Origin of the sequence: Saccharopolyspora indica, from assembly GCF_027853965.1 — a bacterium.
Taxonomy (GTDB): Bacteria; Actinomycetota; Actinomycetes; order Mycobacteriales; family Pseudonocardiaceae; genus Saccharopolyspora; species Saccharopolyspora indica.
Genome location: NZ_JAQGLB010000020.1, coordinates 57,672 through 115,342, shown reverse-complemented (window position 1 = coordinate 115,342; position 57,671 = coordinate 57,672). Strand labels below are relative to the sequence as shown.

The following is a 57,671-nucleotide window of genomic DNA, read 5'->3' as shown; positions in this document are numbered from 1 at the left end:
TCTGGATCGCCTCGCGGGCCTGGTTGACGCGCTTGCCCGCCTCGGACCGCGCCTTCGGCGGCAGGGCGCCGATCTCCCGGCGGGCGGTCAGCAGCGGCGAGCGGTCACCGAGGTGCGCGGGCTTGGCGGCGGCCAGTGCGTCGAGATCGGCGGCCGCCGCGAAGGCCTCGCCGGCCTCGACCACCGCGCGGTCCAGCGTCTCCGGCGACAGCGCGGCGACCTCTTTCGGGTCGTACTGGTCGTTGGCTCCAGACATCGTGTGTGCGTGACTCCCGTTGATCCGACAGGCATCAGCGCCCGAGCCTCCCGGGCTGACGAACCTGCTCGTCGGCATGCGGACTCCGACCGCAAGCTAGCCCCTGAAGTCTATGCGACGGCCCCAACCCGTTTTCGCGGAGATCCGCTGCGGCGTGTTCCACCAGCACAGCCCTGACCAGCTGGTTGGCAGTTCTGCCTGAAACCGCCGACCTCCGCGCCTGGTGCGCAGAGGTCAGTTCTGCCTGAAACCGCCGCTATCCGGCGCGGTGCTGGGCGCGCGCCGAGGCGTAGAGGCAGACCGCCGCGGCGGTGGCCAGGTTGAGGCTCTCCGCGCGGCCGTACAGCGGGACCCGCAGCGTCGTGTCCAGCTGCGATTTCACCTCATCGGGCAGTCCGTGGGCCTCGCTGCCGAACACCCACGCGGTGGGCCCGTCCAGCTCACCGGCGCGATCCGCGGTGTCGAGGTCGCCGGTGGCGTAGCCGTCCGCGCCGACCAGGCGCAGCCCGGCCTCGCGGCAGGCGGCGAGCACCGCGCTCACGTCCCGGTCGCGGGCGACCGGGAGGTGGAAGAGGCTGCCGGTGGAGGCGCGCACGGCCTTGCCGTTGTAGGCGTCGACGGTGTCCCCGGCGAAGAGCACCGCACCGGCGCCGGCCGCGTCGGCGACCCGCACCACGGTTCCCGCGTTGCCCGGGTCGGCCACGCCGACCAGCACCGCGACCAGCGCCGGGCGCTCGGCGAGCGCGGCGGGCAGCTCGACGGCGGGCAGGTCGCACACCGCCACCAGGCCCTGCGGCGTGACCGTCTCCGACAGCGACGCCGCGGCCCGCTCGGTGACCAGGTGCACCGGCACGCCCGCGGTGCGGGCGCGATCCAGGTGCTCGGCGTGGCGATCGTGCTCGGTGGCGAACAGCTCGCGCATCCGCAGCGCTCCGGCCGCGTGCGCGGTCAACGCCTCACCCACCGCCTGAGCGCCTTCGGCCAGGAAGGCCCCGGCCTTCTCGCGCCCGGCGCGGCGGGTGAGCTTGCGAGCGACCGCGACCCGGGACGATCGCTCCGTGAGCGGAGCCGTCCCGGGTCGCGGTGCAGCAGAGGTGCCGTCGGCGATCAGGCCGCACTCTCCGGCAGGTTCTTGCGGGCGACCTCGACCAGCGCCGCGAACGCGGTGGGGTCGTTGACCGCGAGCTCGGCGAGGATCTTGCGGTCGACCTCGACCTCGGCGGCCTTCAGGCCCTGCACGAACTTGTTGTAGCTCAGGCCGTGCTGGCGGGTCGCCGCGTTGATGCGGGTGATCCACAGCTTCCGGAAGTCACCCTTGCGGGCGCGCCGGTCGCGGTAGGAGTAGGTCATCGAGTGGAGCATCTGCTCCTTGGCCTTGCGGTACAGCCGCGAGCGCTGACCGCGGTAGCCGCGGGCCGACTCGAGAATGGTGCGGCGCTTCTTCTGGGCGTTGACTGCCCGCTTGACGCGTGCCACGGGGTCCGTCCTGTTATCTCATCGGGGGCGGGGGATGACCGCCCGTGCGGGTGACTGGTGTCCTGCTGACCTGCGGCCCCGGTCCAGGGGCCTGCGAGATCAGAGACCCAGCAGCTTCTTGATGCGCGGGGTGTCGGCCTTGGACACCGCTTCGGTGCCCTCCAGGCGACGGGTCACGCGGCTGGACTTCTTCTCCAGGATGTGGCGGCGGCCGGCCTGCTCGCGCCGGAGCTTGCCCGTCCCGGTCACCCGAAAGCGCTTCGAGGTGCCCTTGTGGGTCTTGTTCTTCGGCATCTTCTCGTCCTCGTTTCGTACTGATGCCGGGCTGGGGCGCGGTTTGCGTCCCGGCCCGGCGTCACAATCACGAGCCCCAGACGTCCGTCAGGCGTTCGCCTTGGGCTTGGTCTTGTTCGTCTTGTGCGGCGCAAGAACCATGATCATGTTCCGACCGTCCTGCTTCGGGTTCGCTTCGATGAACCCCAGTTCGGAAACATCATCGGCCAGTCGCTGCAGCAGGCGGAAACCCAGCTCGGGACGCGATTGCTCACGACCGCGGAACATGATCGTCACCTTGACCTTGTGACCCTGGTTGAGGAAGCGGGACACGTGGCCCTTCTTCGTCTCGTAGTCGTGCGGGTCGATCTTCGGCCGGAGCTTCTGCTCCTTGATGACGGTCTGCTGCTGGTTGCGACGCGACTCGCGAGCCTTCTGCGCGCTCTCGTACTTGAACTTGCCGTAGTCCATGAGCTTGCAGACCGGCGGGCGCGCCTGCGGGGCGACCTCGACAAGGTCCAGATCCGCTTCCTGGGCCAGCCGGAGCGCGTCCTCGATGCGGACGATCCCGACCTGCTCACCGTTCGGCCCGACCAGTCGGACCTCCGGTACCCGGATGCGGTCATTGATGCGCGTCTCGGAGCTGATGGGCCCCTCCTCGGTTCGATGGCTGTTCTTCTGCACCGCGGCGCGTAGAGCTCACCCCGGAATGCGAAGATCCCGTCGCTCCGCTCGCGCGGACCGCGGGATCCTGACTCCAACCGATCGAACCGGCACTGCAACACCGTTTCGCACCACCGGTGGCACTACACCACCGGCAGGACCGGACCCGGAGGCCTGTAGCGGCCACTCGGGTGGGAGCGGGACTCCACTTTGCCGCCCCCGCCTGCGCGGGAGCTGGTCGTGCGTGTCAGGGTAGCAGGCGTGACCGAACCGCAGCCAACGCCCCTGACCAGCACCGACCCGACCGGTGAGCCAGCACACGACGCGGACTTCCAGGACAACGTCCGCGACCTCGCCGATGTTCCCAGCGTCGAGGTGATCAGCCGCGCGGCGGTCATGCTGATGTCCGCCGCGGCGGAGAAGCTCGGCCTGGCCGACGAGGACCCCGACTCCGCCGCCACCCGCGACCTGGACGAGGCCCGCCGCCTGATCACCGCCCTGGCCGGGCTGGTCACCGCCTCGGTGGAGTACCTGGGCGCGCACGCCGGCCCGATCCGCGACGGGCTGCAGACGCTGCAGCGCGCCTTCCGCGAGGCCTCGGCCATCCCGGACGCCCCGGGCCAGGGCCCCGGCGAGAAGTACACCGGCCCGGTCTACTGACGTTCCCCGCGCAGCCGCGCCCGCGCGCGGCCGCGCCGGCCGGGCACGCTCCGTGCCCGGCCGGTTCCGCTTCGAATCCCCTGGTCGCGCCGGTAGCAGCCCGCGCAACGGCAACCTCCGGAAATTGCGCCACGCGCAATGCAATGTGGACGGTTGATATCGAAAACCCTTGCGCTGCGGCAAGATCTTGACCCGCGTTCGACCGCTGACATAGCTTCCGCCCTGATTCTCAGCGAATGCAGAGCAAAGGGTGGGCGCATGGTCGATCCCGTCGAACTCATCGCGGACTTGGTTCGCATCCCCAGCATCAACCCGCGCGACCGCGCCGAGCCGGCGGAAACCGCCCTGGCCGAGCACATCGCCGAGTGGGCGACCGCGCGCGGGATGCGCGCACGCACCGAGGAGGTGCTCGACGGGCGGCGCAACGTGCTCGTCGAGCTGCCCGGCGACGACGAGCGCCCGCTGCTGCTGGAGTCCCATTTGGACACCGTGGAGACCGATGGCATGACCATCGCGCCGTTCGAGCCGGAGGTCCGCGACGGCAGGCTCTACGGCCGGGGCTCGTGCGACGCGAAGGCCTCGCTGGCGGTGTTCCTGACCGCGATGGCGCGCCTGGCCGAGAGCGGCCCGCGGCCGCGCTCGGTGGTGTTCGCCGGCGTGGTCGACGAGGAGCACCTGTACCGCGGGGTGACGGCGCTGCGCCGCAGCGGCCTGCCGGTACCGGCGGGCGCGATCATCGGCGAGCCGACCGAGCTGCGGATGGTCGTGGCGCACAAGGGCTGCATGCGCTGCCGCATCGAGGCGCGCGGCGACGCCGGGCACAGCTCGCAGCCGTGGGGCCGGACCAACGCCATCGAGGTCGCCGCCGAGGTGGTGCGCCACCTCCAGCAGGAGCACGCACCCCGGCTGGACGCCCTGGCCCGGCCGCTGGTCGGACCGCCGTCGCTGGCGGTGACCATGATCGAGGGCGGTCAGGGACCGAACGTGCTGCCGGACAGCTGCGCGGTGACCGTCGACCGGCGCACCGTCGGCGGCGAGGACCCGCACGAGGTCTGGGCGCAGCTGCGCGGCGAGCTCGAAGCGCGCTGGCCGGTGCTGGTGCACGAGCCGCACATCGTCGACTACTCGCTGGAGACCGATCCGGACGACCCGTTCGTGCGGAGCGTGGCCGCCGGGCTGCGGGCCTCCGGGCTGGACGCCGATCCGCTCGGCGTCGGCTACGGCACCGACGCCAGCAAGATCGCCCTGGACGGGGTGCCCGCCGTGGTGTTCGGGCCCGGCTCGATCGCCGACGCGCACACCGCCGACGAGTCCGTCCCGCTCGACGAGGTCCGCACCGCGGTCGACGTCGTCGAGCGGGTCCTGCGCACCGGAGGTGCTCCCGCATGACGATCGCGCAGACCGCCACCGCCACCAAGCGCCGGTTCGGGGTGCTCGCCGCCGACTTCGCGGTGCTGGGCCTGAACTACGCCGACCGCGCCGCGTTCGGCATCGCCGGGCCGCTGATCATCGCCGAGTTCGGCTTCTCCAACGCCGCCTTCGGCTGGCTGGCCAGCATCTTCGCGCTGGCCTACTCGCCGTTCGGGTTCATCGGCGGCTGGCTGGCCGACCGGTTCGGCCCGCGCAACGTGATGGGCTGGGCGGTGGTCGCCTGGTCGGCGTTCACCGCGCTGACCGCCGCGGGCGTCGGGTTCGTCAGCCTGCTGATCATCCGGTTCCTGTTCGGCGCCGGGGAGGGCCCGCAGGCCACCGTCACGGCGAAGCTGATGCACAACTGGTTCCCGAAGCGGGAGCTGGGCACCGCGCTGGGCATCGCCAACGCCGCCACGCCGCTGGGCGGCGCGGTCGCCACGCCGGTGGTGGTCGGCATCATGCACGCCACCAACGGCAACTGGCGGTTGCCGTTCCTGATCTTCGGCGCGCTGGGCGTGCTGGCCGCGATCGGCTGGTTCTGGGTCGTGCGCGACACCCCGGAGCAGCACCCGAAGGTCAACGAGGCCGAGGTCCGGGTCATCCGGCAGGACCAGGCCGAGGCGACGGCCGCCGACCAGGAGGACGCGCCGGGGTTCTGGAGCTGCGTGGCCAAGCCCGCGGTGTGGGCGACGGCGATCGCCTACTTCGGGTACGCCTGGATCCTGTGGACCTTCGTGTCCTGGTTCCCGAACTACCTGGTGCAGGAGCGGGGCATCGACCTCGACGGGCTGGCGATCGCCGGGGCGATCCCGTGGGTCGGCGGCTGCGTCGGGCTGATCGCGGGCGGGGCGCTCACCGACTGGCTGGTGCGCCGGATGGGCGATCCCGAGGCGCCGCGCCGGTGGCTGGTGATCATCTGCCTGGCCGCGACCGCGGTGCTGTTCGCGCTGGTGTCGATGGTGACGACCACCTTCGCGGCGGTCGCCGTGATGACCGTCGTGGTGTTCCTGCTGTACCTGACCGGCGCGCAGTACTGGATCATCGTGGGCGAGGCGGTGCCGGCCTCCCGCTACGGCGCGGTCTCCGGGGCGGTGCAGATGTTCGCCACCTCCGCGTCGATCTTCGCGCCGCTGGTCACCGGCTACCTGGCCGATTCATCGCTGGGCTGGGGCGGGGTGTTCGTGGTCGCGGGTTCGATCACCATCATCGGGCCGGTCCTGCTGCTGTTCGCCGGACGGCGGCGACGCGCGTGAGCGGCGGGCGCGGACGCGGGCCGGCCCGCTTCCGCGCCCGCGGCATCACGGGTTGACGGCGAGGAACAGGAACGCCGCCAGCAGCGCGAGGTGCACGCCGCCCTGCAGGCGGGTGGCCCGCCCGGGGACCACGGTGAGCGTGCTGACCACGATGGTCAGCGCGAACAGCACGATCTGGGTGGCGCCCAGCCCCAGGTGCAGCGGGCCCTGCAGCCAGATCGTGGCGACCGCGATCGCCGGGATGGTCAGGCCGATGCTGGCGATCGCCGAGCCGTAGGCCAGGTTGAGGCTGATCTGCATCCGCCGCCGGACCGAGGCGCGCACCGCGGCGATGGTCTCCGGCAGCAGCACCAGCATCGCGATCACCACGCCGACGAAGGAGTTCGGGAAGCCCGCCGCGGCGACCGCGGCCTCGATCGCCGGGGACTCCACCTTCGCCAGGCCGACCACCGCGACCAGGGCGATCAGCAGCAGGACCAGGCTCGCGGCGGTCCGCTTGCCGGTCGGCGGCTCGGCGTGGTCGTCCTCGGGTTCGACGGTGCCCTTGTCGGTCACCGGGAGGAAGAAGTCGCGGTGCCGCCGGGTCTGGGTGGACACGAACAGCGTGTAGAGCACGACCGAGGCCAGTGCGGCGAACACCAGCTGGTTCGGCGAGTACTCCGGCCCGGGCACGGTGGTGGTGAAGGCCGGGAGCACCAGGGTCAGCGCGCCCATCGTCGCCACCGTCGCCACCGCGGCCCCGGTGCCCTCGGCGTTGAACATCGGCAGCCCGTAGCGCAGCGCTCCCACCAGCAGGGACAGCCCGGCGATGCCGTTCATGGTGATCATGATGGCGGCGAAGATGGTGTCCCGCGCCAGCGTCGCGGCCCCCTCACCACCGGAGATCATCATGCTGACGATCAGCGCGACCTCGATCACGGTGACGGCCACCGCGAGCACCAGCGAACCGTAGGGCTCCCCCACCTTGTGCGCGACGACCTCGGCGTGGTGCACCGCGGTCAGCACCGCACCGGCCAGCAGCACGGCGACGACGATCACCATGCCGGTGCCCAGGCTGTCCTTCATCGGCCAGGCCACGGCCAGCGCGATCATCGCCAGCACCGGTATCACGACGTTCAGGGACAACAACGATCGCAGCGACATGTGTCCACAGTAGAAGCCGAGATCAATTCGCGCGGCCCCGGGTCCGGGCATATCGGGCACCGGTCGCCAGAACGCCCCGTCCCCGCGACCAGCGGCGACAAGAGCCACTCGATCAGGTGAAGCGTGAAGGGCACCTTCCACCAACCAACTTGGCGAAAGGTGCCCTTCACCTCAATCCGGTCAGCCCAGGACGGCGAGCGCGTCGATCTCGACGAGGAGACCGGCGGGGAGTCCGACGTAGACGGTGGTGCGAGCCGGGAAGGGCTCGCCGACCACGCGGGCGTAGGTCTCGTTCATCTCCGCGAACTGGGAGACGTCCGTCAGGTACACGCGCAGCATCAGCACGTCCTCGATGGAGCCGCCCTCGGCCTCCAGGATCGCGATCACGTTGCGCAGGCACTGCTCGGTCTGCTCCGGGACACCGCCCTCGACCAGCTTGCCGGTCGCCGGGTCGACCGCGGTCTGGCCGGAGACCTGCAAGATGTTGCCCTTGCGGACGCCCTGCGACAGCGGAATGCTCGCCGGCGGCTTGGGGGCTTTGTCGGTGCTGACGACGGTCCTGGCCATCAGGGTTCCTTCCTCTTCTCCGTTGGCTGCCAGCCCAGCTCGGCGGAGACCCCGCCCGCTGCGCGCAGCACGTCGTCGACGAGCCCGAGCAGGCCGTCGAAATCCAGCAGTACTTTCGGCACCGACAGCGAGACGGCCGCGATGGTCTCGCCGCGGTGGTTGCGGATCGGCGCGGCGATGCAGTGGATGAAGTCCTCGTGCTCGCTGCGGTCGACCGCGTAGCCCTGGTCGCGCACCCGGTCCAGTTCGGTCAGGAACCGCGTCGCGGAGTCGATCGTGTTCGCGGTCAGCTTCGGGTAGGTCAGCGCTTCGGCGAACTGCCCGCGCTGCGCTGGCGGCCAGTCCGCGACGAGCGCCTTGCCGACCGCGGTGCAGTGCACCGGGGCCCGGCGGCCGATGCGGGAGTACATCCGCACCGGGTGCTTGCTGTCGACCTTGTCGATGTAGATGACGTGGTCGTCCTCCAGCGTCGCCAGGTGCACGGTGTGGCCGCCGATGCCGTTGAGCTCCAGCAGGTGCGCGCGGGCGACGTCGCGGACGTCGAGGTCCTCCAGCGCCTGGTGCGCGAGGTCGAACAGCGCGCTGCCGAGGCGGTAGTGGTGCACGTCCTCGCGGCGGACGAAGCGCCCGGCTTCGAGGCTGCGCAGCAGGCGCATCGCGGTGGACTTGTGCACGCCGAGGCGCTGGGCGAGCTGGTCGAGGGTCTGCGGGCCGGCGGCCAGCGAGGTCAGCACGGCAAGTCCTCGTTCCAGGCTCTGACTCACCGGCCGCTCCCTTTCGTTGACGTGCTGCGCGGCGTGATGGTACACACCTAACCATCATTTTGCGCAATCAGCGTTGCATTCTACGCAATAGGAGACCTTGGTGTCAGCACGGGGTATCAACATCGAGGCGGTCCGCGCCCTGCACGACGAGCGCATCGACTGGCGCTTCAAGGGCATGCCCTCGGACGCCTTCGGCACCACTGTCGGCGAGTTCCTGGCCACCCGCCCGACGGTCTTCGACGGCGGCTTCGTCGGACCGCTGCTGACGCTCGACCGCGCCGCCCTGGAGCACAACCTGCGGACCATGGCCGACTGGTGCGCCGAGCACGGCGTGCAGCTCGCCCCGCACGGCAAGACCACGATGGCGCCGCAGCTGTTCGGCCAGCAGCTCGCGCACGGTTCGTGGGGCATCACCGCGGCCAGCATCAGCCAGCTGCGCGTCTACCGCGCGTTCGGCGTCGAGCGGATCCTGTTCGCCAACGAGCTGGTCGACCGCAACGGCCTGGCCTGGCTGGCCGACGAGCTCGACCGCGACCCGCGATTCCAGTTCTGCTGCTACGCCGACTCGCTGCGCGGCGTGCACCTGATGGCCGAGGCGCTCGCCGCGCACGGCGCGTCCCGGCCGGTCGACGTGCTGGTCGAGCTCGGCAATCCCGACGGGCGCACGGGCGCGCGCACGAAGGCCGAGGCCCGCGAGATCGCCGATGCCGTGCTGGCCAACCCGATGCTGCGGCTGGTCGGCGTGGCCGGCTACGAGGGCGAGGTCGCGCACGACATCAGCGACGGCTCGCTGTCCGCCGTGGACGGCTACCTGGAGCGGGTGCGCGAGCTGGTCGCCGAGCTGGCCGGTGCCGGGCACTTCGCCGGGCTGGACGAGGTGATCGTCACCGCGGGCGGCAGCTCCTACTTCGACCAGGTCGCCGAAGCGCTGATCAAGCCGTGGCCGCCCGGGCTGCCCGTGGTGCCGGTGATCCGCAGCGGCGGCTACCTGCTGCACGACGACGGCTTCTACCGGCTGCGCTCGCCGTTCGGCCGGGAGCACCGGCTGGCCGGGCAGGAGCGGCCGTTCCGGCCCGCGATGCGGGCGTGGGCGCAGGTCATGTCCCGCCCGGAGCCCGGCCTGGCGCTGCTGACCATGGGCCGCCGCGACGCCTCGTTCGACCAGGACCTGCCCGAACCGCAGGCGATCCGCGGCGCCGACGGCGTGGTGCGCGACCTGCCGGACGGTTCGGCCCGGGTCCGGGCGCTGGCCGACCAGCACACCTTCCTGGAGCTCTCCGGCGCCGACCCGCAGGTGGGCGACTGGATCGGCTTCGGCCTCTCGCACCCCTGCACGGTCTTCGACAAGTGGTCGCTGATCCCGGTCGTCGAGGACGGCGTGGTGATCGACCTGATCCGCACGTTCTTCTAGGCAGTTCCACACCGCTGGAGGGCTCCACAATGGACATAGTGGTCCGCGGGGCACGGGTCGTCGACGGCGACGGCGGCCCGGGCTATCGCGCCGACGTCGGCATCGAGCGCGGCCTGATCACCGAGATCGCCGAACCCGGCCGGTTGCGCGGCAAGCGCCCGATCGACGCCGACGGGCTGGTGCTCTCCCCCGGTTTCATCGACATGCACGCGCACTCGGACCTGCAGCTGCTCGCCAACCCGGACCACACCGCGAAGGTGTCGCAGGGCGTGACGCTGGAGGTCATCGGCCAGGACGGGCTGTCCTACGCCCCGGTCGACGACGCCACGCTGGCGACGCTGCGCACCCAGATCGCCGGGTGGAACGACGACCCGCCCGGCTTCGACTGGAACTGGCGCAGCGTCGCCGAGTACCTCGACCGCCTCGACACCGGGATCGCCGCCAACGCGGCGTACCTGGTGCCGCAGGGCACGCTCCGGCTGCTGTGCGTGGGCTACGACGACCGCCCGGCGACACCGGCCGAACTGGACCTGATGCGCGAAGTCCTGGCCCGGTCGCTGGACGAGGGCGCGTTCGGCATGTCCTCGGGCCTGACCTACACGCCCGGCATGTACGCCGACACCGCCGAGCTCGCCGCGCTGTGCGAGGTGGTCGCGGCGCGCGGCGGCTACTACAGCCCGCACCACCGCAGCTACGGCGCGGGCGCGCTGGCCGCGTACGCGGAGATGATCGAGGTCAGCAAGCGCTCCGGCTGCCCGCTGCACCTCGCGCACGCCACGATGAACTTCAGCGTCAACCGCGGCAAGGCCGCCGAGCTGCTGTCCATGTTGGACGACGCGCTCGACGACGGCTGCGACATCACGCTGGACACCTACCCGTACCTGCCGGGCAGCACCTCGCTGCACGCGCTGCTGCCCAGCTGGGCGATGGCGGGCGGCGTCGAGGCCACCCTGGCGCGGCTGCGCGATCCGGAGCAGCGCGAGCGGATCCGCGTCGTGCTGGAGGAAGAGGGCTCCGACGGCTGCCACGGCGTGCCGGTCGAGTGGGACACCATCGAGATCAACGGCGTCCGGCAGGCGGGCAACGGCCACCTCGTCGGCCTCAGCGTCACCGAATCCGCCCGCGCCGCCGGAAAACCGCCCGCGGAGCACTACTTCGACGTGCTGGTGTCCGAGGAGCTCGGCAGCTCCTGCCTGATGCACGTCGGGCACGAGGACAACGTGCGCGCCATCATGCGCCACCCGGTGCACACCGCGGGCAGCGACGGCCTGCTCGTCGGCGCGCGCCCGCACCCGCGCGCGTGGGGCACCTTCCCCCGCTACCTCGGCCACTACGTGCGCGAGCTCGGCGTGCTGGGGCTGGAGGAGTGCGTGCAGCACATGACCTCCCGCGCCGCCGACCGGCTCGGGCTGACCGACCGCGGCCGGATCCGCCCCGGGTTCGCCGCCGACCTGGTGCTCTTCGACCCCGACACCGTCGCGGACACCGCCACCTTCGACGACCCCCGCCAGCAGGCCGCGGGAATCCCGCACGTGCTGGTGAACGGGGTACCGGTGATCGAGGACGGTCACCGCACCGACGCACTGCCCGGCGGCGCCCTGCGCAAGGCGCGCTGACCCGCAGAGTTCCTCCTCTCCCCTAGGAGACCCCCCGTGGGCACTTTCCTGCAATGGCTCCAGCACGACACCGCCGGTCTGCTCGTGCTGTGCGCGGTCGGCATCGCGGTGCTGCTGCTCATGATCATCCGGTTCCGGGTGGAACCGTTCATCGCGCTGATCGTCTCCGGGCTGCTGATCGCGCTGGCCGCCGGGCTGTCCGTCGAGGAGATCGTCGGCACCGCGCAGAAGAGCAGCGAATCGCTGCTGGAGAACGGCTTCGCCGGGATCCTCGGGCACATCACCGCCATCGTCGGGCTCGGCACCATCCTCGGTTCGATGCTGGAGGCCTCCGGCGGCGCCCAGCTGCTGACCCGCAAGCTGCTCGGCGCCTTCGGCGAGCAGCGCGCGCCGCTGGCGATGGGCCTGTCCGGGCTGGTGTTCGGCATCCCGGTGTTCTTCGACATCGGCATCTTCGTGCTGGCGCCGCTGGTGTACGTGGTGGCGCGGCAGGGCGGCAAGTCGATCCTGCTGTACTGCCTGCCGCTGGTGGCCGGGCTGTCCATGACGCACGCGTTCCTGCCCCCGCACCCCGGGCCGGTGGTTGCCGCGAGCCTGCTCGGCGTCGACCTCGGCTGGATCATCCTGATGGGCCTGGCGTGCGGGATCCCGGCGTTCGTGGTCAGCGGTCTGCTGTTCCCGATGTGGATCGGCAAGCGCATCGACCTGCCGGTGCCGGAGGACATGCTGGCCGCGGCCGACGAGCTGGCGCGCAAGAACGAGAACGAGGGCCGTCCCGAGCCGGGGCTGACCACCGTCGCCTTCATCATCGGGCTGCCGATGGTGCTGATCCTCGGCGCCACCTTCGGCAGCATCACGCTGCCCGAGGGCAGCGCACCGCTGGCGGTGCTGACCTTCCTGGGCAACCCGACGGTGGCGCTGACCATCGCGGTGCTGATGGCGTTCTGGCTGCTGGGCACCCGGCGCGGGATGACCGGCAAGGAGCTCTCCGAGCTGACCGGCAGCTCGCTGCGCCCGCTGGGCATGATCCTGCTGGTGGTCGGCGCCGGCGGCTTCTTCGGCAAGGTGCTGGCCGAGACCGGCGTCGGCGAGGCGCTGGCCGGGTCGCTGCAGTCCACCGGGCTGCCGCTGCTGGTGTCGGCGTACGTGATCAGCTCCGGGCTGCGCATCGCGCAGGGCTCGGCGACGGTGGCGATCGTGACCACCGGCGGCATCATCGCCCCGCTGCTGCACGCCGGGGACTACTCGCAGGCCCAGCTCGCGCTGATCGCGGTGTCCATCGCATCGGGCTCGATCATCGCCTCGCACGTCAACGACGGCGGTTTCTGGATCATCAGCCGCTACTTCGGCATCCCGGTCAAGGACATGCTCAAGTCCTGGACGGTGCTGGAGACGATCCTGTCGCTGGTCGGCTTCGGGATGGCGGCACTGCTGTCCGCGCTGCTCCCCTAATTCGGAAAGCCTTGCTATGGCGTCGGATTCGCCCGTAGTGTTCGCCGGGATCCGACGCCGAGGCGAGGAGTGCCCGAATGGACCTGAGCAGACGGTCGTTGCTCCAGGCGGCCGGTGCCGCCGCTGGCTTGGTGGGACTCGCACCAGGACTGGCCAACGCGGGCACCGTGCTTCCCGCGGATGCGCCGACCCCGCCGCGCGGGCCGGGCGAGGGGCAGGGCCCGTTCCGGAAGCTGGTGATCCGCGGCGTCAACCTGATCGTCGGTGCGGACGGCGAGGTGCGCGGGCCGGTCGACGTGGTGGTCCGCGGCAACCGCATCGACCAGATCATCCCCGCTGGTCAGCCGTCCCGGGCGCTGCCCGCCGACCGGCCGCCGCACGACGCCGAGCACGAGATCGACGCGACCGGCATGTGGATGATGCCGGGGCTGGTCGACGAGCACTCCCACACCGGTACCGGCGGCACGCCGCGGACCTACGCCTACAAGCTGTGGCTGGGCCACGGCGTCACCACGGTCCGCGGCGTCTCGCTGGCCAAGAACCCCGACGCGGTCTCGGACAAGGAGCGCAGCGAGCGCAACGAGATCGTGGCGCCGCGCATCGTCAACTACCAAACGCCGGGCAGCGGCTGGGAAGAAGGCCCGATCGACTCGCCGGACAAGGCCCGCCGGTGGGTCGCCTGGGCCGCCCGCAACGGCGTGGACGGCATCAAGTTCTTCGGCGAGGGCCCCTACGGCCGCCCCGAGATCGAGGCCGCCATCCGGGCCGCCCAGCAGTCCGGGCTCGGCACCACGATGCACCACTCGCCGCCGATCTACCCGCAGCTCAACGCGCTGGAGACCGCGCAGCTGGGCCTGGGCACCATCACGCACTTCTACGGCCACTTCGAGGCACTGCTCAAGGAGGGCCGCGAACACCCGAAGCCGCCGGACTACGACTACTCCAACGAGGCCTCGCGGTGGCGCGCGGTCGCCGAGGTCATCGACTACACCTTCCCGCCCGGCTCCCCGCAGTGGCGCTCGTACCTGTCGCGGCAGCTGGACAACGGCGTGACCTTCGGCCCGACCTTCGGCGTCTACCTCGCGGGCCGCGACCTGCTGCGGGCGCGCGGGCTGGAGTGGCATCCGCGCTTCGTGCTGCCGTCGCTGTGGAACTTCTGGGAACCGAGCCCGGAGGCGCACGGCTCGTTCTACTACGACTGGAATTCGGAGGACGAAGCGAGCTGGAAGCGCTTCTACGTGCAGTACCTCCAGCTCGTGCACGACTACAAGGAGATGGGCGGGCGCATCGCGGGCGGCACCGACCCGGGCTACATCTACAACCTCTACGGCTTCGCCAACATCAACGAGCTGGAGATGCTGCGCGAAGCGGGCCTGACCGCGCTGGAGGCGATCGAGGCGATGAGCTCGGCGACCGCGCGCACCATCGCCGAACCCACCGGCCGGGCGCCCGAGTACGGCGCGGTCAAGGAGGGCTTCATCGCCGATCTGGCGATCACCGCGCACAACCCGCTGGAGGACCTGAAGACCCTCTACGGCACCGGCACTCCGCGGCTGGACGCCGAAACCGGTGACATCGTCCGGACCGGCGGGGTGCAGTGGACGATCCGCAACGGCGTGGTCTACGACGCCAAGCGGCTGCTCGCCGACGTCGCCGAGATGGTGCAGGCGCAGAAGTCGCAGGGCGCGTGCGGCGACGTCGACCCCGACTGGAGCATGTCCGGCCCGTGCGGCGGCAGCCCGGGCGTCGGCGTGGCACCACCGGCCAAGCCCGCGCAGCGGGCCGCCCCGCTGCCCTGACACCGCCCCCGCTCCGCCCCGCGCGTCAATTTCGCGCGAAATTGACGTTCACCCGGGTGACGGTCAATTTCGCGCGAAATTGACCGTCACCAGCGCGGGACGGAGCGCTGGCGGGGCACGGGCGGGTGAACTTTCCCGTTCTCGGGGAAAGTTGGGAACTTCGCAGGTGCACCGGGGGTTGAGGAAGGTTTAAGGCGTTGTGGTCTAGTCCAATGGCGGCGGATGGGGCAGACTGACCCGCGATCATCCACCGAGCAGGGAGAACATCGTGCGGGACAACGCAATGCCGCGTCGCCGGTTCCTCACCGCCGCCGGCGCGATCGGCCTCGCCGGCGCGGCCGGGGTGGTCGCCACCACCAGCACCGCGTGCGCGACCACTTCGTCGAGCGCAGCGCCGCGAACCGAGCCTGCGACGCACCACGCGGCGGCCGGGCTGATGACGCTGATCGGCAGCTACACCTCGGCGAGCCCGGCGGGTCGCGGCCTGGAGGTGGCCATCCGCGACGACGAGGGCAAGCTGGAGCAGTCCGCGGTGGTCGACGGGGTGCCCGACGCGTCGTTCTTCGCCTGGTCCCCGGACCACAAGTACCTCTACGTCACCAACGAGCTCGTCCCGAACGGCACCATCACCGCCGTGGACCTCTCCCAGCACCACCCGGTGGTCCTGGGCAGCAAGCCCAGCGGCGGTGCGGGTCCGACGCACCTCTCCGTGCACCCGAGCGGCGAGTTCATCTTCACCGCCCACTACACCGACGGGAAGGTCGCGGTGCACCGCCGCAACGCCGACGGCTCCATCGGCGACCAGACCGACCTGATCCAGCACCCCGGTGCGCAACCGCACGCCCACCAGGTCCTCGTCGACCCGAGCAAGCGGTGGGTGGTGGCGGTCGACCTCGGCGCCGACGCGGTGTTCGTCTACGCCTTCGACGCCGCCACCGGCAAGCTCACCCAGCACCAGCACCTGGAGCTGCCCGCCGGGACCGGGCCGCGCCACCTGGCCTTCAACTACACCCGCGCCTACCTGCTGGCGGAGCTGAAGTCCGAGATCACCGTGCTGGACTGGGACCTCGACGCCGGGCGGTTCACCGCGGGCCAGGTCATCGGCACCCGCGAACCCGACGCCAGCGGCGAGAACTTCCCGGCGGAGATCGCGGTCACCCGCGACGCCAAGTTCGCCTACGCCTCCAACCGCGGCGACAACAACATCGCCACCTTCGCGATCACCGAGGCGGGCCTGGAGTTCCGCGGCACCACGCCGGTCGGCGGCGACTGGCCCCGCCACTTCTCCCTCGACCCGGAGCAGACCTCGCTGTTCGTGGCCAACCAGCGCTCCGGCGCGATCACCCGCTTGGCCCGCGACGCGAACACCGGCGCCCTCACCCCCACCGACGACGTCTACGAGTGCCCCTCCGTCGCAGCCATCACCTTCCACGGCTGATCCACGACCGGATGAAGCGTGAAGGGCACCTTTCGCCTACTAACTTGGCGAAAGGTGCCCTTCACCTCGGTTGCCCGTCGGGGGTGGTGAGCCGGGGTTCGATGCCGTCGAGGATGGTGGTCAGGCCCAGGTCGAAGGAGTCGTCGAAGTCGTCGGTGCCGACGAGGTCCGCTTGTCGTGCCAGGGTCGGGTAGGTCTGGCGGTGGGTTTCGAGGTAGTGCTGGGATCGGGCGCGGAGTTCGGATTCCCGGGTGGGGTCGCGGTGCGCTCCGGTCCAGAAGTTCTCCATCGCCGCGTAGCCCTGGACGTAGTAGGTGAGCGCGCCGACGACCGCCGTGAGGCGGGGGCCTTCGAGGCCGACTGCGGTGAGCACGGTGTAGAACCGCTCGGAGAGCGCCAGCGCGTTCGGGCCGAGCAGCGGGCGCGTGGACATCAGAGCCGGTAGCCACGGGTGGCGCTTCATGACTCGCCGACCGCTTCGGAGCTGCTGCGTGAGCGCTTCCCGCCACGGCGTGCCGTCGGTGGCGTCGAGCTCGATCTCCGCGAGCGCTTCGTCCACGGCGAGGTCGAGCACGTCCTCCTTGCTGTTCACGTACTCGTACAACGACATCGCGCTGACGTCCAGCCGGGCGGCGAGGCGTCGCATGGACAGGCCCGAGGCTCCCTCGGCGTCCAGCACCGCGACCGCGGCTCGCGCGATGCGCTCCGTCGACAGGCGGGGTTTTCGGGGTCGCTGCGCGGAGAACCAGATCGCCGGTGGTCGTTGCTCGCCCATGCTCGTTCCTTCCTTACAGCGTACGGAAAACCGTACAGCTAGCTTCGGCCGGAGTCGACGGAGCACGAGGAGGACCCGATGACGCCGGACGAATGGGTGCACCAGTACGCGCTGCTGGCGCTGCGCATCGACAAGCTGGTGGCGGGAAGCGCGACGGGCACTGTGGTCATCTACAGCGGTCCGCCGCAGTGGCAGGCGCAGGTGGCCGCCGAGGAGCCGGCAGCCGCTGGGAAGCTGGCCGAGGACGCCGAGGCCTTGCTGGAAGACCTGCCGTTCCCGCCCGAACGCGCTCGCTACCTCGCCGCCCAGCTCCGGGCTGCGCGGGCGGTTGCCCGACGGCTGAGCGGCGAACGGCTTGCGCTGTCCGCCTACGCGGGCGAATGTCTGGGCGTGGCGGCGGAAGCGCTGCCGACGGAGGTCTTCGAAGCCGCGCACGACCTGCTGGACCGCGCGCTGCCGAAGGGCACCGGGTCCCTGCTGGAACGGCTCCAGGCCTGGCAGGAGACCCATGCGCTGCCGCCGGACCAGCTGGACCGGCTACCCGTGCTCGTGGACCGGGCCATCACCGAAACCAGGCGGCGCACCAGCGCGATCGTGCCGCTGCCCGACGGCGAGGTGACCAGGTGCGAACTGGTCTCCGGCGTGCACTTCCGGGCCGCCGGGGCCTACGAGGGCGACCTGCGCTCGACGATCCACCTCAACACCGATCTCCCGTTCAACCTGGCCGATCTGCTGTACGTCGTCGCGCACGAGGGCCACCCCGGGCACATCACCGAGTCGATGCTCAAGGATCTCCGCCTGGCCGGGGAGCTCGGCTTCCAGGACCAGCGGGTCCGGTTCATGATCTCGCCGTCCTTCGTGATCAGCGAGGGGCTCGGGCTGCACGCCCAGGACATCGTCTTCCCGGGCGGCCAGGCTCAGTCGTGGCTCCGCGACAACGTGCTCGCCGAACGCGGGATCGCCCCGGACGGCAGCGACTTCGCCGCGATCCACCGCGCGCAGAACATGCTGTTCGGCGCGTGGGGCAACGCCGCGTTCCTCGCCGACGAGGGCCGATCGGACGACGAGATCAGCGCCTACCTGACCAGGTGGGCGCTGATCCCCGAAGCCGACACCGGCGCGGTCCTGGGCACGCTCCGCGCCGGTGGCATGGCCACCTACGTGCTCGGTTACTTCCACGGGTGGCGACTGCTCGACCGGTGGCTGGCCGCCCCGGACCGCGATGCGCGGGTGCGGCGACTGCTCACCGAGCAGCTGCTACCTGCCGACCTGGCCGGTTGATGCACCGATGAGGCGGTGCCAGGCGTTGGCGCGCCAGTCGTCGCCGTCGTCGAGGAACATGCGGTTGCCCTCGGCGTCCCAGTGGGTCAGGGCCCAGCCGTTGCCGGTGCGGTTCTCGTGCCAGCCGACCAGCGGCCAGTAGGCGAAGTCGGTGTCGTTGGCGATCAGGAAGTCGACGAAGTTCTCGAACCAGGCCCGGGACTTCGGGTCCTGCTCCTCGCGGCCGCCCACGCCGAACTCGCTGATCCACAGCGGGGCGGTGTAGGGCTTGCCGTCCTCGGTGACGAAGAAGGCCTGGCGCTGCAGGACTTCCCGCAGCTCCTCGGGGCTCAGATCCCGGTAGCGCGGGTCGCTGGTCTCACCCACGCCCGTCGCGCCGGAGTGGTTCGGGCCCGTGTAGCCGTAGAAGTGCGCGGAGTACACCAGCTTTCCGGGTTCGGCCAGCTCGTGCGACAGCTCCCGGACCGGTTCCAGCGTCGGGCGGCCGTGCGGGAAGCCGTCGACCGGCAGGCCCACCCAGTTGATGCCCTCGATGATGATCAGCAGGTTCCGGTTGGCCTCGGTGAGGATCCGGTTGCCCGCGCGCTGCGAGGCGGCGAACCAGTCGTGCTGGTCGCCGAGCCCCCAGTTCGGGTCGTCGAGGACGTCGCGGCGGACCTCGTTGTAGAGGTCGGCGCCGACCACGCGCGGGTTGTCCCGGTAGCGGCCGGCCATGAACAGCCAGTCCTCCTCCCACTGCTGGTCGCTCTGGCTGCTGTTCCAGCGCTCGTTTCCGTCGACCCCGCAGCACCAGCGGGTGGTGTTGGTGTGGTTGTTCAGGATGACCGCGAAGCCGCGTCCGGTGAGCGCGGCGACCGCGGCGTCGTAGATCTGCAGGCGGGTCTTGCCGCGCAGCTGCGGGTTGGCGGCGACCGCCTGGTCCGGCACCACCGCCTCGTCGCGGATCATGTCGTTGGCGAAGGGCAGCCGGATGCTGTTGAGCCCGAGTTCGGCGAAGCTGTCGAGGATCTCCGCCACCGGCGCGCGGTCCAGGCCCAGCGGGATGCCGCTGCTGTTCTCGCCGGCGTGGTGGTTGGCCGGGTCGTCGACGTCGCCGCTGCCGTCGTAGGTGCCGCTGGCGCCGTGCCAGTTCCCGGACTTCAGCTTGAAGCGGGTCCCGTCGGCGTCGACGATGTAGCGGCCCTCGGTGTGCAGCGGTGCCGTCCACTCCGGCACCGCTGCCGGTTCCGGGCCGGGTGGTGGAGGTTGCACCAGCGTTGCCGTGAGGACGGCCGTGAGCACCCCGGCGATCATGCGCGCTCCCTGGGTTCGGACGAATCGCGGACCGGCGGCGGACGTTCATCCTCGCAAAGATCGACGGGCCGGAAATATCTGTGAATTCACCACTTTTGCCGCCGTTCACCAGGAACGACCAGGAGTTCGGCGGTGATCCGCCGTCGGCGGCACCGCGCGGAGACCGCACCGAACATTGGTTCAGACCTTGCCAACCCGGGTTGTGATCCATAGCATCCGATTGCTCAGCGCAAAACGGGAATTGCAGACAGTGCAACGGAGACTGCTCATGCGCGCCTGGAAAGCCATCACCATCACCGCCATCGGCGCGTTGCTCGCCGCCTGCGGGCCACCGCAGGTGCAGCAGAACGCGCCCGCCGAGGACGAATCCACCGGAACCCTGCGGGTCTGGCTGTTCGACGAGGCGAGCCGCGAACCCAAGCAGACCACTGTGGACGAAGCAGTGGCCCGCTTCGAGGCGGAGCACCAGGGCGTCGAGGTCGACGTGCAGTACATCCCCGTGGACACCCGCTCGCAGCGGTTCACCGGCGCGTTCAACGACCCGGCCAGCGCGCCGGACGTCGCCGAGTACGGCAACACCGACGTGGCGGGCTACGTCGCCGCGGGCGGCCTGCTCGACCTGACCGACCAGATCGGCCAGTGGCCGGAGGGCGCCGACCTCAACGAATCGGTGCTGGACACGGCGAAGGTCGACGGCAAGGTCTACGGCGTGCCCTGGTACACCGGCATCCGGGCGCTGTACTACCGCACCGACGTCTTCGCCGAGCTCGGGCTCCAGCCGCCGCGCACCACCGCCGAGCTGGTGGACACCGCGCAGCGGATCCGCCAGGCCCGCCCCGACCTCTACGGCATCTCCGTCGGCGGCAAGTACCACTACGCGCTGATGCCGTTCATCTGGGCGGCCGGTGGCGACCTGGCCCGCCGCGAGGGCGACAAGTGGGTGTCCACTGTGAACGAACCCGCCGCGCGCGAGGGCGTGGCCACCTACGCCTCGCTGATCAGCGGCGGCGCCTGCCCGCGCGAGCAGTGCGCGGACATGACCGGCAGCCAGGCCGTGCAGGCCTTCGCCTCCGGCAAGGCGGCGATGACCATCGGCGGCGACTTCAACCGCGCCGCGGTGGAAGCCGGTGAGGCGAAGGGCAAGTACGCCGTCGTCCCGCTGCCCGGCCCGACGGCCGGCTCGATCGCCCCGCCCTTCGCGGGCGGGAACATGCTCGGCGTGCTCAAGTCCTCCAAGCGCGCCACGCTGGCCAAGGAGTTCGTGCAGCTGCTGGCGGGCAAGGAGTACCAGCGCAAGATGTACATCGCGATGGGCAACCTGCCGACGTTCTCCGACGTGCAGCAGGAACTCGCGGCGGGCGACCCCGAGGTGGCCCCGTTCGTGCAGTCCCTGCAGGCGGGCACCCGGTTCGTGCCCACCGCGGAGGGCTGGTCGAAGATCGATGCGCAGGGCGTGCTGCCCACGATGGTGCAGCAGGTCGTCAACGGCCAGAGCGTCGAGCAGGCCTCCGATGCCGCCGCGGCGCAGATGAACGAAGTCTTCGAAGGACGCTGATGGCCGCACTGCTCTACCTGGCACCGGCCGGGCTGCTGCTCGTCGTGATGATGGGCTACCCGCTCTACCAGCTGGTGCAGATCTCCCTCTACGAGTACGGACAGGCGCAGGCCTCCGGCGGCGCCGCGCTGGAGTTCCTCGGCGCGGGCAACTACCTGGCGCTGCTGGAGGATCCGAAGTTCTGGACGATCCTGGTGCAGACCTGCCTGTTCGCCGCGGTGTGCGTGGTGGGCAGCCTGGCGGTCGGCATCGGGCTGGCGGTGCTGGCCACCAGGATCAGCCGGATTCCGCGGCTGCTGCTGTTCCTCGCCGCGATCGGCGCCTGGGCCACCCCGGCGATGGCCGGGTCGACGGTCTGGCTGTTCCTGTTCGACCAGGACTTCGGCCTGGTCAACGAGGTGCTCACCGGGATCGGCATCGACGGTGCGGCCGGGTTCTCCTGGACCTACGACAAGTTCATCGCCTTCGGCCTGGTGGCCGCCGAGGTGATCTGGTGCTCGTTCCCGTTCGTGCTGGTCACCACCTACGCCGGGCTCAGCGGTATACCCGGCGAGGTGGTGGAGGCCGCGTCGCTGGACGGGGCGTCGGCCTGGCGGACCGCGCGCAGCGTGCTGCTGCCGATGCTCAAGCCGGTGCTGGTGATCGCCACCATCCAGTCGATCATCTGGGACTTCAAGATCTTCACCCAGATCTACGTGATGACCAACGGCGGCGGGGTCGCCGGGCAGAACATGGTGCTCAACGTCTACGCCTACCAGGAGGCCTTCGCCGGCTCGAACTACGGGATGGGCTCGGCGATCGGCGTGGTGATGACCGTGCTGCTCATGCTGATCACGCTGGCCTACCTGCGGGCGCAGCGGAAGGACGGGGCGATCGTATGAGCGGATCGCGCAAGCGCATGCCGCGCCGCATCGCCGACGGCGTCGCGGTGCTGATCGCCGCCGTGGTGGCGTTCCCGCTGTACTGGATGGTGCTCTCGGCATTCAAGCCGGAGGGCGAGCTGCTGTCCTCGGACCCGCGGCCGTGGACCTGGGCGCCGACCCTGGACGGGTTCCGCCGCGTGTTCACAGTGGACGGTCTCGGCGGATTCTTCGTCAACAGCCTGCTGGTGGCGGCCGCGGTGGTGGCGCTGTCGCTGCTGATGTCGTTCCTGGCGGCGGTCGCGCTGACCCGCTTCCGGTTCAAGGGCCGCACGGTGCTGCTGCTGATGATCCTGGTGGCGCAGATGGTCCCGGTGGAGGCGCTGACCATCCCGCTGTTCTTCCTGATGCGCGAGGTCGGTGGCGTGGCCCCGGCGTTCGGCCTCAACCACCTGGGCTCGCTGGTGCTGGTGCACCTGGCGTTCAGCCTGCCGCTGGCGATCTGGATGCTCCGCGGCTTCGTGGCCGCGGTCCCCGACGAGCTGGAGGAGGCCGCCAAGCTCGACGGCGCCAGCCGCGCCCGGTTCGTCTGGCAGGTGCTCTTCCCGCTGGTGGCGCCGGGCCTGGTGGCCACCAGCGTGCTGTCGTTCATCCACGCCTGGAACGACTTCCTGTTCGCCAAGACGTTCATCATCTCGGCGACGGAGAACCAGACGCTGCCGATGGCGATCCTGGTGTTCTTCAAACCCGAGGGCAACGATTGGGGCGCCATCATGGCGGGTTCGACGCTGATGACGATTCCGGTGCTCATCTTCTTCGTGCTGGTGCAGCGCAAGCTGGTCTCCGGCCTGGCCGGGGCGGTGAAGGGATGAACAGCCCGGTGCCAACCCCCTGCACAACCGCACCTCAGGGGAACGTGACGCAAACCAGCCACAAGAAACCCCGAAAACGCAAGAACAACCCCAAACGCAACCACCACTGTGAATCGCGGAGAGGCGGAACAGCATGAGTAGCTGGGACTCGTTGCTGCCGCGCCCGGTGCTGGTCCGGCCCGCGGCCGGAGTGCTGGAGCTGGACCACAACACCACGGTTGGCGGGGAACCCACCACCGCCGACTGGTTCCGCCGCCACATCGGGGCGGCGACCGGGCTGCGGCTGGCCGACGCCGAGCGGCCGACGATCGAATTCCGCGTCGACGCGGGCGAATCCGCGCCGGGCGGCTACCGCGCGCAGGTCCGCCCGGACGGCGTCGAGGTCGTCGCGCACGACACCGCGGGTGCGCACCACGCCGCGCAGACGCTGCGGCAGCTGCTGGACCCGTCGGCGTACCGGTCGGCGCTGATCCACTACCGGCGGTTCGTGCTGCCGTGCGGGGAGGTCGAGGACCGGCCGCGCTTCTCCTGGCGCGGCTGCCACCTCGACGTCGCCCGCCACTTCCTGCCCAAGCGGGAGGTGCTGCGGTTCATCGAGCTGCTGGCGGTGCACAAGCTCAACGTGCTGCACCTGCACCTGACCGACGACCAGGGCTGGCGGCTGGAGGTGCCGCGCTACCCGGAGCTCACCCGCGTCGGCGCCTGGCGGCACCGGTCGATGGTCGGGCGCGGCCCGGAACCGGAGTTCGACTCCCGCCCGCACGGCGGCTTCTACACCTCCGACGACCTGCGCGAGATCGTCGCCCACGCGGCCCGCCACCACATCACCGTGGTGCCGGAGGTCGACGTGCCCGGCCACAGCACGGCCGCCATCGCCGCCTACCCGGAACTGGGCAACGGCGTGCGCCCCGAGGTCTGGCAGTCCTGGGGCATCAGCACCGACCTGCTCAACACCGATCCGGCGACCACGGACTTCTACCGCGCTGTGCTGGACCACCTGATGGAGGTGTTCCCGTCGCCGGTGATCTGCATCGGCGGCGACGAGGTTCCCGGCATCACCCCGGAGCACGGCGTGTTCCTGCGCGAGCTCGTCGAGCACGTGCACGCGCGCGGCCGCCGCGCCTCGGGTTGGGACGAGCTGCTGGAGGCGGTGGACCCGCTGCCCGCGGGCACCATCATCGCGGCGTGGCGGGACGAGGAGGCGGCGGTGCGCGCCGCCGAGCGCGGCCACGACGTCGTGCTGTGCCCGGAGAGCCACTTCTACCTCGACCACCGCCAGTCCGACCACCCCGACGAACCGATCCCGGTGGGCTTCCTGACCACGCTGGAGAAGGTCTACGGCTACCAGCCGCGACCGGACGTCCTCGGCGTCCAGGCGCAGGTGTGGAGCGAGCACCTGGACACCCCGCGCCGGGTGGACTACGCGGCGTTCCCGCGCCTGTCGGCCTTCGCCGAGGTGGCCTGGAGCCAGGAGACCGACTTCGCCGACTTCCAGCGCAGGCTGGTCGACCACCACCTGCCCCGGCTGGACGCCTACGGCGTCGAGTACCGCCCGCTCGGCGGCCCGCACCCCTGGCAGACCAGGCCCGGAGTGCCCGGCAGGCCGCGCTGAGGGCTTGATCCCGCGAAATCGGTGCACCAGGTCACACCCCAGCTGTACGGTCGCTGGTGATCACGTGATTCACCGGGGGTGTGCATGACGGAAGCGACCACAGGACAAGGGATTCCGGTCGCGCAACTTCCCTCGCGCCTCGGGTGGCGCTGGATCCGGAACAAGCGCCTGGAGACGATCCCGGACCAGCCGATCGTCCACCTGCTGCGCGAGAAGAACCCGGGTGCGCTGGTGGACCAGCTGTCGGACCACCTCGGCGCCGTCGTCCCGCACGTGGTGCTCGACGTCGGCGCCGATCCGGCCGAAACCCAGCGCGGGAAGTCGGTCCAGGTGCGCAAGCTCCTGGACCACGCCGCGCTGGGGCTGCGCGACGCCGATTCGTGGCCGCGGATCGGCAAGCTGCGCTTCCGCCGCTACGCGCTGCTGAGCTGGCTGCTGAAGAAGAACCTGCCGCCGGCGAACCTGTCCCGGGCACCGCACTCGGACGCCCGGCACCTGCTGCGCGAGTACCTCAGCAGCCGGCGGCCGCGGCGCACCCAGCAGGAGGAGCAGCTGGAGACCCAGGGCTGGGAGCTGGCCGCCCAGAACCTGCCCTGGTACCTGTACCTGCTGTCGCTGGTGTTCTTCCCGGTCTACTACGCGTGGTGGATGCGGGCGGGGCGCGTCGCGCGCTGGTTCATGCGGCAGCCCTACCTGTCCCCCGGCGAGTCCGCCGACTTCCCCAGCTTCGCCCAGCGCCTGATCGCCACGCCGTCGCGCTTCGAGAACGCCGAGCAGGTGCGGAAGCTGCTGGTGCACGCCTTCCTGGCCGACCTCGCCGACTCCTACAAGCGGCGGCTGTGGCGGTGGAAGTGGGTGCCGAAGGACTGCTACCCGGTCCTCCTGCTGCGCAACCTCCGCGCCGAGAGCACCGGCAAGCTGCTGGTGCGCCTGATCAACGACGTCCGCAACGAGACCGGTGTGCGGGACCCGCTCCTGGTCATCGGAGCGGGCACCGCCGCCCTGCCGGACGAACCGCTGAACGAGGCGGTGACCCTGGAGCAGTGGTCGGCGCAACTGCAGAACGCGCGCCGCCGCCGCTCGTCCACCGCCTGGTACGTGCCGGTGCAGGTGGCCGACGAACCGAGCAATCTCGACGACGAAGCCTCGGTGCCGCTGGGCCAGGTCGACCTGCCGCTGAAGCGCTCCCGGCTGGTGCGCCGCGTCCCGTCCATCGTCGTGGTGCTCCTGCTGCTCGGCGGCACCGGCGCCTACGCCGAGCAGTACTTCGGCCCGTGCGGTCAGCTCATGCCGTGGCGCAACGCCGGGATGTGGGCCGAGGGCGACGAGTGCGTCGGCCTCTCCGACGGCAGCTTCGAGTTCACCAAGCAACTGCCGCCCGGCGGGGACAACAAGGTCGAGACGGACTTCCTCGCCGACTTCACCAACGCCCAGGAGCAGATCAAGAGGCAGAACAACGACATCGACTTCCAGCGCGGTCAAGAACCGGACCGCCCGTCGGCGACGATCGTCTACTTCAGCACGCTGTCGGCGCCGAAGCTGTACTCCTCGACGCTCAACGGGGTCCGCGAGGAGCTCAGGGGCCTGGCCGCGGCGCAGCGCAGCGCCTCGATGAACGGCGGGCCGCTGATCCGCATCGAGCTCGCCAACGGCGGGGACCGCATGAAGCACGGACGCGCGGTCGCCGAGCAGATCGTCGAGTTCGCCAAGCGCGCGAAGGACTCGGACTCACCGGTGATCGGCGTCGTCGGGCTCGGCGGCAGCTGGGCAGGCACCGAGGAGGCCATCAAGCGGCTGGGCGCCGCCGGACTGCCGATGGTGGGCACGACGACCTCGGCGGACCAGTTCCAGCAGACCAGCAAGCTCTACCACCAGGTCGGGCCGGACAACCGGCAGCAGGCGCAGTTCATCAAGGGCTACCTCGACAGGTTCCACCCGGGCAAGAACCTCACGGTCTACTACTCGGGTTCGACCGACGACCTCTACAGCCCGAACCTGGCCGAGGACCTGACGAAGGCCTACCAGCCGCGGCCGGCCACCCGGATCCGGTTCTCCGCGGAGAGCCGGATCAACTGCGGCGAGCAGGAGGTGGCCTTCTTCACGGGGCGCGCCGACGAGCTCCGCACCTTCCTCACCACCTTGCGCAACACCTGCAATCCCGGCAGCGGCGCCTTCCCGCACGTGATGGCGGGCGACGACATCACCAAGTTCATGCTCCGCGACGAGCTGGACGCGAGCGTGACCGGAAACCTGGAGTACACCTCGTTCTACGGCAAGACCAGCGAAGACACGGGCGTCGAGCTGGAAGGACGCGCATCGCTGGCCCACGACGCGTTCAACGTCCTCAACCGCGCGCTGGTCAACGTCGTGGGCGCCCGCGTCCCGCCCGAGAAGAGCGAGAGAGGAGTCCCGACGGACGGCCTGTCGGTGTGGCGCGGCATCGCCGAGATCAAGGCGCCCGACAAGCCGCTCTTCGGCATCACCGGACACCTCGACTACGCGGGCGGGTCCGGGCAGGTGCCGGTGCAGAAGCGGATCTCGATCATGCGCGCGGCCGGGAAGAACGCGCCCTATCCCGTCTGGACCTGCGAGAACGGGCGCTGCGAGCCGTAGCCGTCAGTCCCGGTGCTCCTCGACGTGGGACTTGAGGCGCCGCAGGGTGGCTTCGATCGAGCGGAGGTTCTGCGCGGGAAGGCCGGTCCGGGCGACGAGCTTCGGCAGCATCGCCGCGTAGTCGAAGGTCTCGGTGACCCTGGTCGCCTCGCCCTCCGGCTCCAGCTCGTAGCGCCAGCGGGCGGGCATCGCGTGCCGCCAGGCGATCAGCCGGTTCTCCTCGTACTCCACCACGGTGTTGGTGATCCGGTAGCCGATGCCCTTGCGCATCCGCATGCCGAACCTCGAGCCGAGCACCAACCGCTCCGGTCCGCTGATCTCCCCCTGCACGGTGCCGGAACCGTCGATGACCGAATGCTTCCGGGGATCGGCCAGCACCGCGAACACCACCTCGGCCGGAGCGTTCACGACCGTGCTGCTGGACACCGAGAACTCGTTCTGCGCCATGGATCCGAACCTAATGGCCGCCGGTAACGAGCCGGGCACGGCCGCGAGGTCCCGGGCCGGAAACGACACCGCGGGCGGGTGCTCCCGAAGAGCGCCCGCCCGCAGTGCGGAATGAGATCAGCTCGCCGAGGCCTTCTCCGGCTCGGTCGCCTTGGGCTCCCAGCACTCCACGCCGGTCAGCTCCGGCAGGCGGTCCCGGGTGAAGACCGGGTCCAGGCCCTGCTTGCGCTGCTCGTTGTAGTCCTTGAGGAGCTTGAACGCGATCGCGCTCAGCGGGGCGATCGCCGCCAGGTTCACCAGCGCCATGATGCCCATCGTGGTGTCGGCCAGGTTCCAGACCAGGTCCGAGGAGCCGATCGCGCCCAGGAACGTCACCACCAGCACGACCCACCGGTAGCCGGTCATCACCGCGCGGTTGCGGGTCAGGAAGCCGACGTTGGACTCGCCGTAGAAGTAGTTGCCCAGCACCGAGGTGAACGCGACCAGCAGGATGATCAGCGTCAGCAGGTGCAGCGACCAGTTGCCCAGGTTGAACTGCAGCGCTTCCTGGGTCAACGTCGGGCCGCGGTTCTCACCGTAGGTCGGGTTGGACAGCAGCACGATGAACGCCGTGGTGGAGCAGACCAGCAGGGTGTCGACGTAGACGCCGAGGGTCTGCACCAGGCCCTGCTTGACCGGGTGGCTCACCGAGGCGGTGGCACCGGCGTTCGGGGCCGAGCCGAGACCGGCCTCGTTGGAGAACATGCCGCGTCGCACGCCCTGCACGATCGCCGCGCCGACACCGCCTGCCGCGATCTCCTCGAAGCCGAAGGCGCTGGCGAAGATCTGGCCGAACACGGCGGGCAGCGCGTCGATGTTGAGCACCACGATGATCAGGCCCAGGATCATGTACAGGCCGGCCATGAACGGCACCAGCAGCTGCGCGACGTGCGCGATGCGGCGCACCCCGCCGAAGATGACCGCGGCGGTCACCGCCACCAGGGCCAGGCCCAGCACCGGCTCCAGCCAGCCCATCCCGGTCGCGCCGGTGGCCTCCACCGAGGTCATGATCGCGCCGACGATGGTGTTGCTCTGCACCGCGTTGAACACGAAGCCGAAGGTGACCGTGATGACCACCGCGAAGAGCACGCCCATCCACTTGGCGCGCAGGCCGTGCAGCATGTAGTAGGCCGGACCGCCGCGGAAGCCGGACTTGTCGCGCACCTTGTACAGCTGGGCCAGGGTGGACTCCACGAAGCTGGCCGCACCGACGACCAGGCCCATGATCCACATCCAGAACACCGCGCCGGGCCCGCCCAGCGCGATCGCGGTGGCCACGCCGGCGATGTTGCCGGTGCCGATCCGGGCGGCCGCGGAGATCGCGAACGCCTGGAACGACGAGATCGCCTTCTTGCCGTCCTCGGCCACCTCGGCCTTGCCGACCATCGCGCGGACCATCTCCGGGATCATCCGGATCTGCACCGCACCGGAGCGGACCGTGAAGTACAGGCTCAGCACGGCCAGCACCGGAATGATCAGGTAGAGCCAGAACGTGTCGTTCAGCGCGACGATCGCGTCGTTGAGCGCTTCCACGTAAAACCTTTCCGCAGGGGTGGTGCGGAGCATCGACGTTCCCGCGCACGTCGAGGTCGACGCGCCCGTCAAAGATCACCGCTCGTTTCGGTCGGCACAGTCTGGCCGATGGTTGGGCGCAGAGCCCGGTGCCGTGGCGGAAAGGTTACAAAACGAGGCCCGCGCCGAACGGCGCAGGGCCCCGTTTTCGCAGATCAGCCCTCTGCCAGCACCGGGGCGAGGAATCGGCCGGTGTGACTTTCGTCGATGGCCGCCAGGTCCTCCGGGGTGCCCTCGGCCACCAGCGTTCCGCCGCCGCTGCCGCCTTCCGGCCCCATGTCCAGCACCCAGTCCGCGGTCTTGATCACGTCCAGGTTGTGCTCGATCACGATCACCGTGTTGCCCTTGTCCACCAGGCCGTTGACCACGCCGATCAGCTTGCGGATGTCCTCGAAGTGCAGCCCGGTGGTCGGCTCGTCGAGGATGTAGACCGTCTTGCCGGTGGAGCGCTTCTGCAGCTCGCTGGCCAGCTTCACGCGCTGCGCCTCACCACCGGACAGCGTCGGCGCCGGCTGGCCCAGCCGCACGTAGCCCAGCCCGACGTCCACCAGCGTCTTGAGGTGCCGGTGGATGGCGGTGATCGGCTCGAAGAACGTCGCCGCCTCCTCGATCGGCATGTCCAGGACCTCGGAGATCGTCTTGCCCTTGTAGTGCACCTCCAGGGTCTCCCGGTTGTACCGGGCGCCCTTGCACACCTCGCACGGGACGTAGACGTCGGGCAGGAAGTTCATCTCGATCTTCAAGGTGCCGTCGCCCGCGCAGGACTCGCAGCGGCCGCCCTTGATGTTGAAGGAGAACCGGCCCGGCTGGTAGCCGCGCACCTTCGCCTCGGTGGTCGCCGCGAACAGCTTGCGGATGTGGTCGAACACACCGGTGTAGGTGGCCGGGTTCGACCGCGGCGTGCGGCCGATCGGCGACTGGTCGACCTGCACCAGCTTGTCCACGTGCTCCAGGCCCTTGACCCGGGTGTGCCGCCCCGGCACCTGGCGGGCGCCGTTGAGCTTGTTCGCCAGCACCGACGCGAGGATGTCGTTGACCAGCGTGGACTTGCCCGAACCGGACACGCCGGTGACCGCGGTCAGGCAGCCCAGCGGGAACGACACGTCGATCTTGCGCAGGTTGTGCTCGCGCGCGCCGACCACGGTCAGCTGGCGCTTGCGGTCGGGGACGCGGCGCAGCTCCGGCACCGGGATCTGCTTGCGCCGGGACAGGTAGGCGCCGGTCAGCGACTTCTTGTTCTCCAGCAGCTTCTTGTAGGTGCCGCTGTGCACCACCTGACCGCCGTGCTCGCCCGCGCCGGGGCCGATGTCGACCACCCAGTCCGCGCTGCGCACGGTGTCCTCGTCGTGCTCCACGACGATCAGCGTGTTGCCCAGGTCGCGCAGCCGGCTCAGCGTCTCCAGCAGCCGGTGGTTGTCGCGCTGGTGCAGGCCGATCGACGGCTCGTCGAGCACGTAGAGCACGCCGACCAGGCCCGAGCCGATCTGGGTGGCCAGCCGGATGCGCTGCGCCTCACCACCGGAGAGGGTCCCCGCCGCGCGGTCCAGCGACAGGTAGTCCAGGCCCACGTCGAGCAGGAAGCCCAGCCGCGCCTGCACCTCCTTGAGCACCGCACCGGCGATCATCTGCTCGCGCGGCCCGAGCACCAGGCCGTTGAGGAAGTCCGAGCACTCCTGCACGCTCAGCGCGCTGACCTCGGCGATGGACAGCTCGCCGGCGTCCGCGCCCGCCATGGTCACGGCCAGGATCTCGGGCTTGAGGCGGGTGCCGTCGCAGGCCGGGCACGGCACGTCCCGCATGTAGCCCTCGTACTTCTCGCGGGCGAAGTCGGACTCGGTCTGCTCCAGCCGCCGCTCCAGGAACGGGATGACGCCCTCGTAGTTGGCGTAGTAGGAGCGGGTGCGCCCGTAGCGGTTCTTGTAGCGGACGTGCACCTGGTCGTTGCTGCCGTGCAGCACCGCCTTCTTGACCTTGGTGGACAGCTGCCGCCACGGGGCGTCCATCCGGAACCCGATGGACTCCGACAGCGAGGTCAGCAGCCGGGTGAAGTACTCCGCGGTGTGCCCGCCGGCCCACGGGGCGATCGCGCCGTCGGCCAGCGACAGCTCCTCGTCGGGCACCACCAGCTCGGGGTCGACCTCCTTGCGGATGCCCAGCCCCGCGCACTCCGGGCACGCGCCGTAGGGCGAGTTGAAGGAGAAGGAGCGCGGCTCCAGCTCGTCCACGCCCAGCGGGTGGCCGTTCGGGCAGGCCAGGTTCTCGGAGAACTTGCGCTCCCGGCCCGGGTCGTCCTCGTCGAGGTCGATGAACTCGATGAGCACCAGCCCGTCGGCCAGCCGCAGCGCGGTCTCCACCGAGTCGGTCAGCCGCTGCTTGGCGCCGGCCTTGACGGTGAGCCGGTCCACGACCACCGCGATGTCGTGCTTCTCCTGCTTCTTCAGCTTCGGCGGCGCGTCCAGCGAGTGCACCACGCCGTCGATGCGGGCGCGGGCGTAGCCCTGCGACTGCAGCTGCTCGAACAGGTCGACGTACTCGCCCTTGCGGCCGCGCACCACCGGCGCCAGCACCTGGAACTTGGCCCGGTCGGGCATCTCCAGCACCTGGTCGACGATCTGCTGCGGGGTCTGCTTGCTGATCGCCTCCCCGCAGGTCGGGCAGTGCGGTTTGCCCGCCCGCGCGTACAGCAGGCGCAGGTAGTCGTAGACCTCGGTGATGGTGCCCACCGTGGACCGCGGGTTGCGGCTGGTGGACTTCTGGTCGATCGACACCGCCGGGGACAGGCCCTCGATGAAGTCCACGTCGGGCTTGTCCATCTGGCCGAGGAACTGCCGGGCGTAGGCGGACAGCGACTCGACGTAGCGGCGCTGCCCCTCGGCGAAGATGGTGTCGAACGCCAGGCTCGACTTGCCGGAGCCGGACAGGCCGGTGAACACGATCAGGCTGTCCCGGGGCAGATCGAGGTCGATCCCGCGCAGGTTGTGCTCACGGGCGCCGCGGACGACGAGGCGGTCAGCCACAGTGATCCCTTCGGAAGTACTTGCGTTGAGGTCGACGCGCGCCGCTGCGCGCCGGGCGCGAGAACCCGGTCTTCGACAGGTCGCGACGTCGCGTCGCCCATGCTATTCGGGGCCACCGACAGTCCCGGATCGCCTGCGCCCCACATCCGGCGCAACCCCCGATCTGCACCCGATCGTGTGACATCCGAAGCGGTTGGCCGACGACACTCCCGACGATACGCAAATTCCCCCGGATTGGGCACTGTTGCCCCTGTGGCCTGCGCAATTAGGCTCGATATCTCCCATCGCGCTCCGCGCACCCCTCCCCTCCGCGAGGTGGAACCCATGGCTGACACCGTCCTCGGCACCGGCGCGCAGCTCGCGCGCGAAGTCACCGATCAGCTGGCCGCGGTGGACCGCGCCACCGAACGGCTGCTGCGCACCGTGGGCAGCCTGGACGAGGTGTCGGTGCGACAGCCCAGCCTGCTGCCCGGCTGGAGCCGCGCGCACGTGATCGCCCACCTGGCGCGCAACGCCGACGGGTTCAGCAACCTGCTGATCTGGGCGCGCACCGGGATCGAGCACGCGATGTACGCCAGCGGCGACGACCGGGACGAGGCCATCGCCGAAGGCGCCCAGCACAGCCACCGCCTCCTGTACGAGGACCTGACCGCCTCCTGCGACCGCTTCGCGCACGCCGCGCGGGAGCTGCCGGAGAGCGCGTGGACCGCCGAGATCGCCGATGCCGTCGGCGATCCGATGCCCGCCCACCACATGCTGCGGCTGCGGCTGCTGGAGGTGTGGGTGCACCTGGTCGACCTGGACCACGACGTGGACTTCGCCGACATCCCGCCGCGCGACGCCGAACAGCTGCTGGAGGACGTCGCGCAGCAGTTCGGCGGCCGCCCGGACGTCCCGGCGCTGGCGGTGGAGGTCGACTTCGGCGACCACCGCCGCACCTGGGAGCTCCGCGGCACCACGGCCCCGCCGAGCCGGGTCGGCGGCGAACCCGGCCCGATGCTCGGCTGGCTCCTCGGCCGCACCGACGCCTCCGACCTCCACGGCGAGGCCCCGGACCTCCCCGACTGGCTCTGACCTCCCGCAGGGTGTCAATTTCGTACGAAATTGACGCAGCCCCTCAGTCGGCTGGCGATCGTGGGACACCCGTCCGGGTGACGTTGATCAGCGGTCGGGCGAAGGGCGGCTTAGGTTCCCCGGCGACCTCGGTGGCCGACCCGGTGGAGGACCGATGCCGCAGACGACGCTGGTGAGCTTCGCCGTCATCGTGGCCGCCACCGCGGTCGCGCCGCTGATCACCGACCACGTCAAGCGGTGGATCGCGATCCCCTCGGTGGTGCTGGAGATCCTGCTCGGCATCCTCATCGGCCCGCAGGTGCTCGGCTGGGCGGGCGTGGACGACGTGATGGGCTTCGTCGCCGACTTCGGCCTGGCGATGCTGATGTTCCTGGCCGGCTACGAGCTCAAGATCGACGAGGTGCGCGGCAAGCCGATCCGGCTGGCCTCGGTGGGCTGGCTGATCTCGCTGGTGCTGGGCCTGGGCTTCGGCGCGCTGGTGCACGGGTGGGCGTTCGCCTCGCTGATCATCGGCCTGGCGCTGACCACCACCGCGCTCGGGACCACGCTGCCGATGGTCCGCGACGCCGGGCTGCTGCCCACTCCCCTGGGCGCCCGGGTGCTGGCCGTGGGCGCGGCGGGCGAGTTCGGGCCGATCATCGCGGTGGCGCTGCTGTTCAACGACCAGAGCCCGGCGCGCACCGTGCTGTTCCTGCTGGCCTTCGGCGTGGTGGCGGCCCGCCTGCTGTGGGTGGCGGCGAACCGCCGGTCGGGGCGGATCAGCAGGCTGGTGCGCACCACGCTGGGCACCAGCGCCCAGTTCGCGGTGCGGCTGTGCATGGTCGTCGTGGTGTTCATGCTGTGGCTCGCCGGGACCCTGGGCCTGGACCTGCTGCTCGGCGCGTTCGTGGCGGGGCTGGTGGTGCGCCTGTTCCTCGACGCGGGCGATCCCGAGGAGGGCGCGGTGGTGGAGAGCAAGATCGAGGCGATCGGCTTCGGGTTCCTCATCCCGTTCTTCTTCGTGGTCAGCGGCATGCGCTACGACCTGGACGCGCTGCTGGCCACGCCGAGCGCGATCGCCCTGCTGCCGGTGTTCCTGGTGCTGTTCCTGGTGATCCGCGGGCTGCCGGTGCTGGCCCTGCACCACCGCGACCTGCCGGTCCGGCCGCGCTGGACGCTGGCGCTGCTGGCCTCGGCGGCGCTGCCGCTGGTCGTGGTGATCACCACCATCGGCACCGACGCCGGTCTGCTGCCCACGAGCACGGCTTCGGCCATGGTCGGGGCGGGCATGATCAGCGTGCTGGTCTTCCCGCTGATCGCGCTGCGGCTGGTCCGCGACGAGCAGCCCGGCCCCCACCCCGCGGATCCCGAGCTCCGCTGAGCTCCGTGCTGCGCCGTTCGCCCGATCGCGCGACATTGGCAGCGGAAGTCATCGAGTTCGCAGAGGGGGGCGCTCACGATGTCCAGTCCGCAGACCGAGCCCGGTTCCGGCAGGCAGGAGGCCGAGGCGAAGCAGGCCGAGGAGCAGGCGCAGGCTCCGGAGCAGCAGAAGCAGTGGGCGATGACGTCCGCACCGGAGGCCACCGCGATGTCCGGGTGGCTGGCCTTCGCCGGTTCGCTGATCCTGCTGGTCGGGATCTTCAACATCATCGAGGGACTGACCTCGCTGTTCCGCACCGACTACTTCATCGTCGGCGAGAGCCAGCTGCTGGTCTTCAACTTCGTCGCGTGGGGCACGATCTTGCTGGTGCTCGGCGTCCTGCAGGTGGCCACCGGCGTGGGGTGCATGTACGAGCAGGCGTGGGCCCGCACCACCGGTGTCGTGCTGGCCGCGCTGTGCGCGATCGGGCACCTGGCGTTCCTGGCCGCGTTCCCGCTGTGGTCGCTGCTGGTGATCGCGCTGTCCGTGCTGGTGATCTACGGCCTGGTCGTCCCGGCCAAGAACACCGCGCCCTGACCGGCTCGCACCGCACCGCCGCGCGAGGTGGCCGGGCAGCGGTCTCTAAGCTCGGCGGTGTGGAGATCGAAGCTGAGTACACGGGACACGTCGAGCCCGGTGGGAACCCGGCTCGCCGGGAGCTGGCCGCGCTGACCATCACGAAGATCTCGGTCGGCCCGATGGACAACAACGCGTACCTGCTGGTGTGCCGCAACACCGGCGACGCGCTGCTGATCGACGCCGCCAACGAGTCCGAGAAGCTGGCCGACCTGCTCGGCCACGACGCCCAGCGCCCCCGGCTGCGCACCATCGTCACCACCCACCAGCACGCCGACCACTGGCAGGCGCTGGGCTCGGTGGCGGGCCAGACCGGGTGCTTCACGCTGGCGCACCCGGCCGACGCCGAGCCGCTGCCGGTGCCGCCGGACCGCCTGGTCGAGCACGGCGACACCATCGCGGTGGGCGACTCGGAGCTGTCGGTGATCCACCTGCGCGGCCACACGCCGGGCTCGATCGCGCTGCTCTACCGCGACCCGGAGGGCCACCCGCACCTGTTCACCGGCGACTCGCTGTTCCCGGGCGGGGTGGGCAAGACCAGCTCGCCGGAGAACTTCCGGTCGCTGATCGACGACGTGGAGAACCGCCTGTTCGCCGAGCTCCCGGACGACACCTGGTTCTACCCCGGCCACGGCGACGACTCGACGCTCGGCGAGCAGCGCCCCCACCTCGCCGAGTGGCGCGAGCGCGGCTGGTGAGCGACGTCGGTGCGGAGGTCGAGCGCCTGCACCGGCTGCTGGCGGACTGGCTCGGTGCGGACTGCGACGCCGCGGTCCTCACCGAGTTCCGCGACTCGCACGCCGAGGACTTCACGCTGATCACCACCGAGGGCGCGGTGCTGACCGCCGAGGAGCTCTTCACCGCGCTCGCGGGCGCGCGCAACTCCGCGCCGGGCCTGGCCATCGGCGTGGACGAGATCGCGATCGTCGCGGAGAGCCCGGAGTTCACCGTCGTCCGCTTCCGCGAAGCCCACCGCCGCGACGGCACCAGCACCGTCCGCCGGACCACGGCGGTCCTGCGCCGCACGCCTGGTGGGCTGCGCTGGCAGCACGTGCACGAGACCGCGGCCTGATCCACGGGCGGGTTCGCGGGCGCTGCCGGATCCTGTTGGGACGTCGTCGGCAGGAGGCTCGTGCGTCATGGCCGGTCCAGGTCCGAGCGGGCAGCCGCCCGCGAACCCGTCCCTGCTGCGGCACGCCCAGATCGCCTGCGTCTACCTCGCGGTCGCGGCGCTGGCGGTGCTGGCCTACGCGGCTCGGAACATGCTCGTGCTGATCTTCGTCGGGTTCTTCCTCGCGCTCGGCGTGGAGCCGGTGGTGGCGTGGTTGCAGCGGCACCGCTGGCGGCGCGGCATGGCGATAGCCGCGGTCATCCTCGCCGTCGTGCTGCTGGTCGGGCTCGTGGTGCTGTTCGCGGTCCTGCCCGCGATCGGCCAGCTCGGCCACTTCGCGGCGCAACTGCCCGATCTGCTGTCCCGGCTGGGCGTGCGGCTGGGTGACCACCAGCTGCGCGCCACCCTCGACGATCCCGCCGTCCACGACAAGGTGCGGGAAGCCGTCGAGAAGGGCGCCGCGTTCCTGGCGAGCGCGCTGGGCGCCGGGTTCGCCGTCATCGGCACCTTGCTCGGGGGCGTCTTCGCGGCCTGCACCGCCGGTGCCCTGCTGGTCTACTTCTCGCTCGCCATGCCCCGGTTGCAGGGCGCGATGACGCGCGCCGCGGCCAAGCACCCCGGCCGCCCGGAAGCGATCCTCTCCGCCATGAGCCGGGTCGGCGGCTACGTCACCGGCCAGGCCCTGGTGTCGCTGTGCGCGGGCGCGGTGTCGTTCGTGTTCTTCCTGATCGCGGGAATCCCCTACCCCGCGCTCCTGGCGCTCGTGGTCGCCGCGCTCGACGCCGTCCCGCAGATCGGCGCGACGCTGGCGTCGGTGGCGGGAATCCTGGTGGCGCTGTCGCAGAGCCTGTCCCTGGCCGTGATCACGCTGCTCTTCTTCATCTGCTACCAGGCGTTCGAGAACTACCTGATCGCACCCAGGGTCTTCGCCCGCACCGTCGAGCTGAGCCCGCTGGCGGCCTTCGTGGCGATCCTCCTCGGCGGCTCGCTGGCAGGAGTCCTGGGCGCGCTGATCGCCCTCCCGATCACCGCCGCCCTGAAAGTCCTCTACCGCCAGGCCCGAGCCGAACGCGCCACCACGACCTGACCGTCCACATGCACCGGTCGCGACCGCGGGTGAGACTCCGGGATGACGGTGCCACCGCGACCGGGGAGGTCCGAGCATGACACCCCCTGTGCCAACCCCAGCCCTGCTCAACCGCACCTCAGGGGACCGTGATGCAACCCAGCCACAAGAAACCGCACAACGCAAGATCACTTCCGAACGCAACCACCACTGAAAATCGCGGAGAGGCGGGACAGTGGCTGCACATCTTCTGGGTCGGGCTGGTGCTGTGGGCGCTCAGCGTCGTGGTCACCGCGCTGACCGGCAACCCCGCGCTGCTGCCGACCGTCGTGCTGCTGGGCAGCTTCCTGGTGCCGGTCTCGTTCGTGACGTGGCTGTCCGGCAAGGGCTCCGCCGAGGTCACCCTCGGCCGGGTCGTGGAGGGCTTCGTCGTCGGCGGGGTGCTCGGCGTGCTGGCGGCCTCGCTGCTGGAGACCTACCTGCTGTCGCCGTCGGTGTGGATGTACCTCGGCGTCGGGTTGATCGAGGAGCTGGTCAAGGTCCTGGCGCTGATGTACGTGGCGCGCGGGATGGCGCACCGCACGCTGCGCGGCGGGCTGCTGCTCGGCGCCACCGTCGGATTCGGCTTCGCAGCCTTCGAAAGCGCCGGTTACGCCCTCAACGCCCTGATCACCCGGCACGGCCTCTCGCTGTGGCAGGTGGTGGAGACCGAGATCCTGCGCGGCATCCTCGCGCCGGTCGGCCACGGGCTCTGGACGGCGATCCTCGGCGGTGTCCTGTTCGCGGCGACGCGCGCCGGCCGCTGGCGCCTCACCGGCGGCGTGGTGCTCGCGTACCTGGGCGTTGCGGTGCTGCACGCGCTGTGGGACTCGATGCGCGGCATCGCGCTGGTGCTCGTCGTGGTGCTGACCGAGACCCGCGGCCAGCGAGCGGCTCTGGAGCTCGGCTACGTGCCCAGGCCGACCGACCAGCAAGCCCACTTGTTCACCGTGTTCAACGGAGCAGGCCTGATCATCGTCAGCGTTCTGGGCCTCCTCTGGCTGGCCGCACTGCGCAACCGCCTGCCCGACCCCGAACCGGCGCACGTCCCGACCGGCCGCTGACGGTCACGGCCGGGCGATCGGGAAGTTCGGGTCCGGGTCGTCCAGGAGGTTCTGGAGGGTGGTCAGGGCCGCGCGGTCTCCCCGGTGGTCGATGCCTTCCTGGTCGCCTCCGGTGAGCAGGGCGAGGAGCTGCTGCTTGGTCAGCGTGAGGGTCAGGTCCGGAGATGGTGGTTCGCGGATCGGCTCCTGGACGAGGGCGCCGTTGGACAACGTCGTCCGGACGTGGTCGTCGGTGTCGGTCACGTGCCAGTCGATGGCCAGCTCCGCGGTCGCCGCGCGCGGGCCGTCGACGCGGATCGCCACCGAGTCCAGGAGCTGTTCGACCGTCAGCGCCGCCAGGATCGCTCCCGAGATGCTGATCTCCATCGGCGTGATGCCCTCGCGGAGCTCCTGCGCGGCGGTCAGGTAGGAGTTGCGCCAGGTGGCGTTCTCGGCACCGAAGCCGAGCCGCTGGTAGACCTCGGCGAGCAGGTCACCGGCGGCGGTGTGGTCGGGCTCGGCGAACACCGCGTGCTTGAGCAGCTGGGCGGCGAAGCGCAGGTCGCCCGCGGCGGCGTACTCGGCGGCCTTCTCCACCACCCGGTCCGCGCCGCCGATGCAGTCGACGTAGCGCTTCGCCGATTCCTCCGGCGGGTGCTCCCACAGCGAGGCCGGGTTGCCGTCGTACCAGCCCATGTAGCGCTGGTAGATCGCTTTGACGTTGTGGCTGACCGATCCGTAGTAGCCGCGGGCGTGCCAGGCCGCTTCCAGCGCCGGGGGCAGTTCGAACCGCTCGGCGATCTCGGTGCCGGTCCAGCCGAGGTTGATCCGGCGCAGCGTCTGGTCGTGCAGGTAGGCGTAGAGGTCGCGCTGCTCGGTCAGGTGCTTCTTGACGCGGTCGCGGCCCCAGGTGGGCCAGTGGTGCGAGGCGAACGCGACCTCGACGTCGTCGGCGAACTCGGCGATGGCCTCGGTGAGGTACCGCGCCCAGTTCCGGGCGTCGCGGACCTCGGCTCCGCGCAGCGTCAGGACGTTGTGCATGGTGTGCGTGGCGTTCTCGGCCATGCACAGCGCGCGGTGGTCGGGGAAGTGGAAGTTCATCTCCGCGGGTGCCTCGGTGCCCGGGGTGAGCTGGAACCGGATGGGCACGCCGTCGACGACCTCCCGCTGCCCGGTGCGCGTGATGTCGAGCGTGGGCGGGAGCAGCGAGACCCTGCCCACCGAGATGCCCTGGCCCAGTCCCGTGCCGACCTGGCCGTGCGGGCCCTTCGCCAGCAGCGCGCCGTACATGTAGTTGCCGCGGCGGGTCATGGCGGTCCCGGCGTAGACGTTCTCCGACACCGCGTGCTCCATGAAGCCCGCCGGGGCCAGGATCGGCACCTCGCCGGACACCACGCCCTCGACCCCGCCGAAGTGGTCGACGTGGGAGTGCGTGTAGATCACCGCCGTGACCGGCCGGTCGCCGCGGTGCACCCGGTACAGCGCCAGCCCCGCGGCGGCCGTCTCCACCGAGATCAGCGGGTCGATCACGATGACGCCCCGCTCGCCCTCCACCAGGGTCATGTTGGACAGGTCCAGGCCGCGGACCTGGTAGATGCCCGGCACCACCTCGTAGAGGCCCTGCTTGGCGCACAGCTGGGACTGCCGCCACAGGCTCGGGTGCACCGACGGCGGGCAGTCGTCGCGCAGGAAGGCGTAGGCGTCGTCGTCCCACACCGCGCGCCCGCGCCCGTCGGTGACGACACCGGGTTCGAGCGCGGCGATGAAGCCCCGGTCGGCGTCCTCGAAGTCGGTGCGATCGGCGAAGGGCAGCTCGCTCACCGGACACCCCCATCAATCGGCGAACATCCGACCAGTACAACCGCTGGTCCGCGGGCTCGCAGCCCGGAACCGGCTGCGGTCGGGGGTGGCGGGTCCTAGGCTGGCCGGGTGGCTGATTCGGTGGTGCTGGAGTTCGGGGAGACCGAGGTGTCGGTGTCGCACCCGGACAAGGTGTTCTTCAGCAAGCGCGGTGAGACCAAGCTCGACCTGATCCGGTACTACCAGGCCGTGGCCGGGCCGCTGCTGAGCACGGTGCAGGGCCGCCCGCTGCTGCTGGAGCGGTATCCCGACGGGGCGAGCGGCAAGTCGTTCTTCCAGAAGCGGGTGCCCAAGTCCGCGCCGCCGTGGCTGCGGACCACCGTGGTGTCCACGCCCAACGGCACCACCAGCGACGCGCTGGTCGCCGCCGATCTGGCGCACATCGCCTGGGCGGTGAACCTCGGCTGCCTGGGCTTCCACGTCTGGCCCTACCACGCCGACGCGCCCGCGGTCACCGATGAGCTGCGCATCGACCTCGACCCGTCGCCGGGCGTCACGTTCCCGCAGGTGGTCGAGGCCGCCCAGCTGACCCGGCAGCTGCTGGCCGAGCTCGGCATCGAGGCGCAGGTGAAGACCTCCGGCTCGCGCGGCCTGCACATCTACTCCGCGCTGGAACCGCGGTGGGACAGCTACGAGGTTCGCGCCGCCGCGGTGGCGCTGGCCCGCGAGCTGGAACGCCGCCACCCCGACCTGATCACCGCCAAGTGGTGGAAGGAGGAGCGGGGTTCCCGGGTGTTCGTCGACTACAACCAGAACGCCCCGCACAAGACCGTTTTCGGCGCCTGGTGCGTGCGCCCGCGGGTGGGCGCGCAGGTGTCCACGCCGATCTCGTGGGACGAGCTCGGCACCGTCGAACCGGATTCGCTGACCATCGCCACCGTCCCGGCCCGGCTGGCCGAGCTCGGCGACCCGTGGGCGGGCCGGCGGCCGCAGTCGATCGAACCGCTGCTGGAGCAGTCGGCCCGGGACATGGCCGCCGGCCTGCAGGACGCACCGTGGCCGCCGGTCTACCCGAAGCAGCCGAACGAGCCACCGCGAGTAGCACCGAGCCGCGCCAAGCGCGACTGATTCAGTGATTCCAGACTCGTTTTGCGTAGCGGTGCGGGTAGCGGAACCTCAGAGGTTCCCTGGACTGCGGGTGCCCAGCCTTATGTATGACCAGCCTGAAGTGCGGAATCAAACCGACTAGCGGGCTTCTGCTCGTGCGGGCAGGACCTTGCGCAGGGCCAGGAACAGGTGGACGAGGCCGACGGTGATCAGGATGTGGCCGAGTCCGGCGATGCCCGAGATCGCCGCCGAGCTCTCCGCTCCGAGCACCGTCATGGTGCCGTGCACCAGCATCATCGCCGCGGTGAGCGCCAGCCCGCTGTTGTAGAACCAGAAGAACAGCGTGAACAGCCGGTTGCCGGAGAGCCCGAAGGCCTTGTCCAGCGCCAGCACCACCAGGAAGAACAGCATGCCCAGCGCGAGCAGGTGGGTGTGCGCCACCGCCAGCTGGGTGTCGCCGGTGAACTCCTGGGCCTTGGTCAGCTCGCGGTAGTACAACCCGGCCGCCAGCCCGAGGACCAGGTAGCTCAACGCGGCCCAGTAGACCTTCTTCATCGCCGATGCGCTTCCTTCCCTGCGGTCGCCGTCTGCACCTCCACTGTGGTCGCCGACCGCGCTCGCGCGCATCGATCCGGGGATCGGTCGCCGGGAACCGAAAGCGGCACCGCGGAATCAACCGTTCGAACGATGCGCGTCAGCTCACGAGCTTGGCCAGCTGGACCCGGGAGCGGACACCGAGCTTGGTGAAGATGTTGCGCAGGTGGTGGTCGACGGTGCGGTGGCTGATGTAGAGGCGTTCCGCGATCTCCCGGTTCGTCGCGCCTTCCGCGACCAGCCGGCAGATCTCCGCCTGCTGCGGGGTCAGGTCCTCGCCGGGGGCGAGTGCGCGCCGGGGCGTGCCGACCCCGGCCGCGCGCAGCTCCGCACCGGCCTGCTCCGCCCAGCTGTTCGCGCCGAACTGCTCGAAGATCGCGTAAGCCTCGCTGAGCAGTTCGCGGGCCTGCCGGGGTTTGCGCCTGCGGCGCAGCCGCTTGGCGTAGAGCAGCTCGGTCCGGGCGAGTTCCACCGCTGCGCCACTGCTGCGGTGCAGTTCGATCGCGGCGCGGAAGCGTTCGTCCGCGTCCGCCCCGGTTTCCGCGATCAGCGCGTGGCAGCGGTGCGACAGCGCCATCCTGGTCCGGCTGCCGGTCGTGCTGGCCCAGTCGTCGAAGGCGTCCAAGGTGCGGCGGGCGCGGGCTCCTTCGCCGCAGTCGACCGCGGATTCCACCAGGTGCGGCGCGGCCAGGACGCGCACGACCGTGTTGATCCGGCCCGAGCCCGGTGCGGCCGAGCACAACCTGCGCACCGCGTCGGCCGACCGGCCCGACGCCAGCTCCGCGCAGCCCAGAGCCCACATGCTGAACGCCCCCGGCCGCCCCAGCCCACGGCTGGCGACGCCGTCGCCGAACGCCGCGTCCAGGCGGCCGCGCGCCGTCTCGTGGTCGCCGCGCAGCGCTGCGGCCAGGGCCAGCAAGGCGAGGTGGTCGATGGCGACGTTGCGCTGATCGGTGGCGCGGGCCACCCGCAGCCCCTCGAGCGCGCCGGTTTCGGCGTCGTCGTACCGGTCGAGCAGCAGCGCGGAGAGCACCAGGTACACCAGCGCCCACGGCAGCTGGGCCGTTTCACCGCGATCCTTGGCCGCGGCCACGGCGCGATGCGCCATGTCGTGCGCGAGCACCGGGTCGCCGAGCGCGAAAGCCGCTTGGCCGGCCAGGATTCGGCTGAGCACGGCCTCCTGCTCGTCGACCAGCTCCAGCACCCGCCGCAACGCCGGGACGGCCGCCGCGTGCCGGCCGCGGAACGTCGCGGCCATGCCGCGCACGTGCTCGAAGATCAGTGTCTCAGCCGGGCCGTCGTGCGGGCTCCGCAGCCGCTCGGCCCGTGCCGCGACGGCGAAGAGGCGCTCGTGGTCACCGGAAACGCAGTTCGCCTCCGCGGCCAGGGCCAGCGCGGTCGCCGCCATGGCCCGATCGGTGCCGATCAGCCGGTCCGCGGCGCGGAGCAGGTCGTGGTGCGCCGCGCCGGGCATGCCGTCGCGCAGCGCCACCTCGCCGAACACGAAGTCGGCCACCCCGCGCCACCGGGCCGAGGCGGGCAGCGGGCGTGCTCGATCGATCAGCGCCAGCGCGCGCCGCGGCTGACCGGACAGCTGCGCGTCCCGGCTCGCCGCCAACAGGTGCTGGGCCCGCTGGTGCGGGTCCACCGCCAGCTCGGCCGCCTTCGCCGCCGCGTCCGCCGCGGCGGCGTGGTGGCCGGCGCGGCGTGCCGATCGCGCCGCTCGGGCGAGGTGCGCGGGCAGATCGCCGATGTCGCGATCACCTGCCCGGTGCTCGTGCCAGGCGACCTGCACCGGGTCGGTGCTCGCCCGCGCGAGGTGGCGGTGCGCTTCGCGCAGCAGCTCCGGCGGGAGATCCGCGCGCAGGCAGGACTTCGCGAACTCGTTGGGCATCCGCACCCGGTCGCCGACCACCACGACCAGGCCGGAGCGTTCCGCCTCGGCCAACCCGTCCACGGGGAACGCGACCGCCGCCAGGTCGTGCTCGGCCGCTGCGGCCCGCGCGATCACGGTGCCGGCGGACTCCGGTAGCTCACGCACGGCGCGGCGCAATCCCGCGCGCAAACCGCTGCTGTGCGGCAGCAGTCGCGGAACGGGTTCCAGTCCTGCGCGCTGCTCGGCGGAAAGCGCGGTCGCAGCCTCGACGAGTGCGCGCGGGTTCCCGCCCGCGCGCCGCGCGATCTCGTCCACCACCACTGGATCCAGCGCGGGGCCGAACCGGTCGGCGAGCAGGTGGCGACCCGTTTCGTCGTCGAGTTCGGTGAGCCGCAGCTGAGGTATGCCGATCAGCTGCCCGTCGGCGGTCACCGGATCGGCGGCGAACACCAGCAGGACCTCCTCCGCACCCACCCGCCGCGCGGCGAATGCCAGCACCCGCAACGACTCTGAGTCCAAATCGGACGCGTCGTCCACGCAGCAGAGCAGCGGGCCGTCCTGCGCGCGGACGAACAGCGCTTCCTCAGCGCGCTCATCCGCGGCGAGCCGGTGGCCCGCGCTGCGCAGCAAGCGGTCCAGGGCTGCCAGCGGGATCTCGCGCTCCGGCGGAACCCCGTCGACGTGCGCCGTCCGGAACCCGGCAGCGATGCGGCGGACGTGGTCCAGCAACGCGGACTTGCCCGCGCCCGCGGCGCCGGTGATCACGAGCGCGCCACCGCGCTGCGCCAGCAAGCCGCGCAGGACGGCCGATTCCCGTTCCCTGCCCCGCAGCACGGGGTCGACTGCGCTGTCCGACATGGGGTCAGTGTGCGGGTGGGATCGCCGCCGGGAAACACGCCCAACGTCGTAACCGCGGTCATCCGGCGCGCGGACTGGTGATTTCGCCGATGCCCGGAACGCACCGGGGGCGCGAAGCTCTCCGCCATCCGTTCCCGCTCAACGAGGAGGGCCGCATGCGTCGGCTGATCGGTGTTCTTCTGGCGTGCACGGCATTCGCCGTCTTGGCGCCGACCGCCCCTGCCAGCGCGGCGGGTTCGCACCCCGTCGTCTTCGTCCACGGTTACACCGGCAGCGACTCCAACTGGACGGCTGCCGAGGCGTACTTCCGCGCCAACGGTTACGACCAGTCGGACCTGCACGCGTTCGAGTACGACTGGAGCCAGTCCAGCGAGCGCAGCGCCGCCGAGCTGGGCGCGTTCGTCGACCGGGTGCTGGCCGAGACCGGGGCGGAGCAGGTCGACATCGTCAACCACTCGATGGGCGGGCTCGTCAGCCGCTGGTACCTGAAGGAGCTCGGCGGCCACGCCCAGGTGGCGCACTGGGCGTCGCTGGCGGGCGCCAACCACGGCACCACGGCCGCGAACGCGTGCCTGGTCAACGCCTCGTGCCGGGAGATGGTGCCCGGATCCGCTTTCGAGCAGCAGCTCAACTCCGGTGACGAAACGCCCGGCGACACCGCCTACGCGACCTGGTACTCGCCGTGCGACGGCGTGATCCTCCCCTACCAGAGCACGGCCGTGGACGGTGCCGACAACACCGTGGTCGCCTGCCAGACGCACCTCGGATTCCTCACCGACACCGGCGTGTTCGGCGAGGTGGTCGGCTTCTTCGAGTCCTGAGCCCAGGGCACCCGTGCAACGGATGCCGGTTCCGCGGACTCCAGGACCCGCAGCGCGAGACCGCGGTCGCCCGTCGGCAACCGCGGTTTCCGCGATGGCGCCCGAGCTGGTCAGCGCAGGTGCGCCGCGACCGCGCGGGCGGTGTCGGCGAGCAGCTCGTTGCGGTACTCGTCGTCCTGCCTCGGCCTGGTGCTCATGATCGCGATGACGATCGGCGTGCCGTCCTCGGTCCAGGTGACGCCCGCGTCGTTGCGCGTCCCGTAGTCGCCCGCGCCGGTCTTCTCACCGGTGCGCCAGGTCGGCGGCACCCCGGCGCGGATGCACTCGTCGCCGGTGGTGTTGGCGAGCAGCCACTCGGTCAGCTGGTCGCGCTCCGGTGCCGCGAGCGCGTCGCCGAGCACCAGCGCCCGGTAGCCCGCGGCGAGCCCGGCCGGGGTCGAGGTGTCGCGCTCGTCGCCCGGGATCGCCGTGCCCAGTTCGGTCTCCCACCGGTCCAGCCGGGTGGTCGGATCGCCGATCGAGCGGGCGAACGGCGCGATCGACTGCGGGCCGCCGCGTTCGCGCAGCAGCAGGTTGGCCGCGGTGTTGTCGCTGACCTTCATGGTCGCCTCGCAGAGCGCGCGGACCGTCATGCCGGTGTCCACGTGCTTCTCGGTCTCCGGCGAGTGGCTCACCAGCTCGTCCTTGGTGTAGCGGATGACCTTGTCGAAGTAGCCGCTGTTCAGGCCGTGGTCGCGCAGCAGGGCCGCGACGGCGTAGGTCTTGAAGGTGGAGCACAGCGCGAACCGCTCGTCGGGGCGGTTCACCAGCGTCCGGCCGGTGCGGACGTTGATCGCGTACAGGCCCAGGCGGGCGTCGTAGCGGCGCTCCAGCTCGGCCAGGTCGGGACCGGGCGGGGCAGGAGCGGGCGGCGGAGCTCCCTCGACGGTGCCGCACGCCACCAGTGCCGGAACGGCCAGCAGCGCCCCCAGGACAGCGCGTCGCCCGAGTCGGATTTCGTTGTGCCGCAAGTACTTCTCCGTTCAGTCCGAAGACCGGAAGTCCGGTCGGGACCAATCAAGCAGCACCCGCGCGATCGCGCCAATCCACTGCCGACCGCACGGCGATAGCGGTTCGATATGGCCGCAGCGCGCACCCGGTCGCGACCGGCAGCTACCGGCGGAAAAAATTTCTCAGATCCGCCCGGAGCGCAGGTCGTTGACCGCGACCCAGGCGCACTCCCCGATCGCCGTGTCCACCCGGGGAAGCGCGGAGTCGGCTCGCGCGGCGAGGGTGAACACGGCCACCGCGACCGGCTCCTCGCCCTCGAACTCCACCACCGACACCTCGTTGCGCACCGCACCGACGGTGCCGGTCTTGCCCGCCACCCGCACGCCCTGGAACGGGAAGCCGGAACGCACCCGGTGCAGCCAGATCTGGTTGCCCAGCAGCCGCCGGATGAACGCGCACTGCTGCGGCGAGGCCACCGCGTCGGTCCAGATCAGCTCCAGCAGCCGGGTCATCTCGCGCGGTGTGGTGGCGCTCGCGTAGGCCGGGTCGTAGGCGCTGACGGTGCGCGCGGCGTCGTTGTTGCCCAGCAGCTCGAACGCTTCCGCCGCCGTCGTGGTGCCCAGGTCGCGGACCAGCGAGGCGTGCTGGTCGGCGGTGCCGCCGACCACGCGGGTCCGGCTGAGCCCCAGGTCGTCGAGCACGTCGGCGACCGCGTCCAGGCCGACGGCGCCGAGGATGACGTCCGCGGCGGAGTTGTCGGACACCGCGATCATCGAGGCGGCCAGATCGCGCCAGGACACCGTCACCGGGTCGAGGAACGTCGAGAAGCCGCTCGGGCCCGGCGTGCAGGACGGCGGGTCGATCCGCACCGTCGCGCGCGGGTCGAGGCGGCCGTCGTCGAAGGCCCGGCACATCGCCACCAGCAGCGGCAGCTTGTAGACCGAGGCCGTGACCACCAGCTCGTCGGCGCCGACGCAGATCTCCCGCCCGCCGCCGAACTGCGTCGCGTGCACCCAGCCCTCGGCACCGGCGTCGGCGAGCACCTCGCGGATCCGCCGCTCGACCGGGCTCACCGGTCACCTCGCAGGGACGCCTCGAACGCGGTGCGCACGTCCTCGGCCGCGGACTCCTGCCAGATCAGCCGGACCCGCAGCGCCAGGTCGTCGCCCGCCGGCGCCCGGAGCACGCCCGGGCCGTCCAGCTCCGGGTCGGTGGTCAGCGCGAACGCCCGGCCCGCCGCGACGGCGGTGAGGGCTTCGCGATCACCGGGCGCGGGCAGGAAGTCCGGGTCCAGCCCCTTGGCCCGCAAGGTGTCCACGAGCAGGTCGAACGCGGGCGTGCCGTGGTTGCGCGGGGCGGTCGCGCAGGCCAGGCCGCGCAGGCCGCGGATGGAGGGCTTGCGGTCGGACGGGACCAGCAGCCAGCGCGGGATCTTCAGGACCGGGCCGGGCGTCAGCGCACCGATCAGCGCCGGGTGGTGCACCGCCGCGCAGTCGAGGCGGCCGGCCGCGACCGCTTCGACGAGGTCGGTGGTCGGCGCGGTCGTGGTGATCACGGTGCGGGCGGCCGGGTCCGGTGCCGCGGCGCGCACCGCTGCCGTGCAGGCGGCGACCTGCCGGTCGCTCAGCGCCGGGATGACGCCGATGCGCACCGCGCCGCGGTTCTCCCGCTGCCGCCGGGCTTCCTCCTCGAACTGCTCCGCGCCGTCGAGCAGCGCCCGCGCCCTGGGCAGCAGCTCGGCCCCGGCGGTGGTCAGCTGCACCCCGCGCGATCCCCTGGTGAGCAGGGTGATGCCGAGTCTGGCCTCCAGCCGCTGCACGCCCTGCGAAACCGGCGGCTGGGTCATGCCGAGGCGGTCGGCGGCGTGCCCGAAGTGCCCTTCCTCGGCGACCGCCACGAAGAACCGGAGATGGCGAAGCAGATCCACGGGTCGATCCAATCACTGCCGGACCGGCCGGTGGGCGCCGGCTTCGCGCGGGAAGCCGGCGCCCACCGGGACTCACCGGACGACCAGGTCGGCGGTCCTGGTGGAGGTCCAGTGCAGGACCCGCTCCAGCGGTCCGCGGCCGAGCAGCGGCCGCCACAGCGCGCAGAACACCAGCGAACCCAGCGCGAGGGTGAGCAGCGGCAGCCACGGCTGCCAGCTCAGCCCGACCAGCACCGGCTCCAGCAGCAGGCCCTGCGCGGTGTACACGGTCAGGGCGAGCGCACCGACCGCCGACAGCGGGGCCAGCAGCGTGCGCAGGTGGTCACCCGCGAACAGGCAGAGCGCCAGGACTGCGAGGGCGGCACCGGTCGAAGCGACGATCTCGAACGGAGTGCCGGCGTGCGGGGCGTTGAGCAGCAAGAACGCCGGTGAAGTCGTGGGAACGACGCCGAAGCCCATCATCTGCAGCAGTTCGACGGGTTCCTTGCCGATCTCGGCGGCGATCGGCGCCAGGTTGGTCAGGAACGGCTCCAGGGCGCGGAGGCCGCCGAAAACGTTGAGGGCCAGCCAGGAACTGCCCGCGCCGATCACGGCCAGCACGACACCGCTGATCAGCAGCCGCAGCCGCACCGCCGTCGACCGCAGGTCCAGCCGCCCGACGGCCAGCCCGGCGAACACGAACGGCATCCAGGTCAGCACCGGGTAGGCGCCGTCGAGCAGCAGCCGCTGGAATCCCGCCACCGCGGTGTCCCACGAGGTCAGGTCGGTGAACGACAGGGCGCCGCCCACGGTGTCCGCGCTGGTCCAGGCGCCGCGGATGAAGAAGGACGCGATCGGCCCGGCGATCGCCCACACCGCGGCGAGCACGGCCAGCACCGCGGGGCGCACGCGCAGGAACGGCAGCGCCAGCAGGAAGTAGAGCGCGTAGAACGAGAGGATCACCATCATCTGCGCGCCCAGCTGGGTCAGCACCATGCCGAGCACGAAGAGGACGACCGCGCGCACCGCGATGCGCACCCGGTCCCGGCGCAGCACCGAGCCCTCGTGCGGCCGGCTGCCGCCGGTCAGCAGCGCGAGCGAAACCCCGGCCAGCACGGCGAACAGCACCGAGGCGTGCCCGTTGCCGAGACCCGCCAGGAATTCCGCCGCACCACCGGCGGTCGGGTCGAGCATGGCCGGACCGGCGTGCGCGACGAACATCCCGAGCACCGCCAGACCCCTGGCGATGTCGACGCCGTCGAGGCGGGTGCGGGCTGGGCCCGGGGTGATTCGCACCGTCGGACTTTCGTTCGTGAAAACCATGCGGCGAACGCTATTCCCGGGTGCGCTGCGCAGGCGTCGGACTCCAGGTGCATTCGCCGATCATCCGCCAGGCGCACGGAGATCGCGTGCGGCGCGGTCTCGTCATACCCGGGGAGTACGACCCGGGGTTCATCCGGCGCGACGCCGGTTGCCATAGGCTCGCCGCGTGGCTACCGAGAAGCTGAACGCGCCCGCGCCGAGCACCGCCGAACCGGACGAAGCACCGTTCGTCGGTTCGCGACCGTCCTGGCTCGCGGGCGTGCCGCGGTGGGTCGTGCTGGCCGCCATCAGCGCGATCACCTTCGCGCTCTCGGCCATCAACGTCCTGCAGAACCGCCCGGACTTCGGTGCGGCGCTGCCGCTGCTGACCGGTGCGCTGATCGGGGCGCTGGCGCTGCTGGGCATGCGCCGGTTCCCGATCACCGTGGTCGTCATCACCACGGTCCTGCGCTTCATCGAGCCGATGTCGTCGCTGGCGCAGCTGCCCGCTCTGTACGCGCTGGGCGCCTACGGCCGGAAGAACTGGCAGATCTGGGGCGTCGCGGCGCTGTGCGTCCTGCAGGAACTCGCCTCGTGGCTGATCAACGGGTTCGGCGGGAACATCGAATCCCTCCTCACCAGCCTCACGGCTTGGTCGCTCTTCCTCTTCTTCCCGATCGTGATCGGCCGCTACATGGCGGGCCGCCGCACGCGGCTGGTGCACTGGGTGGAGCGGGCCGAGCGCGCCGAGCGCGAACGCGCCCTGATCGCCGAGCGCACGCGCAGCGAGGAACGCGCCCGCATCGCCCGCGAGATGCACGATTCCGTTGCGCACCAGGTGAGTCTGGTCGTGGTGCACGCCGGGGCGCTGGAGATGGTGGCCAAGGCCGACCCGGAGAAGGCGGTCAGCGCGGCGGCGACCATCCAGCAGGTGGGCCGCGGTGCGCTGGACGAGCTGCGGCAGATGATCGGCGTCCTGCGCGCCAACCCCGGCGACGAGACGCCGGAGCCGCCGCAGCCGAAGCTCAAGGACCTCGAATCGCTCGTCTCGGCCTCCCGCGACGCCGGGCTCGACGTCGAGCTGGTCCTCACCGGCGACCGCCGCGACCTGTCCGACCAGGTGGAGCGCGCCGCGTACCGGGTCGTGCAGGAAGCGCTGACCAACGTCCACAAGCACGCGGGCGGCGCGCGGGCCACCGTCGCGCTGGACTACCGGCCGAAGCAGCTCGCCCTCTCGATCCGCAACGGCCGCCCGGCGGCGGGCTTCCAGCGCAGCCTGCCCAGCGGCGGCCAGGGCCTCATCGGCCTGGCCGAGCGGGTGCAGCTGGCCGGTGGCGAGATCAGCTCCGATCGGCTGCCCGACGGCGGCTTCGAGGTGTCGGCCACGCTCCCCGCGCAGCCGCGCGACCTCAGCTGAGCACCTCGGCCCGGTCGACGGCGCGCGAGTCGGTCAGCCGCAGGCCGGTGAACACGTAGGACAGCCCGCGGTGCCCGGCCGTGGGGAACAGCGCGATGAGCGAGGCCAGGCCGTAGCAGGTGGCGACCGTCCCCAGCATTCCTCCAGCCGAAAGCGCCGTGTCCAACTGGGTCAGGAACACGTAGCCCCCGACGCCGAACAGGCTGCGGACCATGCGCATCACCGGCCCGGCCGGTCGCCCGTCGCTCCTGGTGGCCTGCAACCGCACGATGCGCTGACCGAGGCTCGGCGCCTTGCCCACCAGCGGTACGACGACCGCCAGCAGCAACCACGGCACCCAGGGCGCCACCGCGGTCACCTCGGCGTACCCGGCCAGCTCGGGCAGCGGACCGATGTCGCCGCTGATCAGATCGCCGTGCACGGCGAGCAGGCCCACGTTGGCGGCGGTGCCGAAGACGACGGCGGTGAACTGGTAGGCCATCAGATCGCACACCATCGCCAGCAGCCGCCGCGACCTGGTCACCGGCCTCGGCTGGCCCGGGTCGGTGTCGAGGCGCTGGCCCGGCACCGCTCGCAGCACCGGTGCCGCGAGCGCGCCGAGCAGCGCACCGAGCCCGTTGGCCATCAGGTCGTCGACGTCGAACAGCCGGTACGCGCACGGGTAGAGGAACCAGATGCCGGTGACCTGCGTCAGCTCGATCAGCAGCGACACGCCCAGGCCGATCGCCGTGGTGGCGAGCACGCTGCGCTGGAACATGTACCGGACGAACATGCCCAGCGGCAGGAACAGCGCCACGTTCAGCAGCACCTGGGTCAGCGCCGGGTTGCGCAAGGTGGCGGCGATCCCGGTGCCGATCGCTTCCTTCTCCATGTCGGTGAGGAAGTTGAACGGGGTCCACTGTGGAGCGCTGGTGCCGTAGACCGCGCAGAAGTCCGGGCCCATGGCGGGCAGCGGGAGCAGCACGTAGGCGACCAGCCCGAGGCTGTAGACGAGCCCGGCCAGCGCCAGCGCGGCATTTCCGATGCCGAGTTCGCCGCGCCTGCGGTACTGCCTGGCGACGTAGGGGACGAACAGCGCGATCGCCAGCAGCGCCCCCAGCACGATGGCCACCACAGCCGGAAGCATTCGCGTGCTCACGAACTCCCCTTCACTCAAGACGAAGCAGCGCGGGAGTCAGCGCACGCCCCCGCGGATGAACGCGGCGATCCTATCCGGGAGGGCTCGAACCCGTGCCCCGGCCTCAGGAGTTCGGGGCCAGGCCGCCGAGGAACAGCAGCACGCAGATGCCGCCGTTGATCACCTTGTGCGAGAGGAAGACCGCCACGAACTCGCGGATCGTCGCGCTCGGCCAGTAGTACCGCGCGGTGGGCGAACCGATCACCTGGCCGTTGACCTTCTCCGCGCGGGCGATGCGCGCGGCCCGCATCACGTGGAAGTTGTTGGTGACCACCAGGCAGCGGAAGTCCGGCTTGACCTCCGCCATGATCGCCTTGCTGAACCGGAGGTTCTGGTCGGTGGTGCGCGACTGGTCCTCGACCAGGACCTGCTCGGCGGGCACCCCGCGCTCGATCAGGTAGTCGGCCATCGCACGCGCCTCGGGCAGCTCCTCGCCCGGCCCCTGCCCGCCGGAGGTGACCAGCAGCGGTTCCCTGCCCCGTGCGCGCTCGGCCTCGAACACCGCGCGGCCCCGGTCGAGCCTGCTGGCCAGCAGCGGCGGCACCCGGGAACCGAGCAGGCCGGAGCCGAGCACCACGATGAAGTCGACATCGGTCTTGTGCGGGAACTTGCCGTAGACGAAGGAGTACAGCAGGAAGCACACGAACAGGAACGACACGTAGAACAGCACGCTGGTCACGGCGTTGACGAACGCCGAGACCGCGCCCAGCTGGAAGTAGTTGGCCACGAAGCTCAGCACGATCAACCCGATGATCCCGAGCCCGGCGGCCAGCGACAGCAGGTTCGCCACCCGCCTGCCCTCCCGGCGCAGCATCGTGATCCCGTTGGCGATCAGGAACCCGGCGAGCACCAGCACCGTCACCGGCACCATGATCACCAGCACCGCGAGGGTCAGCGCCGCGGCGAACTCGTTGATCTTGGCGAGTTCGAACAGCAGCCCGGCGAGCACGAACATCAGGCAGAAGAACAGGTAGACGCCGTTGCGCACCCGACGCCGGTCGCGGATGAAGCCGATCAGGAAGATGCCGAACAGCACAGCGGCGATCACGAAGAAGAGCACGGCCAGAAGGCTAACCGACCGGCGATCGTTCCGGCATCGGCACGCTGCCCCGGCCGATCATGTCTGCTCGGGAGGTCGCGGCGGCTTGCCCTTGCGCGCCTCGGCCTCCCAGTCGCCGAACACCGGCGGAGCGACCTTGGGGATCTCGAGATCGCTCCACGCACCCCGGTCGCCCTTGACGAACTTGCGACCGTGCTCCTTGTCCTCCTCCTTCTGCCGCCCACCAGCCGCAGGCGCCCCACCGGCCACACCGCCGCTGCCGGACGCCCAGCGCGCGGCCGGGCTCGCGGAACCGGTGGAGCCCGGAGGCGTCGAGCCGCCGCCACTCCCGGAACGACCGCCACCGGGAAGGCCCTTCCCCGTGTCACCACCCCGGCCGGTCCCGGTGCCACCGCCACGCCCTGTCCCGGGCGAAGCCGGGCGACCGCCGCTCCCGCCCGGCGGCACGACCACGCCCCCGGCCACCCCGCCAGCGCCGCCGGGGGCAGGAGCACTCCCACCTGCCACCGGGCTGCCGCCCGCAGCAGGCGCCACCCACGCCGAGCCGGACTCAGCGGGCGCCACGGGTGCGGCGGCCGCGGCGGCCGGTTGGTCCGGCACCGACGGCGGCCCGGGATCAGCCACCGGCGGCACCGCGGGCTGCTCCGCCTCGGGCTTGGCGGTGGTGTGGCTGCTGGTCGGCTCGACCTTGTGCACCGGGTCGGTCTTCGCGGGCTCGACGTCGGCGGTGAACTTGGGCGGCGGCGAGAACTGTTGGATGCCGTTGATCCGCTCGTTCGTACTGCGGGCGTAGTCCTCGTACTGCTGCCGCGCCTGCGCTTCGATCTGGTCCCGCACTTCCTCGTGCCCCGCCCGGACTCCCGACTTCAGCGCGAACGCATACGGGTTGACGTAGTCACCCCAGCCGATGTTGTCCGGCGGAACCCGGTGCGGTTCCGGGAAAGCGTTCTTGAAGTCAGCCGACACGTCGGCCTGCTCCTCCACCGCCTTACCTGTCAGCTCCGCGATCTCGCTCGCTTCCCGAGTCGCACGGGCCAACGGAGTAACCGCCTCGCGCGCCTGATCGGCCGCTCCGCCCTGCATCAAGACCTCGGAGTCCTTCAACACCCGGCTCAACGCGGCATCAGCGTCCACGAATGCATCGCGCACCTCTCTTTGCCACGCCGCCCCGACGTGAGACATCGGAACGACCGACCCAGGCACGACCTGGTTGTACGTCTTCACATGATCGAATACGGCCTGAGCCTGCCCCGGTACCACTTGCTTCCCGAACAGCCAGTCGAAAGCTCCCATCATTCCCCCAGATCCTGACCCATCCGAAAGAATTTCCGTTACTCCTCCGGAAGATTTGACAGCACCATGTCCGTGATCTTGTCAGACATCGCGCACGGATCCGCATACTCCGGATTGCTCCGGCCATCCGCTCCGACCTGGAAGCTGACCAGCAGAAGCTCGGTCGCCGAAGTACCGACGTAGGTTCCGCAGGATCCGGCGCTCTGCCCGTAGTGCACCACCGGGTACCCGGAAACCTCGCCTGTCGGAACACCGTCCGAGACGTTCTTCGCCGTGTTCTTCAACCCCAGCCCCTGCGTGGTATCAGGTGAGATGCTGACCGTGAGCTGCCGGTTCCGCCAGCGGCAAGCCTGCTGATCCCAGAGACTCTCCTCTGGGACGCCGGTCGGCAGCGAGGCGAGTTGCTTGAGTTGCTGTGGGTTCAGCAGCTGGCAGGGGTCGCTGATGGTCTTGAGGCTCTTCGGCTGGTCGATGTGAAACGGGTCTGCCTCCATCGGCGGATTCTGTTGAACAACAGGGTCTTTGGCTACTGCAAGGGTGTAGGACGTGTACCAGATTCCTGCACCCAGGAGCAGAGTGCCCACAGCGACGACAACGATGAGCACGACTTGTTTCGCCTGCACAGGTCAGCCACCCATCCTGTTGTCCTCATCGATGCGCTGATGGTCCCGGATCGCCGCCTGAACAGCCTTCTCGAACGCCTCAATCCAGACGATCAGAGCTTCGGCCGTATCGAACAGGCTGCCTTCTCCACCGTGCGCACGTTCACGAATCTTCTGGGCAGCACTCATGGTCACGTCATCGTCGGCTGGCGCCCGGAAGTTCGCGAGCCGCATCGCCTGGTCTCGGGCGAACTCGAACTTGGCCCGGACCTCGTCCAAACCCGCCAGCACCTTCGGGAGCTGCTCGGGCTGGATGTGGAAGGTCTCGGTACCGGCGTAGGTTCCCACGGCGATCAACGCCGCGCCGCTGACCAGATCGAACGGGGTCAGAACGCCTTCCGCTGTCAGCTCCGCTGCCGTTCGCGGCGATATCGGAACATTCACCTGATCCCCCTGGAAAGAGGCTTCATTGCGCCTGATACTGTCAGCTTCAGCCGGAAAGCCAACAGTTCCGGGATGGTCTTCACGCAATCTTCATCAGTTCGTGTTCATCGAATCCTGCTTTCGGGTTCACCGCCGGCATTCAGCACACGTGCGCATCTCTTCGTGGTAACCGCGGAGCGCCGCAGCAATCACGCCAACATCCCCCGGAGATACCAGCACTTCTACCCCATCCGGCGGTTGCGGAATCTGCGCGACGCGCCCAGAAGAATTGTGGTGAACGGTAATAGCCCACGGTGCAAAACGCTTCCGGCCGACACCATCCCTGATCGCGACGTTGAACTGCCCCGTCACGCGGTCTGCCATCCTCGCCAGTCGCCCCGCCTCACGAGCGTCGGCCGGGTCGATGTCGGCCTTGCCGAGTTCGTAGGCGATCCAGTCTCCCTGGTCCGCCTTGTGGTTCTCCGCTTCCAGCGCCGCCGCCGCGAGGAGTTCCGTTGGCAGCAGGACGCTTCGCCCGTTCGCCGGGTTGACTTCCGGGAGGCATTCCACCACCGATCGTTCCGCCTCGCTGGTGGCGACTTCGTCGATCCACACCTGGTCGCCGCGGAGGACGATGCGGAACGCCAGGTTGCTCACCGCCGCCACGGCGCGGGTTTCCGGCCGGCCGGGTTCGGTGAGGTACAGGTACGTCAGGGAGCGGCCGTGGACCAGGGCCGACACGATCTCGTACCACTCGTCGCTCAGCCGGCCGCCGGCGATCCATCCTCTGGCGCGGACGCTCGCCTCGGCAGCCTCCAGCACCTCCTCCGGGTTCGCCGGCTGGTCCAGCCCGCTGTCGCGGGACGTGATGAACGCGGGGATGTCGAACCTGCGCCGCGCTCCGGCTCCCCCGGTCTCGCGACGTGCCTTCTCGTGCCGCACGATCGCGCCGAATTCCCAGAAGCTGCACTCCACCCCAGACCTCGCAATGCCGCACGCACGGAACTTTCGAGGACCTTCGAGACTAGCCAGACCGCGACATCAATCCAGAAGCCGGGAACTCAATCACCGGAACAGACCAGCGACCGTCCACAGAGGAACGCGGCAATTCCGGGGAGCGGCCGGGAACCACGCGCACCTACCCCGTTCGGCGGACGCGATGCATTCTCGCGAATTTCCGGAGGAATATTCCGAAAATTGTCACCCCGAAGCGAATCCGCTGGTCACTCCTTCTTCTTGTCCTCCTCGTCGACGACCTCGGCGTCGACGACGTCCTCCGCCGCCTGCTCCGGTTCCTCCGGTCCGGCGTCCTGCTGCGCCTGGCGCCCGTACATCGCTTGGCCGATGGCCTGCGAGGCGGTCGCCAGGTGGTCGACCGCCGAACGGATGCGTTCCACGTCTTCGCCCTTGAGCGCTTCGTTGACTTCCTTGATCGCGTCCTGCACCTGGTTGCGCGTGTCGGCCGGGATCTTGTCCGCGTTGTCGGTGAGGACCTTCTCGGTCTGGTAGACGAGGGTCTCGGCCTGGTTTCGGGTCTCGGCCTCCTCGCGGCGCTTGCGGTCCTCGTCGGCGTGCGCCTCGGCGTCCTTGACCATCCGGTCGATGTCGTCCTTCGGCAGCGCCGAGCCACCGCTGATCTTGATGGACTGGTGGCGACCGGTGCCCAGGTCCTTCGCCGAGACGTGCACGATGCCGTTGGCGTCGATGTCGAAGGTGACCTCGATCTGCGGCAGACCGCGCGGCGCCGGCGGCAGTCCGGTGAGCTCGAACATGCCGAGCTTCTTGTTGTGCGCGGCGATCTCGCGCTCGCCCTGGAACACCTGGATCATCACCGACGGCTGGTTGTCGTCGGCGGTGGTGAAGGTCTCGGAGCGCTTGGTCGGGATCGTGGTGTTGCGCTCGATCAGCTTGGTCATGATGCCGCCCTTGGTCTCGATGCCCAGGGACAGCGGGGTGACGTCGAGCAGCAGGACGTCCTTGACCTCACCGCGCAGCACACCGGCCTGCAGGCTGGCGC

At 70.6% G+C, this 57,671-nt stretch carries 51 protein-coding genes (2 of these 51 cut by a window edge); 24 read left to right on the top strand and 27 right to left on the bottom strand.

Annotation, left to right across the window (positions count from 1 at the left end; translation table 11 throughout):
• From pheS to infC, 5 genes are all read right to left on the bottom strand, one after another.
• Positions 1 to 256, bottom strand: partial view of a phenylalanine--tRNA ligase subunit alpha gene (gene pheS, locus OU416_RS32235; protein ID WP_093358776.1) — the beginning only. Its footprint begins 806 nt before the window's first position; the window shows 256 of its 1,062 coding nt (coding positions 1-256); the start codon lies at positions 254 to 256; its stop codon lies beyond the left edge, outside the window.
• Positions 257 to 512: 256 nt separating this feature from the next.
• Complete coding sequence (locus OU416_RS32230) at positions 513 to 1,367, bottom strand: TrmH family RNA methyltransferase (protein ID WP_372907149.1); 855 nt, start codon at positions 1,365 to 1,367, stop codon at positions 513 to 515.
• On the bottom strand, positions 1,364 to 1,732 hold the full coding sequence (rplT, locus tag OU416_RS32225) for a 50S ribosomal protein L20 (RefSeq protein WP_093159788.1): 369 nt from the start codon (positions 1,730 to 1,732) through the stop codon (positions 1,364 to 1,366). The genes OU416_RS32230 and rplT overlap by 4 nt, the downstream gene beginning before the upstream one ends.
• A 99-nt stretch (positions 1,733 to 1,831) precedes the next feature.
• Positions 1,832 to 2,026: a 50S ribosomal protein L35 gene (rpmI, locus tag OU416_RS32220; protein WP_270930834.1), complete on the bottom strand. Its 195-nt coding sequence runs from the start codon at positions 2,024 to 2,026 to the stop codon at positions 1,832 to 1,834.
• 87 nt (positions 2,027 to 2,113) lie between these two features.
• Positions 2,114 to 2,689, bottom strand: a complete 576-nt coding sequence (infC, locus tag OU416_RS32215; protein ID WP_093159793.1) for a translation initiation factor IF-3 — start codon at positions 2,687 to 2,689, stop codon at positions 2,114 to 2,116.
• Between the two features lie 264 nt (positions 2,690 to 2,953).
• On the opposite strand from infC, the gene OU416_RS32210 reads away from it, so the two are divergent.
• The 3 genes from OU416_RS32210 (at position 2,954) to OU416_RS32200 (ending at position 5,994) form a co-directional block, all read left to right on the top strand.
• Positions 2,954 to 3,328 (top strand): DUF1844 domain-containing protein, encoded by a 375-nt coding sequence (locus tag OU416_RS32210; protein ID WP_270930864.1) that lies wholly within the window; start codon positions 2,954 to 2,956, stop codon positions 3,326 to 3,328.
• Between the two features lie 258 nt (positions 3,329 to 3,586).
• Positions 3,587 to 4,717, top strand: a complete 1,131-nt coding sequence (locus tag OU416_RS32205; protein WP_270930833.1) for a M20 family metallopeptidase — start codon at positions 3,587 to 3,589, stop codon at positions 4,715 to 4,717.
• Positions 4,714 to 5,994: an MFS transporter gene (locus OU416_RS32200; RefSeq protein ID WP_270930832.1), complete on the top strand. Its 1,281-nt coding sequence runs from the start codon at positions 4,714 to 4,716 to the stop codon at positions 5,992 to 5,994. The genes OU416_RS32205 and OU416_RS32200 overlap by 4 nt, the downstream gene beginning before the upstream one ends.
• 45 nt (positions 5,995 to 6,039) lie before the next feature.
• Here OU416_RS32200 and OU416_RS32195 read toward each other — a convergent pair whose 3' ends face one another.
• The 3 genes from OU416_RS32195 to OU416_RS32185 all read right to left on the bottom strand — a co-directional run bounded on the left by OU416_RS32195 (position 6,040) and on the right by OU416_RS32185 (position 8,468).
• A complete protein-coding gene (locus OU416_RS32195; RefSeq protein WP_270930831.1) occupies positions 6,040 to 7,137 on the bottom strand; it encodes a calcium:proton antiporter in 1,098 nt (365 codons plus the stop codon).
• 180 nt (positions 7,138 to 7,317) lie between these two features.
• Positions 7,318 to 7,704 (bottom strand): RidA family protein, encoded by a 387-nt coding sequence (locus tag OU416_RS32190; protein WP_093159803.1) that lies wholly within the window; start codon positions 7,702 to 7,704, stop codon positions 7,318 to 7,320.
• Positions 7,704 to 8,468 (bottom strand): IclR family transcriptional regulator, encoded by a 765-nt coding sequence (locus OU416_RS32185; RefSeq protein WP_270930830.1) that lies wholly within the window; start codon positions 8,466 to 8,468, stop codon positions 7,704 to 7,706. The genes OU416_RS32190 and OU416_RS32185 overlap by 1 nt, the downstream gene beginning before the upstream one ends.
• Positions 8,469 to 8,568: 100 nt before the next feature.
• Here OU416_RS32185 and OU416_RS32180 point away from each other — a divergent pair, with 100 nt between their 5' ends.
• The 5 genes from OU416_RS32180 to OU416_RS32160 all read left to right on the top strand — a co-directional run bounded on the left by OU416_RS32180 (position 8,569) and on the right by OU416_RS32160 (position 16,184).
• Entirely contained in the window at positions 8,569 to 9,879 is a 1,311-nt protein-coding gene (locus OU416_RS32180) for an amino acid deaminase (protein ID WP_270930829.1), read from the top strand.
• Between the two features lie 29 nt (positions 9,880 to 9,908).
• Positions 9,909 to 11,495: an N-acyl-D-amino-acid deacylase family protein gene (locus tag OU416_RS32175; protein ID WP_270930828.1), complete on the top strand. Its 1,587-nt coding sequence runs from the start codon at positions 9,909 to 9,911 to the stop codon at positions 11,493 to 11,495.
• A 36-nt stretch (positions 11,496 to 11,531) separates the two neighbouring features.
• Positions 11,532 to 12,947: a GntP family permease gene (locus OU416_RS32170; RefSeq protein ID WP_270930827.1), complete on the top strand. Its 1,416-nt coding sequence runs from the start codon at positions 11,532 to 11,534 to the stop codon at positions 12,945 to 12,947.
• A gap of 77 nt (positions 12,948 to 13,024) precedes the next feature.
• A complete protein-coding gene (locus OU416_RS32165; protein WP_270930826.1) occupies positions 13,025 to 14,746 on the top strand; it encodes an amidohydrolase family protein in 1,722 nt (573 codons plus the stop codon).
• A gap of 268 nt (positions 14,747 to 15,014) precedes the next feature.
• Entirely contained in the window at positions 15,015 to 16,184 is a 1,170-nt protein-coding gene (locus OU416_RS32160; protein ID WP_270930825.1) for a lactonase family protein, read from the top strand.
• Between the two features lie 61 nt (positions 16,185 to 16,245).
• Here the strand turns inward: OU416_RS32160 and OU416_RS32155 are convergent, their stop codons facing one another.
• Positions 16,246 to 16,959, bottom strand: a complete 714-nt coding sequence (locus OU416_RS32155) for a TetR/AcrR family transcriptional regulator (RefSeq protein ID WP_270930824.1) — start codon at positions 16,957 to 16,959, stop codon at positions 16,246 to 16,248.
• 78 nt (positions 16,960 to 17,037) lie between these two features.
• Between OU416_RS32155 and OU416_RS32150 the strand changes: the two genes are divergently transcribed.
• Positions 17,038 to 18,240 carry a hypothetical protein gene (locus OU416_RS32150; RefSeq protein WP_270930823.1) on the top strand — a complete coding sequence of 401 codons (1,203 nt, stop codon included), beginning with the start codon at positions 17,038 to 17,040 and terminating at the stop codon, positions 18,238 to 18,240.
• Here OU416_RS32150 and OU416_RS32145 read toward each other — a convergent pair.
• A complete protein-coding gene (locus tag OU416_RS32145; protein ID WP_333779669.1) occupies positions 18,217 to 19,533 on the bottom strand; it encodes a glycoside hydrolase family 5 protein in 1,317 nt (438 codons plus the stop codon). The genes OU416_RS32150 and OU416_RS32145 overlap by 24 nt on opposite strands.
• 268 nt (positions 19,534 to 19,801) lie before the next feature.
• Between OU416_RS32145 and OU416_RS32140 the strand changes: the two genes are divergently transcribed.
• The 5 genes from OU416_RS32140 (at position 19,802) to OU416_RS32120 (ending at position 27,045) form a co-directional block, all read left to right on the top strand.
• The gene (locus OU416_RS32140) at positions 19,802 to 21,088 is read left to right on the top strand and encodes an extracellular solute-binding protein (RefSeq protein ID WP_270930822.1); all 1,287 of its coding nucleotides are present in this window, start codon (positions 19,802 to 19,804) and stop codon (positions 21,086 to 21,088) included.
• Positions 21,088 to 21,969, top strand: a complete 882-nt coding sequence (locus tag OU416_RS32135) for a carbohydrate ABC transporter permease (RefSeq protein WP_270930821.1) — start codon at positions 21,088 to 21,090, stop codon at positions 21,967 to 21,969. Before OU416_RS32140 ends, OU416_RS32135 begins: the two co-directional genes overlap by 1 nt.
• Positions 21,966 to 22,820: a carbohydrate ABC transporter permease gene (locus OU416_RS32130; protein ID WP_270930820.1), complete on the top strand. Its 855-nt coding sequence runs from the start codon at positions 21,966 to 21,968 to the stop codon at positions 22,818 to 22,820. The genes OU416_RS32135 and OU416_RS32130 overlap by 4 nt, the downstream gene beginning before the upstream one ends.
• Positions 22,821 to 22,953: 133 nt before the next feature.
• Complete coding sequence (locus tag OU416_RS32125) at positions 22,954 to 24,432, top strand: beta-N-acetylhexosaminidase (protein WP_270930819.1); 1,479 nt, start codon at positions 22,954 to 22,956, stop codon at positions 24,430 to 24,432.
• An 84-nt stretch (positions 24,433 to 24,516) separates the two neighbouring features.
• The gene (locus OU416_RS32120) at positions 24,517 to 27,045 is read left to right on the top strand and encodes a type 1 periplasmic-binding domain-containing protein (protein ID WP_270930818.1); all 2,529 of its coding nucleotides are present in this window, start codon (positions 24,517 to 24,519) and stop codon (positions 27,043 to 27,045) included.
• A 3-nt stretch (positions 27,046 to 27,048) separates the two neighbouring features.
• Here OU416_RS32120 and OU416_RS32115 read toward each other — a convergent pair whose 3' ends face one another.
• The 3 genes from OU416_RS32115 to uvrA form a co-directional block, all read right to left on the bottom strand.
• Positions 27,049 to 27,492, bottom strand: coding sequence for an SRPBCC family protein (locus OU416_RS32115; RefSeq protein WP_270930817.1), 444 nt, complete (start codon positions 27,490 to 27,492; stop codon positions 27,049 to 27,051).
• Positions 27,493 to 27,609: 117 nt separating this feature from the next.
• A complete protein-coding gene (locus OU416_RS32110; RefSeq protein WP_270930816.1) occupies positions 27,610 to 29,064 on the bottom strand; it encodes an alanine/glycine:cation symporter family protein in 1,455 nt (484 codons plus the stop codon).
• Between the two features lie 194 nt (positions 29,065 to 29,258).
• Entirely contained in the window at positions 29,259 to 32,120 is a 2,862-nt protein-coding gene (gene uvrA, locus OU416_RS32105) for an excinuclease ABC subunit UvrA (RefSeq protein WP_270930815.1), read from the bottom strand.
• Positions 32,121 to 32,444: 324 nt separating this feature from the next.
• Here uvrA and OU416_RS32100 point away from each other — a divergent pair, with 324 nt between their 5' ends.
• The 7 genes from OU416_RS32100 to OU416_RS32070 all read left to right on the top strand — a co-directional run bounded on the left by OU416_RS32100 (position 32,445) and on the right by OU416_RS32070 (position 38,449).
• Complete coding sequence (locus tag OU416_RS32100; protein WP_270930814.1) at positions 32,445 to 33,194, top strand: maleylpyruvate isomerase N-terminal domain-containing protein; 750 nt, start codon at positions 32,445 to 32,447, stop codon at positions 33,192 to 33,194.
• Positions 33,195 to 33,348: 154 nt separating this feature from the next.
• Positions 33,349 to 34,554, top strand: coding sequence for a cation:proton antiporter (locus tag OU416_RS32095; RefSeq protein ID WP_270930813.1), 1,206 nt, complete (start codon positions 33,349 to 33,351; stop codon positions 34,552 to 34,554).
• A 78-nt stretch (positions 34,555 to 34,632) separates the two neighbouring features.
• Entirely contained in the window at positions 34,633 to 35,130 is a 498-nt protein-coding gene (locus tag OU416_RS32090) for a DUF7144 family membrane protein (RefSeq protein ID WP_270930812.1), read from the top strand.
• Between the two features lie 59 nt (positions 35,131 to 35,189).
• Positions 35,190 to 35,867 carry an MBL fold metallo-hydrolase gene (locus tag OU416_RS32085; RefSeq protein WP_270930811.1) on the top strand — a complete coding sequence of 226 codons (678 nt, stop codon included), beginning with the start codon at positions 35,190 to 35,192 and terminating at the stop codon, positions 35,865 to 35,867.
• Positions 35,864 to 36,241 (top strand): DUF4440 domain-containing protein, encoded by a 378-nt coding sequence (locus tag OU416_RS32080; RefSeq protein ID WP_270930810.1) that lies wholly within the window; start codon positions 35,864 to 35,866, stop codon positions 36,239 to 36,241. Before OU416_RS32085 ends, OU416_RS32080 begins: the two co-directional genes overlap by 4 nt.
• A gap of 67 nt (positions 36,242 to 36,308) precedes the next feature.
• Positions 36,309 to 37,367 (top strand): AI-2E family transporter, encoded by a 1,059-nt coding sequence (locus tag OU416_RS32075; protein WP_270930809.1) that lies wholly within the window; start codon positions 36,309 to 36,311, stop codon positions 37,365 to 37,367.
• Between the two features lie 131 nt (positions 37,368 to 37,498).
• A complete protein-coding gene (locus OU416_RS32070; protein WP_270930808.1) occupies positions 37,499 to 38,449 on the top strand; it encodes a PrsW family intramembrane metalloprotease in 951 nt (316 codons plus the stop codon).
• A gap of 3 nt (positions 38,450 to 38,452) precedes the next feature.
• Here OU416_RS32070 and OU416_RS32065 read toward each other — a convergent pair whose 3' ends face one another.
• Positions 38,453 to 40,249, bottom strand: coding sequence for an alkyl/aryl-sulfatase (locus tag OU416_RS32065; protein ID WP_270930807.1), 1,797 nt, complete (start codon positions 40,247 to 40,249; stop codon positions 38,453 to 38,455).
• Between the two features lie 108 nt (positions 40,250 to 40,357).
• On the opposite strand from OU416_RS32065, the gene ligD reads away from it, so the two are divergent.
• Positions 40,358 to 41,356, top strand: a complete 999-nt coding sequence (gene ligD, locus OU416_RS32060) for a non-homologous end-joining DNA ligase (protein WP_270930806.1) — start codon at positions 40,358 to 40,360, stop codon at positions 41,354 to 41,356.
• 117 nt (positions 41,357 to 41,473) lie between these two features.
• On the opposite strand, the gene OU416_RS32055 is transcribed toward ligD, so the two are convergent.
• On the bottom strand, positions 41,474 to 41,890 hold the full coding sequence (locus OU416_RS32055) for a DUF2871 domain-containing protein (RefSeq protein WP_270930805.1): 417 nt from the start codon (positions 41,888 to 41,890) through the stop codon (positions 41,474 to 41,476).
• A 139-nt stretch (positions 41,891 to 42,029) separates the two neighbouring features.
• The gene (locus OU416_RS32050) at positions 42,030 to 44,663 is read right to left on the bottom strand and encodes a helix-turn-helix transcriptional regulator (protein WP_270930804.1); all 2,634 of its coding nucleotides are present in this window, start codon (positions 44,661 to 44,663) and stop codon (positions 42,030 to 42,032) included.
• Between the two features lie 155 nt (positions 44,664 to 44,818).
• On the opposite strand from OU416_RS32050, the gene OU416_RS32045 reads away from it, so the two are divergent.
• Complete coding sequence (locus OU416_RS32045) at positions 44,819 to 45,484, top strand: esterase/lipase family protein (protein ID WP_270930803.1); 666 nt, start codon at positions 44,819 to 44,821, stop codon at positions 45,482 to 45,484.
• 110 nt (positions 45,485 to 45,594) lie between these two features.
• Here OU416_RS32045 and bla read toward each other — a convergent pair whose 3' ends face one another.
• The 4 genes from bla to OU416_RS32025 all read right to left on the bottom strand — a co-directional run bounded on the left by bla (position 45,595) and on the right by OU416_RS32025 (position 49,676).
• Positions 45,595 to 46,494: a class A beta-lactamase gene (gene bla / locus OU416_RS32040; protein ID WP_270930802.1), complete on the bottom strand. Its 900-nt coding sequence runs from the start codon at positions 46,492 to 46,494 to the stop codon at positions 45,595 to 45,597.
• A 162-nt stretch (positions 46,495 to 46,656) separates the two neighbouring features.
• On the bottom strand, positions 46,657 to 47,547 hold the full coding sequence (locus OU416_RS32035; protein ID WP_270930801.1) for a serine hydrolase: 891 nt from the start codon (positions 47,545 to 47,547) through the stop codon (positions 46,657 to 46,659).
• Complete coding sequence (locus OU416_RS32030; protein ID WP_270930800.1) at positions 47,544 to 48,401, bottom strand: LysR family transcriptional regulator; 858 nt, start codon at positions 48,399 to 48,401, stop codon at positions 47,544 to 47,546. The genes OU416_RS32035 and OU416_RS32030 overlap by 4 nt, the downstream gene beginning before the upstream one ends.
• Before the next feature lie 72 nt (positions 48,402 to 48,473).
• Positions 48,474 to 49,676 carry a heparan-alpha-glucosaminide N-acetyltransferase domain-containing protein gene (locus OU416_RS32025; RefSeq protein WP_270930799.1) on the bottom strand — a complete coding sequence of 401 codons (1,203 nt, stop codon included), beginning with the start codon at positions 49,674 to 49,676 and terminating at the stop codon, positions 48,474 to 48,476.
• A gap of 193 nt (positions 49,677 to 49,869) precedes the next feature.
• Here OU416_RS32025 and OU416_RS32020 point away from each other — a divergent pair, with 193 nt between their 5' ends.
• Positions 49,870 to 51,099, top strand: coding sequence for a sensor histidine kinase (locus OU416_RS32020; RefSeq protein ID WP_270930798.1), 1,230 nt, complete (start codon positions 49,870 to 49,872; stop codon positions 51,097 to 51,099).
• Here the strand turns inward: OU416_RS32020 and OU416_RS32015 are convergent.
• From OU416_RS32015 to dnaK, 7 genes are all read right to left on the bottom strand, one after another.
• Complete coding sequence (locus OU416_RS32015) at positions 51,092 to 52,237, bottom strand: VanZ family protein (RefSeq protein WP_270930797.1); 1,146 nt, start codon at positions 52,235 to 52,237, stop codon at positions 51,092 to 51,094. The two genes, OU416_RS32020 and OU416_RS32015, sit on opposite strands and share 8 nt — an antisense overlap.
• Before the next feature lie 103 nt (positions 52,238 to 52,340).
• Positions 52,341 to 53,336, bottom strand: a complete 996-nt coding sequence (locus OU416_RS32010; protein WP_270930796.1) for a YdcF family protein — start codon at positions 53,334 to 53,336, stop codon at positions 52,341 to 52,343.
• A gap of 57 nt (positions 53,337 to 53,393) precedes the next feature.
• Positions 53,394 to 54,629 carry a hypothetical protein gene (locus OU416_RS32005; protein WP_270930795.1) on the bottom strand — a complete coding sequence of 412 codons (1,236 nt, stop codon included), beginning with the start codon at positions 54,627 to 54,629 and terminating at the stop codon, positions 53,394 to 53,396.
• A 38-nt stretch (positions 54,630 to 54,667) separates the two neighbouring features.
• Positions 54,668 to 55,234: a DUF3558 domain-containing protein gene (locus OU416_RS32000; RefSeq protein WP_270930794.1), complete on the bottom strand. Its 567-nt coding sequence runs from the start codon at positions 55,232 to 55,234 to the stop codon at positions 54,668 to 54,670.
• A 21-nt stretch (positions 55,235 to 55,255) separates the two neighbouring features.
• Positions 55,256 to 55,675: a hypothetical protein gene (locus tag OU416_RS31995; RefSeq protein ID WP_270930793.1), complete on the bottom strand. Its 420-nt coding sequence runs from the start codon at positions 55,673 to 55,675 to the stop codon at positions 55,256 to 55,258.
• A 126-nt stretch (positions 55,676 to 55,801) separates the two neighbouring features.
• Positions 55,802 to 56,629 carry an ESX secretion-associated protein EspG gene (locus OU416_RS31990; RefSeq protein WP_270930792.1) on the bottom strand — a complete coding sequence of 276 codons (828 nt, stop codon included), beginning with the start codon at positions 56,627 to 56,629 and terminating at the stop codon, positions 55,802 to 55,804.
• Positions 56,630 to 56,877: 248 nt separating this feature from the next.
• Positions 56,878 to 57,671 carry the 3' portion of a molecular chaperone DnaK gene (dnaK, locus tag OU416_RS31985; protein ID WP_270930791.1) on the bottom strand. Its footprint extends 1,042 nt past the window's final position, so 794 of the gene's 1,836 nt are visible here — the last part of the coding sequence; its start codon lies off the right edge, out of view; it ends in the stop codon at positions 56,878 to 56,880.

What these genes read in the sequence shown, in the direction of transcription:
- OU416_RS32055 (WP_270930805.1), bottom strand. Translation starts at nt 41,890, where the DNA reads ATGAAGAAGGTCTACTGGGCCGCGTTGAGCTACCTGGTCCTCGGGCTG.
- OU416_RS32140 (WP_270930822.1), top strand. Translation starts at nt 19,802, where the DNA reads ATGCGCGCCTGGAAAGCCATCACCATCACCGCCATCGGCGCGTTGCTC.
- OU416_RS32135 (WP_270930821.1), top strand. Translation starts at nt 21,088, where the DNA reads ATGGCCGCACTGCTCTACCTGGCACCGGCCGGGCTGCTGCTCGTCGTG.
- OU416_RS32145 (WP_333779669.1), bottom strand. Translation starts at nt 19,533, where the DNA reads ATGATCGCCGGGGTGCTCACGGCCGTCCTCACGGCAACGCTGGTGCAA.
- OU416_RS32100 (WP_270930814.1), top strand. Translation starts at nt 32,445, where the DNA reads ATGGCTGACACCGTCCTCGGCACCGGCGCGCAGCTCGCGCGCGAAGTC.
- OU416_RS32005 (WP_270930795.1), bottom strand. Translation starts at nt 54,629, where the DNA reads ATGGGAGCTTTCGACTGGCTGTTCGGGAAGCAAGTGGTACCGGGGCAG.
- OU416_RS32155 (WP_270930824.1), bottom strand. Translation starts at nt 16,959, where the DNA reads ATGGGCGAGCAACGACCACCGGCGATCTGGTTCTCCGCGCAGCGACCC.
- OU416_RS32205 (WP_270930833.1), top strand. Translation starts at nt 3,587, where the DNA reads ATGGTCGATCCCGTCGAACTCATCGCGGACTTGGTTCGCATCCCCAGC.
- rpmI (WP_270930834.1), bottom strand. Translation starts at nt 2,026, where the DNA reads ATGCCGAAGAACAAGACCCACAAGGGCACCTCGAAGCGCTTTCGGGTG.
- OU416_RS32150 (WP_270930823.1), top strand. Translation starts at nt 17,038, where the DNA reads ATGACGCCGGACGAATGGGTGCACCAGTACGCGCTGCTGGCGCTGCGC.
- OU416_RS32075 (WP_270930809.1), top strand. Translation starts at nt 36,309, where the DNA reads ATGGCCGGTCCAGGTCCGAGCGGGCAGCCGCCCGCGAACCCGTCCCTG.
- OU416_RS32195 (WP_270930831.1), bottom strand. Translation starts at nt 7,137, where the DNA reads ATGTCGCTGCGATCGTTGTTGTCCCTGAACGTCGTGATACCGGTGCTG.
- OU416_RS32045 (WP_270930803.1), top strand. Translation starts at nt 44,819, where the DNA reads ATGCGTCGGCTGATCGGTGTTCTTCTGGCGTGCACGGCATTCGCCGTC.
- OU416_RS32090 (WP_270930812.1), top strand. Translation starts at nt 34,633, where the DNA reads ATGTCCAGTCCGCAGACCGAGCCCGGTTCCGGCAGGCAGGAGGCCGAG.
- OU416_RS32130 (WP_270930820.1), top strand. Translation starts at nt 21,966, where the DNA reads ATGAGCGGATCGCGCAAGCGCATGCCGCGCCGCATCGCCGACGGCGTC.
- OU416_RS32200 (WP_270930832.1), top strand. Translation starts at nt 4,714, where the DNA reads ATGACGATCGCGCAGACCGCCACCGCCACCAAGCGCCGGTTCGGGGTG.
- OU416_RS32125 (WP_270930819.1), top strand. Translation starts at nt 22,954, where the DNA reads ATGAGTAGCTGGGACTCGTTGCTGCCGCGCCCGGTGCTGGTCCGGCCC.
- OU416_RS32175 (WP_270930828.1), top strand. Translation starts at nt 9,909, where the DNA reads ATGGACATAGTGGTCCGCGGGGCACGGGTCGTCGACGGCGACGGCGGC.
- OU416_RS32120 (WP_270930818.1), top strand. Translation starts at nt 24,517, where the DNA reads ATGACGGAAGCGACCACAGGACAAGGGATTCCGGTCGCGCAACTTCCC.
- OU416_RS32115 (WP_270930817.1), bottom strand. Translation starts at nt 27,492, where the DNA reads ATGGCGCAGAACGAGTTCTCGGTGTCCAGCAGCACGGTCGTGAACGCT.
- OU416_RS32165 (WP_270930826.1), top strand. Translation starts at nt 13,025, where the DNA reads ATGGACCTGAGCAGACGGTCGTTGCTCCAGGCGGCCGGTGCCGCCGCT.
- OU416_RS32095 (WP_270930813.1), top strand. Translation starts at nt 33,349, where the DNA reads ATGCCGCAGACGACGCTGGTGAGCTTCGCCGTCATCGTGGCCGCCACC.
- OU416_RS32070 (WP_270930808.1), top strand. Translation starts at nt 37,499, where the DNA reads ATGCAACCCAGCCACAAGAAACCGCACAACGCAAGATCACTTCCGAAC.
- OU416_RS32050 (WP_270930804.1), bottom strand. Translation starts at nt 44,663, where the DNA reads ATGTCGGACAGCGCAGTCGACCCCGTGCTGCGGGGCAGGGAACGGGAA.
- OU416_RS32190 (WP_093159803.1), bottom strand. Translation starts at nt 7,704, where the DNA reads ATGGCCAGGACCGTCGTCAGCACCGACAAAGCCCCCAAGCCGCCGGCG.